This is a genomic window from Leeuwenhoekiella sp. CH_XMU1409-2 (genome assembly GCF_037029365.1).
GTDB classification, from domain to species: Bacteria; Bacteroidota; Bacteroidia; order Flavobacteriales; family Flavobacteriaceae; genus Leeuwenhoekiella; species Leeuwenhoekiella blandensis.
Genome location: NZ_JAYMEI010000023.1, coordinates 1 through 53,898 on the forward strand (window position 1 = coordinate 1; position 53,898 = coordinate 53,898).

Sequence of the window (53,898 nt, forward strand, 5' to 3'; positions counted from 1 at the left end):
AAAAAATCCGGTGAAGCTAGCTTCACCGGATTGATTTAAACTTTTAAAAACTGTCAACCTATTTTAGGACGACTCAGTACTTTGTTTTTACAAACCGGAAGGTTTACTCATTGCTCACTACACGCTCGCCCTCAATTTTCCACGTATTAACACTGGTAATTTGAGACTGGCTATAGTCTACTTCTTTCAAGGTGTCGTCATTCCAGAAAAACCACTTACCGGTTTTCTCTCCTTTTTCATAATTCGCTACTGCGGTTTTAATACCATTCTTGTCGTAGCTGATCCACTCGCCTTGAAGTTTTCCATCTTCGGTGTAGTAACCCTTTTGACTAACCTGCCCATTATCGTGAAACAAAGTTGCTTTAATTAAATTACCTTCTTTTACATAAACATTCTTTTTCTCTTGTGCTGTTGCAAAACTTACAGCACCCAAAAAGACAACGGTAATAAGTAACTTTTTCATAATAAACAGTATTTGGGTTAAACTTTACTTTACAAATATATTAAAATATTAAACATAAAGAAACATTTACGTAACATTGAGTTAACATTAAAATTATAATAAACTTATTTTCAGTTACTTGAATTTTAATTTTAACGTAAAATCAAGCTTTTTTCTAGTTTTTTTAACCCTTATACCGCATCTTCGACAGCATTTCTAGCTATACTTATAACCTTTGCATAACATTCAACTTTAAAATAAATTTCAAATTTGCACATTTAAACGACAGACCCTTTTATGGATAATATATACTTGATTATGCTTATCGCTCTGGCCATTCTCGCCATTGCAGATTTGGTTGTTGGCGTAAGCAATGATGCAGTTAATTTCTTAAACTCGGCGATAGGTTCTAAAGCGGTAAGTTTTAAAACCATTATGATCGTCGCAAGTATTGGTATCGCTTTTGGAGCCCTCTCTTCTAGCGGAATGATGGAAGTTGCCCGTAAAGGGATTTTCGTTCCAGAAAAGTTCTATTTTGACGAGATCATGATCATCTTCATGGCAGTCATGATTACCGATATTTTACTGCTGGACTTTTTCAACACGCTGGGATTACCTACTTCTACTACGGTTTCTATTGTATTTGAACTTCTTGGAGCGGCATTTTGCATGACCTTCATCAAGCTATCAGGCAACTCAGATACGTTATTGCACCTAGGTGAATACATCAATTCTGACAAAGCGATAGAGATTATCGTGGGTATTTTGCTTTCGGTGGCTATTGCCTTTACAGTAGGTGCCCTCGTTCAGTTTGTTACACGCTTGCTTTTAACCTTCAATTTTGCAAAACGCCCAACTTGGAATGCAGCAGCATTCAGTGGTATCGCGACCGCTGCGATTAGTTACTTCATTATTATTAAAGGGCTTAAAAGTGCAGATTTTGTTCAAGGCGAATTCTTAGACTGGGCCAATGCAAATGTTATGTCTTTTATCGGCTTAAGCTTTATCGCTTGGTTCATTATTTCATATATCCTTATCAAAGCATTTAAACTGAATGTTTATATCATGGTTATCGTCGTAGGTACGTTTGCGCTTGCCATGGCTTTTGCCGGCAATGACCTGGTAAACTTTATCGGGGTTCCGATGGCTGCCTATAATTCTTATGAAATTTGGCTTGCAAGTGGCGAACCGGCAACAACCTTCACTATGGAGTCTCTTGCTGAAAAAGTACCCACACAGCCATTTTTACTACTTGCAGCAGGTCTAGTGATGATCCTAACGCTTTGGTTTTCTAAAAAAGCCCGTCGTGTTGTAAAAACATCAGTTGATCTATCCCGTCAAGACGAAGGTCAAGAACGTTTTAAAGCAAATGCAGGATCGCGTGCACTCGTACGCAGTGCAATGAAAGTAAATGCAGGTCTTATGTCTGTATTGCCAGATTCTGCTAAGAAAATGATCGAAAAACGCTTTGCAAAACCTAAAGTTACTTCAAGAGTTGCAACCATAGATATGCCGGCTTTCGACTTGGTACGTGCTTCGGTAAACCTGATGATTGCCAGTGTACTTATTTCGGTAGCTACTTCGCTTAAATTACCGCTTTCTACAACTTATGTGACATTTATGGTGGCTATGGGTAGTTCGCTTGCAGACCGTGCCTGGGGAAGCGAGAGTGCCGTTTACCGTGTTGCCGGGGTTCTTAATGTTATTGGAGGCTGGTTTATGACCGCGCTTAGTGCATTTACCGCCGCAGCGATAATGGCTTTTATTTTATACAAAGGCGGAAGCATTGCTTTATTCTTACTTTTTGCTGCTGCAGTAGCTATTTTGGTTCGTAATTATATGAATCATAAAAAACGCTCTGAAGCCGAAGCAGAAGAAGGCCGACTTATGCGCGCGGTGAGTAATTCAATTCAGGGAATTATAAATGAAAGTACCACCAATGTTGCTTCAGCATTCAAACGCGGAAGCAAAGTATATGCAGGAACCATAGAAGGTCTTGCAAAAGTTGACCTTGGTAAACTGAAAAAGAGTAAAAAAGGAATTGCCAAACTCAATACAGAAGTTGAAGAGTTGCGTAACAGCTTATACTACTTCATCAAAAATCTTGATGAAACTCACGTTCAAGCGAGCCGTTTTTATATTGATGTTTTAGGTTATTTACAAGATGTGACGCAGTCTATAGATTTTGTTACCACCTCAAGCTACAATCACCTCAACAACAACCATAAGGGACTTAAGTTTACACAGCTTAAAGACCTTAAGGAAATAGAAGAAAAATTAGAGAAATTGTTCTCTAAAATCGAAGACACCTTCAATGCCAAAAATTTTGATGATCTTCTTTCTATACTTGAAGAAAAACAAAATTTGCTTGACAGTGTTTCTCAAAAAATTGAAAAGCAGGTAGAACGTACACGCAGTGCAGATTCTAGTCCTAAAAACACTATGCTTTACTTCAGCATTCTTCAAGAAACTGAAGATCTCATTAAAGCAACCATGAATCTCTTAGAGCATTATTATATCGAGCATAAGAAACATATGCAATAGCGATAGCTTTTAAAAACTGCACAACTAAAAAGCCCCTTGAAAATTAGATTTTCAAGGGGCTTTTTTTATTTACTTAGACTACAATTCAAAGGCTTCTAACAATTCATCATCCTTATCATAAGGATAAGCTCTCCACGTAAAACCTGTTCCTTCATATTTCCAAACGACTTCTTTGTCTTGCGTTACCTCCCAACAGCCATAATCTCCTTCGGTGATGAGCGTATTACCATTACTCATGCGATAGGCTCCAGAAACTCTTGGCGCAAATAAATCTTCATCAGTAAAACTCCATACCACCTGAAGTTCGTTGTCGCTTTCCGCTTTTAACTCATAGTTTGCCGGTTGTTGCAATTCATAAACGACAGATTGTGTAACACCTCCTAGTCCGCCGTTAGCATAAACCATCACATTATTAGACTCCGGAACCATATTTACGCCGTGATTATAGAAAAAGGAACGCTCACCTGCAGTGTTGTTATAAGCTCCGGGATTACCAAATCTATAGACTAAATCACCCGCAGTACCCGAAGCTTCTTCTGTGGTTGTATTATGATCTATGACCCATACTTCGCTATAAAAATTGACGCTCATAAAAACAAGGTCGTGCTCTTCATCGTAGGCAATCCCGTTAGCGTGCATAATATCGCCATTAAAGCTATCTGCCTCGCGCAAGGGATCCCGATAATTGAGATCTATCAACTGCGGATGTTCTGCGATTGTTCCAAAATTCGGCTTGTCTTGATTTAGATCTTGTATGGTATGATCCCACGAACTCCATTGCCATACGATCTCGTTTGTATTAGGATTGATTTCTATAAGCTTTTCGGCATAAATCACATCATCCTGATAGGCATAGCCAAAGCTTTCTTGCGCTTCATCAAGCGGCCTTCCTTCCCAAATTAAGACCAGAATATTACCATTGGGTAAGCGCTCTACATCGTGATGCCCTAATTCAAATGCTGTAGCTACTATATAACTCCATTTTACTGAATTATCAGGGTTTACCAATTGCACTACACCACCATATCCTCCAAAACTAAAAGAAACGTCATCCGCTATTAAACTAACGAGCAATTCTGAATTTTCAATCAACTCAGCGTCGTTACCTATTCCGCGTTCAAGTTCCCACTCATGGCGTATTTCAGCTTTGTCCTTGTTGATCAAATACACCCTGTTAAAACCTACGTCATTCACGAGTACATAACCGTCGCCAGCCAAACTCTCATTATATAGCTCTACTTCGCCGGCGATCTCGTACTCACTTTGTGGTTCTTCTGGCTCCTCGGGTTCTTCTGGTTCTTCTGGTTCTTCAGGAAGATTTTCTTCTGGTTTTTCTTTTTCGACCTCTTCAAAATTAGGATTGTCCTCGGAACAGGCCACAGAAAGACTTAGCCAACAAAGGCATAGGATAATTTTTCTCATAACATTTTTTGATTGAAGAATGGCACATTATGCGCCAATTGCCGCTTCTAAAATAGACAAAAAACGTTTGAAACTATTGAAAACGAAATACTTATTGAAAAAAGCTATTTTTTCCCTTCCCATTCTGCGTAAAATTGCTCGAGAAAATCTAGCATAAACTGGTGACGTACCTGAGCAATTTGACGGGCAGTTTCAGTATGCATTTTATCTTTTAACAAGAGTAATTTCTCATAAAAATGATTGATGGTAGGCGCCTCAGACTTTTTATATTCTTCGGCAGTCATATCGGGTTTTGGAGGAATTGCAGGATTGTATAGTTTTCGGTTTTTAAAGCCACCGTAATTGAAGGTTCTGGCAATACCAATAGCGCCTATTGCGTCCAAACGATCTGCGTCCTGTACGATCTTGAGTTCTATACTTGAATAGTCTGATTTAGGATTTCCGCCACGATATGAAACATTAGCGACGATTTTCACTACAGCTTCTAGGCGTGAAAAAGCAACATTTTGAGATTGTAAAAATTCACGCGCCATTTTAGGACCTATTTGCTCGTCTCCCTTATAAAACTTTGAATCTGCTATATCGTGAAGCAGAGCGCCTAAAGAAACTACTACTACATCTGCTTCCGTCTCGCCTTTAGCGATATTTAAAGCGTTTTTGTACACCCTCAAGGTATGAAACCAGTCGTGACCTCCTTCGGCTTCTTCTAGAGTCTTCTTTACATAAGCGCTGGTCTTTTCGATCAGGAGAAGATCAGACTTGTTTAGCTTTAACGATTCGGTCATTTTTAAATCAGTTTTGATTTTCGCGTATGCGCTTTAACACTAGGAAAATCGGCCAATACGATATCCTGTACGCGTTTTACAAGTTCTTCAGGATCATTCCCGGCAACCGGGATCGGCTCGTGAACGGTATGCTTTACGTGCACTCCAATATCCTGAGGAAAACCACCCCAACGCATCAGCTTCCAAGAATTGTTGATGGTAACCGGCACGATAATAGCCGTAGGCATAAATTTAAATAAGGTTATAAGTCCGCCGGTGGCAAATTGCTTAGGAATGCCATCTTTACTACGGGTCCCTTCAGGAAAAATCACCACAGAGCGATTGGTCTTATTCAAGGTTTTAGTAAGATCGCGTATCGCCATAATAGATTGCCGCTTATCCTTGCGATCAATCAATGCCGAACCACCTTTTCTCAAATTATACGAGATACTGGGAATACCTTTACCCAATTCAATTTTACTTATGAATTTGGGATGTAAACGTCGTAAATACCAAATTATAGGTGAAATATCCCATTGTCCCTGATGATTGGCAACAATGATAATAGGTTGATCACGCGTAATCGTATGTGGGTTTTCAAAAGTAAACCGTGTACCCAGCAAGTTCAAGCATTTTAAAATGCTGAAATTTAAATAGTCTACACTTTTTTTATGCGCCTGATATCCAAACCAATTATAGCACACCCATTGTACAGGATGAAATATTACGATCGTCAAACCAAAAGCCAGATAAAAAATCACGCTTAAGGGATAGGCAAAAAACTTTCTCATGAACTTATAAACTTATTGGCAAAGAAAACACATAGCCGTGAGCCTGCAAATTTAATCAACCGCTCACTTTAAAAAATAAAATGTCATTTGGGGGAAAATCCCCTTATACAGTATTTGTCTTGCTAATACATTTGATACAAAATAATAGTACTTGAGAAAAATTCACAAAATAAGACTTACAGTGGTGTTGCTATTACTCAATTGTATAGCCTATGGAGTGAATTATTTTGAATTTAGCCCGAAAATTGAAGCTATTTCTGAAAGTACAACTTTTGAAATATTTTTATTTACAGATAAGGAGACCGGTACTAAATCTTCGTTGTTACAAGTTGGGGAATTTTTGCAGGATCAAGATGGTTTTTGGCCTTTTGAATCGTTTTATGTCGAAACACCTAAAGGCACCAATCAGCATACCGGAAGATTCAGAGGATTTTTTACCGGTTATCTTCTTTCAGAATTTCTATTTTATAACCTAATGATACTAGCTATAGTCGTTTTCATCAAGCTATGGTGAATTTTTAGCCTTAAGACCAGGATTTATTTTTTGCTTTTCTTTCGCCTTTTAGACCAATAGACATACAGTGCAAAAATAATCACACTCACTATAGACCCCCAGAGCAACCCATTTTCTAACCCGTCTGAACTTTCACCCATAATGGCAATAAAAAGCGTGAGCGGTGCGATCCCGGCGAGTGTTGCTCCCAAGAATTTTAGGTAATTCATTTTCAAAATACCGCCTACAAAGCTTATCGCATCATTAGATAAAAACGGATTGAGACGTGTGATTGCAATTGCCCAAAACCCGTAGTCGTTTAAAAAATCTTCAAGTTTATCTTCGGTTGAAGAACCTACCAAATTTTTAACTACCCCATCGCCTAATTTTCTACCTAAAAAGTAACCAACGGTTGAGGCGCAGCTTATCGCTAATGCCACGAGCAAACTTCCCCAAACCGGACCATAAGCCAGAATACAAACGACCATAAGTGCAACCGAAGGAATTACGATCAAAAACATTTGTACGATCATTGCCAGGATCAACACCACAGGCCCTGCCCATCCAAAAGAAGCTATCCAATTCTTGATTTCTTGCTCGTCGCCACCAGATAAAACCTTCCAGGCTTCATCAAAAAATTGTTGCGCCTCCGGAATAAAAAAATAGGCCAGAACCAATCCTGCTAACAGGAGTACAGATAAGATTTTGGGTAGATGCTTTAGGATTTTATCGCGCATGAATTAAGATTCAGATTCATAAACAAACAGCTCTTCTATACTGCAGTTAAAAACCGCTGCCAACCGAAAAGCTGTAGGTAAGCTGGGATCAAATTTACCTTTTTCTATGGCATTCACCGTTTGCCGTGACACCTCAATTTGTTGCGCCAAGTCACTTTGTGTCATTTTTAACGCCGCTCGTAATTCTTTTATATTGTTTTTCATGAGTACTTGCGCGCATTAAAGAATACACAAAGGATGTAAGTAATCCCCATAAAAAGCACCAAAAAGCTTATTTCGGCATCCTGTTTTATCAGGTTTGTAGTGTCTAACTGGGAGTATGCAATACCACCTACCACTGCAAGCCCCAATGTCAATGCCATAGATTCTAACTGTATTTTGCGCTGCAACTCATCACCGTCATTCACAAACTTACGATTGGCCATCACCATTCCCACGCCTACTGCAAGACTTAAAATTATCGCTAAGCCTGTAATAATTTGAGATTCCCATAAAAATTGAGAACCAAAGGTGACTAAGGCAGTAGTGGCGACCCAAGCCATAGACCATTTTGCCAACCGGTTTCTTGATGTGATTAATTTTGAATTCATACTATTTGATTTTTGATTAATGTAAAGTTTACTTGACAAAGATAAGTAATATTTTAAATGTAAAGCAAACTTTACATTTATTTTTTATTTCAGTAAACTACCTTGAGCCAAATATCTGGGTATTATACGCTTTGGCGGTGCCAGCTAACTACTTCAGGGCAAGCCTCGGAGAATTAAACCCTTTGGCGGCGCCAATAAAAACGCTAAATTTCTACAACTAACCCTATCGCCTTATCATGCCTAGAATTCTAATTGCTCCAGATTCTTTTAAAGAAAGTCTTACCGCAACGCAAGTTTGTAGGGCTATTGCTGAAGGACTCCAAACGATAAATCCCAAGCTGCAAATAGACCAGTTGCCTTTTTCTGACGGCGGCGAAGGTGCTTTTGAACTTTTTGAAGCGTTAAATCTGGGAAGCACGATTGCTTGTGATGCTCAGGATCCTCTGGGTCGCTCTATAAGCGCATCTTATTACGGTTTTGAGGATGGAAAAACTGCCTGGATCGAATTGTCTCAAGCATCGGGAATCGCGCTTTTAAAAGATGCAGAAAAGAATCCGATGCTCACATCAACCTTTGGCACCGGATTACAGCTGAAGCATGCCTTAGAAAATGGGTTTAAAAACATCCTATTGGGAATAGGCGGAAGCGCAACTAATGATGTCGCAACAGGCATTTTTACCGCTTTAGGCGGAAAACTTTTAGACCACGCAGAAAATGCTATTCAGGCCCGCGGGGAGCATTTGGGGACTGTAGCTGGTTTAGATTTTGACCACCTCATACCCGAGCTCGAATCGGCACAACTTACGGTCGCCTGTGATGTTTCTAACTTGCTACTTGGAGCAACGGGGGCAGCAACTATTTATGCACCGCAAAAAGGTGCTACTCCGGCGCAGGTCACAGCCCTAGAAAAAGGCGCCGAACATCTAGCGCAAATCATTCAGCAAAAAACAGGAAGAACGATTACAAGCATTGCCGGTGGTGGCGCTGCAGGAGGAACAGCCGCCGGAATGTACGGCTTCTTCAACAGCAAACTTGAACCCGGCTTTGAATTACTCAGCAAATTGGCAAACTTAGAAGAACGCGTAAAACAAGCCGATTTGATCATCACAGGAGAAGGAAAAACCGATAACCAAAGTCAGTACGGTAAAGTGCCCTTCAAACTCGCAGAATTGGCTCGTAAGCACAATAAACCGCTTTACCTCTTTGCCGGAAGCGTTCAGGCAGATCAAAATGTTTTAACTGCCGCCGGAATCACTAAAGCCATTGCCATTAAAACAGAAACGATGGCTTTGGAATACGCAAAGACCAATGCTTTTGAGTTGCTTAAAAATGCGGTTGCACACCATTTAAAAACACAACTATAACTATGGGCCTCGATCTACTCTATATTTTACTTGTTGTTATTTGGATCATCGTGGGCACAAGCTACCTGCGCTGGCATCCCTTTTTCGTATTGCTTATTAGCGCCTTAGGCCTGGCCTTTCTTCTTCAGATCCCATTAGAAGAAATCCCGGAAACGATAAGCACGGGTTTTGGCGCAATGTTTAAAAATATAGGACTGCTGATTCTTTTTGGCGCGTGGATTGGCGTGGCGCTAGAAACTACCAATGCCACAACTGCCATTGCTAAAGGCATCATTAAAAAACTCACCATTTTACCCTTACCTTTTGTCATAAGTGCTTTGGGCTATCTCGTTTCGATCCCGGTTTTTTGTGATGCCGCTTTTGTTATTTTAGCTCCGTTAACCAAAAAACTAGCGCTCAACAATACCGCCAGACGTAACGCCTTAACAGTTGCGCTTTCCACCGGATTGTTTTCGGCTCACGTATTGGTGCCACCAACTCCGGGACCTTTGGCAGCTGCGGGCAATCTTCAGCTCGAAAATTTATACCTGTTGCTTTTAGCAGGCGGAATTTTTGGTCTTGTACTGATGCTTATCGGTGCCTTTTTCTCGTATTATTTCTTCAGAAAAAGCAATCAGCACGATGCATTTGATCGCAACAATTTGGAAACCTATTTTGATCAAAACACCGATCTTCCTTCATTTTCAGCAGCCATTTGGCCTTTGGCACTTCCTATTGTACTAATGGCAGCAGCTTCAATCATCCCTCTGTTTTTTGAAGGTTCCAATCTATTCATCGATATACTTCTATTTCTGGGAGATCCTGCCATTGCCCTTCTAGCCGGTGTATTAGTTGCCTTCAGCATCTGTAAAAAACAACAACGAGATATTTCTGAAATTATTAAAAAAGGAATGGAGCAAGCTGCTCCTATTCTCTTGATTACAGCGATGGGTGGCGCTTTGGGAACCGTTATTCAAACCGCAAATCTTACCGAAGGGATCAATTTAGAATCTTTTAGTAATGGATTGGGCTTGGCGATTCCTTTTATATTGGCCGCTTTACTCAAATCGGCTCAAGGTTCTTCTACCGTCGCGATCATCACCATAAGCTCTATAATGCTGCCGTTGCTTCCTGCATTAGGTTTTGATTCTGAACTGGGCAAAGTATGGGTAATTCTAGCCATCGGAGCAGGATCTCTCACCGTATCGCACGCTAATGATTCGTATTTCTGGATCGTAAGTCAACTGGGAGAAATGCCGGTAAAAGAAGCCTACCGCAAACACACCTTAGGCACCTTGCTTCAAGGAGTCGTGGGGTTTGTTATTCTGTTTTGTACGTATAGCGTGTATTCGGCCTTTTAATGGATAAGATTGTGGTACTAAACAAACCATCTACAAACAAAAAAGCCTCAACTACAAGTAGTTAAGGCTTAATTTTGCTCCCCCTCTTGGGCTCGAACCAAGGACCCTTTGATTAACAGTCAAATGCTCTAACCAACTGAGCTAAGGAGGAATTTAATCTTTCAATTTTTAAAGTCACACAGGGTATCGCAATACTTCTGTTTTTGTTGTGCCTTAAAGAACGCTTCGCTTATTTGCTGAAAGCGGATGCAAATATACACAACTATTTAAACCCACAAAACTAATTTTAAAAAATATTTGATAGATTTTTTATCGTCGTATTTTTTGGCTTAGCTACCGGTAATCCAGCGGTAAATGTCATTTCCGTTAGCGTATAATACTAAGGCAATTAGCAAGAAGAACCCTATCATCTGTGCATACTCTAGAAATTTATCGCTCGGCTTTCTTCCGGTGATAATCTCATACAATAAGAACATCACGTGCCCACCATCTAAAGCAGGAATTGGTAGAATATTCATAAACGCGAGTATGATCGAAATAAAAGCCGTGGTTTCCCAAAATGATAACCAGTTCCAGGTATCTGGAAACAATCCCGCGATCGCACCAAAACCACCTACTTGAGACGCACCCTTTTTAGTAAACACATATTTAAACTGTGCCACGTAGTCGTGCAACTTCCAATACCCGTGATTGATTCCCTTAGCAATACTTTCTCCAAAAGAATACTTAACCACTTTTGATTTGTAATTGGCTTTAGGATACACCCCAAAATTTCCGTCATCATCTAAGGTTACGGTAGTGTTTGCCAGTTGCCCATCACGAGAATAGGTCACGGCATACTCGGTAACGCCCTCTTCTTTACGCGCTTTAAAATCAGTCCAGGTATTGATTGCTTCATCATTAATTTGAGTAAGCACATCCCCTTTTTTAAGTCCGGCTTTTGCCGCTGCAGATTCAGGAACAACACTATCCAATACCGGTTTAATCAAAGGAGTTAGAGCATCAGTCTCTCCAGACTGAAACATTTTGGTCCCGATATCTTCCGGAATAGTGATCGTTTCTTCGCTTCCGTCAGTGTGCGCTACAGTAATTGTATTCACATCGCGCAACATCATATCGCGATTGATCGCCAGATTATTTTCGTAAGGCGCTCCATTAACCGCCAGAATCTGATCTCCGTCTCTAAAACCGTATTCTTTAAATCCTTCAGAAACCTCAATTCCGTCAGGCATTTGCTCAGGCCCTACCACCGGATTACCGTAATAGGCAATGATCATTATGTAGATAAAAAAACCAAGAATGATATTTACGGTTACCCCACCAATCATCACAATAAGACGCTGCCAGGCCGGTTTTGAGCGGAATTCCCACTCCTTAGGCTCTTGTGCCATCGCTTCCTTATCCATACTCTCATCGATCATCCCGGCGATCTTCACATAACCTCCAAGCGGAAGCCAACCTATCCCATAAACGGTCTCGCCTATTTTCTTTTTGAAAAGCGAAAACTTAACATCAAAAAAGAGGAAGAATTTTTCTACGCGTATTTTAAAAAGACGGGCAGGAATAAAATGCCCAAACTCGTGAAGTACTATTAATAGTGAAAGGCTCAAAAACAACTGAGCTCCTTTTACAAAAAATGGATCCATAAAAAATTTATCTAACTAGTGGCAACTAACCACCGCCTTATTAGTAGCAAAAACAACTTTCAACAGGAGCTTATCATCAGTAATTCTACCTAAGGGTAGTTTAACTTATGATGATCGCACCACGATTAAAAAGTGCACAAAAGTAACCTTTTACTTCCGCATTCAAAACTTTGCGTCACACCGCTTTGGTTAAATCGCAAAGATTAAAGGCTTCCGGCTTTGTTACCGAGGTTTCAGACCGTAATTTTGCAGTCATAAAACACGCGTTATGCTTCAGTTTTTTGCTAAATACAAAAAGTTTGCCATCGTGATGGCGATTCTTTCCGCAGTTATACTTTACACCTTTTACACCTTAATGCAACCGGCGCCCAGTCTTCCGATCTATCAACCAACTATGGTAGATAATACGCTTGTAGACAGCACGGTTCAGTTTGTAAAAAAATACCATAAAATAGCCGATTTTGAATTGGTAAATCAAAATGGAGAAACCATCACTCAGGATGATTATCCCGGGATTTATGTAGCCGATTTTTTCTTTACCACCTGCCAGACCATTTGCCCGATTATGACCGAGCATATGGTTCAAATTCAGGAAAAGTTGAAAGATGATCCTTCGGTTAAATTGCTCTCGCATACGGTGATCCCTGCAACCGACACTGTTGCTCAGCTTAAACGTTATGCTTTAGAAAAGGGCGTGAATGACTCCAAATGGAATCTTGTAACCGGTCCTAAAAAAGAGATTTATGACCTTGCCAGAAAGAGCTACCTCGCTGTAAAAACTCAGGGCGATGGCGGTAAATATGATATGATTCATACCGAAAATTTTATGCTCATCGATTCTAAAAAACGCATTCGCGGCTATTATGACGGTACCAATCCTGAAGCTATTGAAGATCTTTTAGAAGATATTGCTATTCTAAAAGCGATTGAAGGTGACGAAAACTCTTAAACCTTCGGTTTTAAGGCAGTTTGTAGCTAAAATCTTTTCGCATCTGTTGGTTTTCGTTTACTTTTGCCTTGTTTAAATTCAATCTAAATAAATTGACTACTTCCTTAGATCTTTTGAAGCGCGGCGAGAAAGCCATTATTGTAGAGTTTACCTTAAACATGGTTCCTCTAAAGCTTTTAGAAATGGGTTGCCTTCCCGGCAACGAAGTAGAACTGGTACAAATCGCGCCTTTTAAAGACCCGATGTACCTCAATATTAACGGCAGCCATCTTGCCATACGTAAAGAGACTGCGAGTCATATCACTGTAGAAAAGCTCACTCATGAGTAAACAGCTCAATGTAGCCCTTATAGGAAATCCTAACACCGGTAAAACTTCGGTTTTTAACCAGTTGACCGGTCTTAAACAACAGGTAGGAAACTACCCGGGAATTACTGTTGAAAAGAAAGAAGGTATTTGCAAACTGCCACGCGGAGTTAAAGCGCACATTCTTGACCTTCCGGGAACCTACAGCCTTAATGCGAGTTCGCTTGACGAGAATGTGGTCATTGAACTGCTTCTCAATAAAAACGACAAAGACTATCCTGATGTTGCTGTTGTAGTTTCTGATGTAGAAAATCTTAAACGGAATCTACTCCTCTTTACCCAGATCAAAGATTTACACATCCCCACGATTCTGGTTATCAATATGGCCGATCGTATGGAGCGTAAAGCCATAAGTCTTGATATTGAAAAACTTGAGGAGCGCCTAGAAACCAAAATTGCGCTGGTAAGTTCGCGTAAGAATACCGGTTTTGATAAGCTGAAAGAACTCATTGGCAATTACAAAAATCTTTCTGTAGAACCTTGTGTAAACGCTTCGGTGATCGCTCCGGAATATTTTGACCGTTTGCGCAAAGCTTTCCCAAAGCAAGATTTGTATAAACTGTGGTTGGTGATCACCCAAGATGTGAATTTTGGTAAACTCGACAGAAATGAGATGCAAAGCATCAGCACATTTCAAACCGAAAGTAAATCAAATCTTAAGCGGCTTCAGCAAAAAGAAACCATCGTACGCTATCAATTTATCAACGGTGTTTTAAAAGAAACCTTAAGCATAGATCATCTGGCGGCCAAAGATTTACGCAGCCGCTTAGATCGTGTGCTTACGCATAAGGTGTGGGGTTACCTCATTTTCTTTGCCATCTTACTCCTTATTTTTCAGGCGATTTACGACTGGTCTTCTTATCCTATGGATTTGATCGATGAAGGTTTTGCCGCGATGGGTGAATGGGTGCGCAACACGATGCCTCCAGGTGCTTTTACCAATTTGATCTCTGAAGGAATCATCCCGGGTCTTGGCGGTATTGTGATCTTTATTCCGCAGATTGCCTTTTTATTTTTATTCATTTCGTTACTCGAAGAAAGCGGTTATATGAGTCGTGTGGTCTTTTTGATGGACCGTATTATGCGTCGTTTTGGTCTTAGCGGAAAAAGCGTTGTGCCTCTCGTTTCGGGAACTGCCTGCGCCATTCCTGCGATTATGGCCACCCGAAATATTGAGAACTGGAAAGAACGTCTTATCACGATTTTGGTTACGCCATTTACGACCTGTAGCGCGCGTTTACCGGTATATCTTATTATCATTTCGCTTGTGATCCCTGACGAGCGTGTGTTGTACATCTTCAATCTGCAAAGTTTAGTGTTGATGCTCTTGTACCTCATCGGTTTTGGAACTGCCATTCTTTCGGCTTGGATTTTAGACCGAATTTTAAAAATAAAGAGCCGTACTTTTTTTGTTATTGAAATGCCCAATTATAAGTTGCCGTTATTCAAAAACGTAGCCTATAATGTCATCGAAAAAACAAAATCATTTGTCGTTGGTGCCGGAAAAATAATTCTAGCGATCTCTATCGTACTGTGGGTTTTAGCCTCTAACGGGCCGGGCGACGCTTTTTCTAATGCTGAAGAAAACAGCATCGCGCGAATGGAAGCCGGCGAGTTTCCTGAAAGCGAACTAGACAAACATATTGCTTCAGAAAAGCTCGAGTATAGTTACATAGGTTATATGGGTAAAGCCATCGAGCCGGTTGTGCAACCTTTAGGTTACGACTGGAAGATTGGTATAGCTATTGTGAGTTCTTTTGCGGCACGTGAGGTATTTGTGGGAACGCTCGCAACCATTTACAGTGTGGGAAGCGATGAAGAGGAAACCATTAAAAACCGAATGGCAGGTGAGGTCAATCCTATTCTTGGCGGACCTTTATTCAATCTTGCCAGCGGGATTTCCCTGCTGCTGTTTTATGCCTTTGCCATGCAGTGTATGAGTACACTCGCGATTGTTAAACGCGAAACCAACACCTGGAAGTGGCCGATACTACAACTTGTAGTTATGAGTGGTTTTGCTTATGTTGTAGCATTAGTTGCTTATCAACTTATAATTTAAAAGTTATGATACAGAATATTTTAGTCGTATTGATCTTTCTTTTTGCCGTAGGATATCTGGTAACCAAATACATCTGGAAGCCGGCCTTTCTAGGCGGAAAATCTAATGATAAATCCTGCGGAAGCGATAACTGCGGTTGTCATTAAGTTAAAAAAGACTCCAAACCACATTAAGCACATAATCTTCCTGCTTGATTTTTGGCTGAGATACGTCGGGATAAGGTGAAACAGAATGCCCCATCAATTCTTGAGCTGAAGAATTAAAAAGCGTTTTTGCCGGACTGTTCAAATTCACTTTTCGGGTTTCAATAGGTTTTCCATCTTTAAAGATCGAAGCTTCTACCACTACTTCGCCTGCCCAAACACAGGTTGTATTTTTTGGGCACCGTGAGTCGATCACTTTTGTAAGTTCGATTTCAACATCACCAAAAGTAACCCGTTCCCCAAACGGAACTTTCACTACTATTTGCGGTACTTTAACCGGTTCTTCAGCAACAATGCTGTCTTGTTTTTTGATGCTAATTTGGGCAGAGACGGTAAAGCTTATGAGGCTGATTAAAATAAATACGACGGTTTTCATAAATAATGCGTTTACTATAAAGACGTATTTATTTCAATCTGTTGCAAATTATCCTAACCCTACATCAAGCGTCATCATCAAGATAAAGCCACCTATGAAGCCCATCGTTGCAATATCGGTATGATTTCCTTGTTGGGTTTCGGGAACTACTTCTTCGACCACTACAAAGATCATCGCCCCTGCTGCAAAAGCAAGCGCATAAGGTAAAATAGGCTGAAACGTCATCACCGCATAGGCGCCTACGACCGCTGCAATAGGCTCTACAATTGCCGAAAGCTGCCCATAATTAAAACTTTTCCACCTGCTGAATCCTTGTCGGCGTAAGGGCATCGCCACCGCAAAACCTTCGGGAAAATTTTGTAAACCTATACCTATTGCCAGAGCCACGGCACCTCCAATAGTTGCGCCGTCAAATCCTGCCGCCACACCTCCAAACAAAACACCCACAGCTAAACCTTCTGGGATGTTATGCAGCGTGATCGCCAGCGTAAGCAGTACCGATTTGTGCCAAGGACTCCTAATTCCTTCCTTATCTTCCTCTTTAAAATTGACATGTAAATGCGGCAAAACCTTGTCAAGACCAAATAAAAATGCAGCTCCTAAAGCAAAGCCCACCGCTGCAGGAATCACTTTAACAAACCCATCACCCGGACTCATTTCAATACCGGGCGCAAGCAAACTCCAGAAACTTGCCGCGACCATCACACCGCCGGCAAATCCCAACATAGCATCAAATAATGCCCTGTTCATTCCTTTAAAAAAGAACACGAGCGCAGCTCCTAAAGCAGTCACACCCCAGGTAAAGAGTGTCGCGTAAAACGCTCCTAAAACCGGGTCCAAAGTTTCAAAATAGTTGATTATATCATTCATAGGATTTACAATTCTAAATAGTGAAGTTGGTTAATTTAAATGCGCACATAAATATGTTCTGTAGCGATTTGGGAAAGTAAGAGTTCGCGATCATCTATGCGCACGGTCATACTTTTATCAAACTCTTGAATGTTAACGATCTCAAGAACACTGCCCAGACGTATATTTTGCTGATCTAAAAACTGAAGAAACGAGGAGGAAGTATCGTTTACGCCAATACACGTACCTGTATCCCCCGGTTGCAATTGCGACACGCGTTTCTTCTCTAGCTTTGCAATGTTACCTGCTTCATCAGGAATGGGATCTCCGTGCGGGTCGTGCTTGGGATAACCTAAAAATTTATCCAATTCCCGAATCAGTTTATCCGATTTGATATGCTCCAACTGCTCGGCGACATCGTGAATCTCGTCCCAACTGAAATCGAGTTTATTAGCCAAAAAAGTTTCCCACAAACGATGTTTACGAATCACTTTTAATGCGGAAACCGCTCCGGAATCTTTTAAAATAACACCTTGATACGGCTGATAATGTACTAACCCCTTCTCATCCAGCTTTTTGATCATTTCAGTTGCTGAAGCCGGTTTTGTGTCAAGATACTTCGACAACACATTAGTACTCACTCCTTTAGGATGCTCTTTTTGTAACGTATATATCGATTTTAAATAGTTTTCTTCAGAAAAAGTCATACTGCTTTTTAATTATACCACAATAATACACCAAATTTATCAAATATATTTTTTAGGTTTGCCTAAACTTTAATTTTTAAAAACCTTAAATGTCTGTTAAGTACGTATTTATTTTGCTTCTTTGTCCTTTCTTCTTAAAAGCACAAGAACACGTGATGCTTTCAGGAAGCGTTTCAGACGGAACCAATCCCATTCCGTTTGCAACTATTCTCGTAAGCGGAACTACAACGGGTGCTTCTGCAAATGAAGACGGAAACTTTCAGCTGCAACTACAGCAGGAACCAGTGACTTTGATAGTTCAGGCAGTAGGTTTTAAAACCCAACGCCAAACGATCACGCCTTCGGCTTATAAAAATTCAGTTTTAAAGATCACCCTTCAAGAGGATCTTTTGGGTCTGGAAGAAGTTGTGGTCAGTGCCACGCGCAATCACATCAGTAAAAAAGAAGCTCCGGTTATCGTAAAAGTCTTGAGCCCCAAACTTTTTAAAGCTACACAGTCGATCTCGCTTGCCGATGGTTTGAATTATCAACCCGGCGTTCGGGTAGAAACCAACTGCCAAAATTGTGGTTTTACGCAAGTGCGCCTTAACGGTTTAGAAGGGCAGTACACGCAAATTTTGGTCAATAGCCGACCGGTATTTAGCGCGCTCAACGGCGTTTACGGCTTAGAGCAAATTCCGGTGAGCATCATAGATCGTGTAGAAGTTGTGCGCAGTGGCGGCTCGGCGCTTTTTGGCTCTAATGCGATTGCAGGAACCGTAAATATCATTACTAAAGAACCCGTCAACAACAGCTGGGAAGTGAACAGCAACCTGGCACTCATCGATGGAACAACCGCAGACCGAAGCCTTAACCTCAACACCTCGATCGTAAGTGAAGATCTTACCACCGGCGTTACCCTTTTTGGAATGTACCGCGATCGGGACACCTATGATGCGAATGGTGATGGCTTTAGCGAAATCACCAAACTCACCAACCATTCTTTTGGTACAAAAGCCTTTTACCGCCCCAATGATAACAGCAAAATAGGTTTAGACCTTACCGCGATCAAAGAATACCGCCGCGGCGGGGACCGCGTGGATCTCGCTCCACAATTCACAGATATTACTGAAGAACTCGACCACAACACCTTTTTTGCCGGCGCAGATTATGAGTTATACAATGACGAGCGCACCACTAATTTTACAGCCTATGCTTCTATACAACATACCGATCGTGTCAGCTATTACGGCGGTTTGGGAGGTGGAAGAACAGCAGCAGATTCTGTCGCCGCCAACAATGCCTTTGGAAACACTAAAGATCTCGCGTTGGTTTCAGGAGCAAAATTCAGTTATACGTTTGCTAACGATGATGTTTTAACCAGCGGACTGGAATATCAATTGAACAATACCGAAGATGCGATTCCCGGTTATAATCGCATTGTTGATCAACGTGTGAACAGCGTCGGACTTTACAGTCAGTACGAGTGGAAACCTATTGAAGCGTTCACGACCCTACTTGGGGCAAGACTCGATCATATTTCGGTAGATGGGTTTTATAGCATTCAAGATATTGAGCGCCGTTCTCAAGTTTCAGAGACCGTTTTGAGTCCGCGTATTACGGTGCTTTTTGACATTACAGCAGATTTGCAATTTAGAGGAGGCTACGCACGTGGATTTCGAGCGCCACAAGCTTTTAATGAAGATCTGCACATCAGCTCCGTTGGCGGCGCGCAGCGCTTTGCGATTCTAAGTGACGACCTGGAAAGTGAGTTTTCTAATGCCTACACCGCCTCGCTAAATTTTACCAAAGACTTCAACAAAACACAAACCGCGCTATTGATCGAAGGCTTTTATACCTCTTTGCAAAACCCGTTCACTTTGGTAAGCACGGGCGCTTCACTGCCCAACGGCGCCATTCTTGATGAATCCCGTAACGGAAGCGGTGCCTATGTCGCCGGCACCAACATTGAACTTACCGTCTCCCCCAATCAAGACTTGTATTTTCAAGCCGGAATGACCTTCCAAAAATCAATTTATAAAGAAGATCAGGTGCTTTTTGAAAGCGACGGAACTGTTCCCGGAGAACGCGATGTCATCGTTTCAGAATTTACCCGCTCCCCCAATCTTTACGGCTTTTTGAATGCCAACTGGGTAATGAGTGAAGCCTTTAAACTGGATCTCACTGCGAGTTATACCGGCAGTATGATCGCACCGCACGTCATAAGTGATAGCGGTTTTATGCTGCTTGAAAAAACGCCCGATTTTGTTGATATCACACCAAAACTCACCTATCATCTTGACGTGAAAGATACATTTCACGTAGAGCTGAGCACGGGCGTTCAAAATGTGTTTAACAGCTATCAAAACGATTTTGATCAAGGACCGCTTAGAGATTCAGATTACATCTATGGTCCTAATCGACCGCGTACCTTTTTCTTCGGAATACGCTTCGGCAACTTCTGAGTGCGGGCCGCACAGGCAAAATGGATTATTATGAAAAAAATGCTACTGTTTCTATTTCTTTCTTGTGGAAGCCTTATTGCTCAAAAGAGCGATCAGCAAATCAATTGGTTAAGCTGGGAACAATTAGAGTCTGCTTTAGCTGAAAAACCAAAAAAAACCTTGATATTTTTCTACGCCGATTGGTGCGCGTATTGCAAAAAAATTGATCGTGTCGTTTTCACAAAGCCCGAAGTAATAAAAAAAATCAATCAGGATTTTTACGCAGTCAGAATGAATGCTGAAACTACAGACACCATCATTTTTGATGGAACGTTGTTTACCAATCCGCTTGCAAAAACCCAGCGCAATGCAGTGCATCAACTGGCGGCGCTGTTAGGCTCTAGAGAAAACTACGCATTCTCACTACCGGTTACTTTATTTTTTGATGAGCAATTCAAAGTGAAACGTCGTGTATTTGAATATTACACTTCAGAAGAATTAATGAAGTATTTAAACCAATAGACCGTTGCCGGGACGCATTTTTAATCCTAGTTTTAAACACAGATGGAACATGCTTCAAATCACTTCGACTATATCATCCTCGGCGCCGGACTTTCGGGCTTGATGCTGGCGTATCGAATGAGTCAGGATGCTTTTTTTAAAGATAAATCGGTTTTAATTCTTGATAAGTCAGACAAAACAAAGAACGATCGTACTTGGTGTTTTTGGAGTGAAGATACGAGGGAGTGGGATTCTATTATTTCCAAAAAATGGAGCAAAATTCGTTTTAAAAGCACAGGATTTGATGCTGAAATTCCCCTTACCAACTACACCTACAACAAAATTGAAGGACTCGATTTTTACCAATTCCTTTTTGAAAAGCTTCAGTCTTCAAAAAACATCATTTTTAAAACGGAAACCTATGTTTCACATATAGAAACTCCGACTTCGGTTGTGGTTCAAACGCAAACGGCCCGATACACAGCGACAAAAATGTTTACCAGTATTCTTCCTGCGGAAAGACTTACCGATCAAAATCGATATCCTGTTTTACAACAACATTTTATAGGTTGGGAAGTGCGCACTCAAGAGTCCATTTTCGAGTCTGAAGTGGCTACGTTTATGGATTTCTCCATACCTCAAAAAGGTAACACCCGCTTTATGTATGTTTTGCCTACGGCGAAAAATAAAGCCTTGGTAGAATACACGCTTTTTTCTGAAAACTTACTTCCTAAAACCGAATATGAAGCGGCGATTGAAGATTATATGGATGCCTTGGGCGCTTCAGAATATCAAATAACGGTAACAGAGCAAGGCAGCATTCCGATGACCGCCTATCCTTTTGAACAACACAATACTCAAAATGTATTACACATAGGTACAGCCGGCGGCTGGACCCGTGGAAGCACTGGTTACACCTTTACATACACCTTAAAACGTACCGAACAACTAATTGATTTTTTAAAAACAGAAACCGACTTTTCTCAGTTTAAAATAGCCGATCGCTACCGCTGGTATGATTCGATTTTTCTCGATGTTTTGTATCGCAAAAACGAAATGGGCGCTGCGCTTTTTACACAGATGTTTCAAAAAAATGATGTTGCTTCAATTTTTAGATTTCTAGATGGCGAAAGCAGCCTCAAAGACGATTTGAACATTATCTTAAGTATGCCTAAAAAAGAGTTTATCAAATCGTTTTTGGGTTTTATAAAACGTTAAGGTTTATAAGGTGCGACAACCTTGAGTTTATCCCCCGAAAGGTCTACCTCAAACAAATGCGGAACTCTGTGATACTTTCCATTAACTACCGCGTGGCTGTGTGCTGCCATAAGCATTTTGCCATCCAAAGTTTTAAACAACATACCGTGACCATAATTGCGCGGCGTAATAGGATCTTTTTCCTGAATCCAAGGCCCGTCTAAAGTGCCACTCTCAGAATAGGCAACACCTTGAACGTACTCATCATAGATCCAGCTGGTCCACAAAATTCCTAGTTTTCCGGTTGCGGTTTTAAACAAGAATGGACCATCAGTAACTTTATTAGGTTTATCATTTCCGTCTTTGTCTTTTTCGCGTGACCAGGGAGAAGCGCTGGCTTTAAATAACAATTCACCATTCCCTACCGAACCGCTTAAATCGGGTTTCAGTTCTATTTTTTCTATGGTTCCGTTTCCATTTTGCAACCATTCATAACAATACACCATATAAGGCTTCCCATCTTCGTCTACCCAAAAAGTTCCATCTAAAGTGGGCATATCTGCAGGCAAATACGTCTCGTCTTCCATAGGTTTGTATGGCCCAAAAGCCGAATCACTAACTAAAATGTGACTCGCGCGCCGTTCGATCACATTGCCGTCGACCGTGTCTATCTTCACCGCCCTGTTGGTGAAAGTGGCAAAATCGTAATACTTGTCTTTGTATTGATGTAATTCTGCCGCCCAAATCATAGGTTTGGGTCCCATCCAAGAGTCGGGATCGGTTTCTACAACATCAAACGGACCTTCCCAATAGGCCAAGTCTTTGCTTTTCCACATCTTGCCACCCGTACCCGTCATATAGTACATTTGAGTCGCTTCATCTGCCAAAATATAGGGATCGCTCAGCCGTATGGAATCTATCGCTGTTAAGTGGGTTCTATCCTTTTTTACGTGTATAGACTGTCCTGTAAGCTTCCAGCTACCCTTTATTTTCTCAAGCATTCGTATTTCTACCGTTTTACTTATACTTCCGTCAGGTGCGGTTGATTGCTCATCGTGACTCACCCAGGCTTCATTCCCGTCAATGTGAAATCTATAATTTGAATTGACTGAAGTTCCTCCCGAGCCCATCATCCCTTCCGGCGGGTTGATCATCAATTGAGGATCCAGATCGATCACTTGTCCGTCGCCGGTAGAGATCAAAATACGGCTATAGGGTTTAATTGCCCAGCAGCTAGCGTGCCCCTCAACATCACCAGAACGCCAGGTAGCCGATTCTTTTTCTAAAATCTTGATGATCGCTGCTTCTTCTTTGCTTTGTGCAAAAATGCTAGCAAAAACGAATAAAAACAGCACAAAAATTGAACCTTTCATAATTAAAGGAGTCTAGAATTATTAATCTTTAAGCCCTCTAACATAATAATTATTTCGTGAAAATTCTATGTATACTTCTTTATCAACTTACAGGCTACTACCACAAATGTAACAGTATCAAAGATTTCCCGTTATATACATAGAAATTATAAATAATAGAATATGTATAAAAAATTAATTAACGACTTAAAAGGGAAAAAATACCCTACTTTTCACGTGAAAACTGAATTAAAAATCAAGGCCGAATTATCTGATGCTTTAAGTGATGCAGATTTTGAATTATCTGAATTAAAAAAAGCATTTAAAATTAATTCTAGTCAAATCACTTATAAAGAACAATACTCTGAATTAACTTTGGAGATAGAGATTGAAGGCAACGATGGCTCTTATGGCTTAGAAATTAGATAGCAAATAACCTCACAGATTTTAAAGATCTGTGAGGTTAAAAGCATTTCAGTTTTACTCCTGTATCAAATCAAAAGCTCCTTCAGTAAGGAACTGAGCATCATTTTTAAAATCTTCAGCATTTAAGATCTGGGTCATGCCGTCCTGGGTATTACCCGGTTTTACTTCTACCCTATCAAACAAATAACTTCCGTTTTGTTGCTCTTTCAATTGAAGAACGTAATGCGTGTTCCCAAGCTTTACCACCGCTTCATTTGGCAAGGCAAATCCTTCAGCAGAACCGGTTTCAATTTGAGCTTCAATAAACATCCCTACTGCAAAATTTGGAGTCGCTTTCTCGTGCTCAATATGCCCATGAACGGTTACTGTTCGGCCTTCCTGATTGAGCGAATTCCCTATTAAATGTACTTCGCCTTCATATTTTTGATCAGAAGATTCAGGAATGGTAAACTGAATTTTTTGTCCCTTTTTAACCTTAAGCATATCTTTCTCAAAAACTTCAAGCTCTAAGTGAATGTGGTCTATATCTACGATTTCCATAATAGGATCGGCCGAAGAAACATAACTCCCTTTACTCACAAAAGTCTCTGCAATTGTCCCGGTTATAGGCGCAAAAATGCTGGCTTGCGTGGTGTAAGCGCCCTGTAAAACACGCTCCGGACTTATATGCAGCATTTCTAATTTTTTACGCAAACCGGTATAAGTTGCCAAGCTTCTTTTGTACTCGCTTTCTGCTTTTAAAAAGTTTTTCTTAGAAGTAATGTTTTCTTCCATAAGCGCTTGCTGGCGCTCATACTCTGACTTTAAATAATCAAGCTGTTCTGCCAATTCTTGAAACTGCTGTTGAATTTCTACAAACTCAGGGTTCTCTAAAGTGATCAAAACCTGACCTTTTTTTACCGCGTCTCCTATAAGCAAGGGATTGTTTTTAATATAACCACCCATAAAAGCAGTGATCACCGCTCTATTTTCGGGAGGAACATCGATCATTCCGCTGGCTGCTACCCAGTTAGGAAAGCTTGCTTCTTTAAGCCTCCCTAATTGCATGGAAGCACCGGAGAATTGCGCTTTGGTCACGGTTACATCTGCGCTTGCTTCAGTCGTTTCTGCTGAAGTTAAAGTTTCTGTTTCTTTAGTTCCGCAGCCTATTAAGATTAATAAAAGGCTGAACTGTATTACTATGAGGATTGATTTTTTCATCGTTATGCTTTTAAAGTAGGATATAATTGAGTTGAATCACGGTCTGGTTGTAGTTGTTCAGACTTTCTAAATAGGCCAGTTTAATGTCGTACGCCTGTTGCAAAATCTGTATGTATTCAAAGAAGTTGACCTCGCCATTTTTATAACTGGTAATTGCTGTTTTTTCCAGTTCGCTCGCCAGAGCGTTTCCTTCAGAATCATAATAATTGAGTTGTTCTGCGTAGGTATTAAGCGCACTTCTAAGTTGAGTTACGCGCGATTGTAACTGAATTTTATAATTCGCCGCTTCTTGACTTGCCGCTTCTGCAGCGATTTTTGCTGTTTTAATTCGGCTGGAAGCCCCGGAAAAAAACAACGGAATCTTAACGCCAAACTGATACCCGATCAAATTCTGATCAAGACCGTCGTTTGAACCTTGAAAGTAATTCACCGTAAGATCTGGCAATAACTCCTGTGCACTGAATTTACGTTGGGCTTCAGCCAGATCAATTTGATAATCGTAATACGTATTTGCGACCTCTAAATTTTCCTGACTTACAGATGGCACTAAGCGTTCTATTGGATCAGGCGTGATCTGCAGCGTATCTACCTGAACCAACTGCGTAAGCAGTTTTTGTGCCGCCAGTAATTCTTCTTGAACTTGTTTGCGCAGCGTTTCAATTTCTTTTTGTTTGGCTTGCGCCGAAATTTTCTCGAGATAATTGCTTTCTCCAAGCTCAAACCTGCGCTTTGCCGCGTAGGCAAAATTTTGATAGATGCTGTCCAGATTTTGGTACAGCTGAAGCTTTTCATTCACATATTGCAAACTATAATAGGCATTGGCCAAACTTTGCTCCAGTTGCATTTTGCTCAGTTCTGCCCGACTTGAAGCCACAGCATAAGTAGCCTTATTCACTTTTGCCTGTGCAAAATATACTGTGGGAAAAGAAAAGGTCTGACTCACCCCAAAAACATCAATCGGTCTGTTGTTTGTTGCGAGGTTGTTCTCGTCATAATGATAGTACACTTCGGTCTTATCAAAGCTAAATGCACTACCTATAGCCGCATTGGCTTCATCACTACGCAAGTTGGCCGCTTTGATCCCGGCGTTATTCTCATAAGCCAATTCACGCACTTGCTCAAAACCAGAAACCTCCTGCGCCTGTGCCACTCCGCCTGCTAAGAGCAGCAGTAGCAAGACAGAAACCCCTTTATTAAAGCCTTTAGCAGGTTTGCTCGTATCTTTTAAATCTTTATCAAACCAAGACACCAGGACCGGTAAAACCACCAAAGTCAATAAGGTCGCAGAAATTAAACCGCCAATGACTACGGTAGCCAGTGGGCGCTGTACTTCTGCCCCGGCATTTGTAGATACTGCCATAGGTAAAAAGCCTAAAGCTGCAGCAGTAGCAGTAAGTAACACGGCACGCAAACGATCTGTAGCACCTTTGGTTATGAGTTCGTTCCTGTCAATCATCCCCTGTTTCTTTAATTCTTTAAAATGTTCAAGCATCACAATACCGTTGAGTACGGCGATACCAAAAAGCGCTATAAAACCTACACCGGCAGAAATACTAAACGGCATCCCGCGTAACCACAATAAGAAGATTCCGCCCACAGCAGAAAGCGGAATAGCAGTAAAGATCAACAAGGCTTCTTTTACCGATTTAAAAGCGAAGTACAACATCATAAAAATCAAGAGCAATGCTACCGGCACTGCGATCTTTAAACGTGCAGTGGCACTTTGCAGGTTTTCAAATTGACCACCATAATCAATCGTATAGCCTGTTGGTAGTTTTACATTTTTACTTACGATTGCCTGAATCTCATCAACCACAGACTGCAGATCCCGATTACGCACATTCACTCCCACAACAATGCGTCGCTGGGTCTGATCTCTTGATATCTTTGCGGCTCCTTGCGTATACTCGATTGCTGCCAGTTCGCTTAGACGTACCTTGGCACCCGTAGGCGTGTCTACATACAGGTTTTTAAGGTTGTCAATATCCTTACGCTGATCCTGATCTAAGCGCACCACCAGATCAAAACGCTTTTCTCCTTCAAAAATATTTCCCACACTTTGTCCTGAGAAGCCCATTTTGATCAGGTCATTAAGGTCTGAAATATTAAGGCCATAACGGGCGATTTTCTTTCGGTTAAAACGCACACTCATTTGTGGGAGTCCGGTAACTTTTTCTACTGAAATATCAGCCGCACCTTCTACATTCTGAATTAGATCACGTATTTCATTTCCTTTTTTATTGAGAATCTCGAGATCTTCGCCAAAGATTTTAATAGCGATATCTGCCCGTACTCCCGTAATGAGCTCGTTAAAACGCATTTCTATAGGCTGGGTAAATTCGATTTCCATTCCCGGAATCACACTCAAAGCTTCTTTAAATTGAGCTGCGAGTTCATCTTTAGTTTCAGCAGAAACCCACTCGCTTTTATCTTTTAAAGTAATGATAACGTCACTATCTTCCATAGACATCGGATCGGTAGGAACCTCAGCAGCGCCAATTCGGCTTACCACTTGTTTTACTTCAGGAAAATTGTCTAACAGGATTTTTTCAATCTGTGTAGTGCGTTCAATCGTTCCGCTTAGCGAAGTACCGGTCTTCAAAATAGGCTGAATCACAAAATCTCCTTCATCAAGCTGTGGGACAAATTCGCCTCCCATCGTCGTAAAAAGATAAACTGCAGCTACTAAAAGCGCCACCGAAACACCAATAATCAACCTACGCGCACCAAGCGCCCAATGAATGACACGCTCATACTTTCCCTTTAAATAATTGACCAATCGCACGGAAATATTTCGATCTGAAGGGGTTTCTGCCTTTAAGAATACCGAAGCTGCCACAGGAACGTAGGTAAAACAGAGCAGCATTGCACCAATAACCGCAAAGCTGAAAACCAATGCCATCGGGATAAACATTTTTCCCTCAACACCGCTTAACGAGAGAATAGGAATAAAAACAATGAGAATGATCAACTGTCCAAATACAGCAGAATTCATCATCGTTGATGCCGCATCTTGGGTGATCTCATCTTTTAACGCACGTGTTTCTGACTTGCTTAGAGCTCCAATGGCATCCTGCCGCTGAGACATTTTATACGCCACAAACTCAACAATGATCACTGCACCGTCAATGATGATCCCAAAATCAATAGCTCCCAAGCTCAATAGGTTGGCATCTACATCAAAAATATTCATCATTCCCAAGGCAAAAAGCAAACACAAGGGTATCACCGAAGCGACAACCAAACCGCTGCGCCAATTACCTAAAAGAAGCACCACCACAAAAATCACAATAAGAAAGCCTAGAATTAGGTTTTCACTAATGGTAAAGGTGGTTTTTACGATGAGTTCGCTGCGGTCCAAAAAAGCATTGATATACACACCTTCTGGCAGCGTACTGCTTATTTCTTCAACACGCTCTTTTACCGCTTCAATAACCTTATTGGTGTTGGCATCCTTAAGCATCATCACCTGCCCCAGCACTTTTTCTCCCTGACCGTTTCCTGTAATTGCACCAAAACGCGTTGCGTGACCAAAACCTACATTTGCTACATCTTTAATGTAAACGGGGATCCCGTTGTGATTGGCTACTACCATCTGCTCGATATCTTCGAGAGAGGTCGCGAGTCCTTCACCACGAATGAAATAAGACTGGTTGCTTTTTTCAATATATCCACCACCGGCTACACTGTTGTTCTTTTCTAGCGCTGCAAAAACTTCTGAAGCAGCAATATTCATCGCATGAAGCTTTTGTGTATTAAGTGCGACTTCATATTGCTTTAAATAACCACCCTAAGAATTGATCTCGACCACTCCGGGAATCCCTGAAAGTTGCCGTTTTACGATCCAATCCTGAATCGTTCTCAGCTCTGTGGCCGAATACCTCTCTTCATAGCCCGGTTTTACATCAAGAACATATTGATAGATCTCACCAAGTCCCGTGGTAATAGGTCCCATTTGCGGCGTACCGAAACTCGCCGGGATTTGTTCTGAGGCCGATTTGATTTTTTCGGCTAATAATTGTCGGGGAAGATAAGTTCCCATAGCATCTTCAAAAACCACAGTAACTACCGAAAGACCAAATTTTGATACCGAACGTATTTCTTTAACTCCCGGTAAATTGGCCATTTCGAGTTCTACAGGATAGGTGATAAACTGTTCCATATCAACTGTAGAAAGATTTTCTGAAGTAGTAATTACTTGCACTTGATTGTTAGTAATATCAGGTACAGCTCCTACTGAAATTTGGGTTAGCGAAAACAGTCCAAAAACAATGATCGCAATAGTAAACAACAGGATGATTAACTTATTCCTGATGCTAAAGTTTATGATAGCATTAAGCATGATAAAAAGGTAAAACGTGAAAACTAAGAATAGCTTCCTCAGAATAGAGGAACTAGGCTAATGTGAAACCTGATAATACCAGGTTCTAGAAATGTTTACGCGTTTTTAGGCGGCTGAAAAATAGAAGAGGCTACCGCAAATGAATAAAAATCGCGATAGTCAAAAGAAGCAGTAGTTTGATCTACAGGAACACTCTTAGGTTCTGGAATCAATTCTACCGAATTAAAATAAGCAATAGCTGTGTGCACGCAAGAGTGCTGATGCTCAAAAGGTAGTTTCTCGTGATCTTCACGCTCCTCTTGATGCTCGATATTATGCTGTTGTTTGAGTTCGCCGTAATGCTTGTTTAAAAAACTGTAAACATCATCGCCAAACTTTACCTGATGATACTCATAATGATCGAGTAAATCTTCTATATGCAAAAAGTCACCAAAACTTATCTTGAAGCTTTGGCCAAGAAGCATAATAGAGAGAATACAGATTAACAACTTTGACATCGCCACAAAGTTAATCAAGAAGTGTAAAAAAGTTTCGGGTCAAGCGATTTTTAGAATCAAATTAAATAGATGACAATCTCTATGCGACTATAAGCGTATTCTATCTTTTAAGGGTAAAATGTGATTTGAACGTTGCCGGCACCTCTTCAAAGGTATATTCCACACGAAACCAATAGTCATCAGAAGGCATTTTTTCTCCTCTGTAAGTGCCATCCCAACCCGGACCTTGTGGAGACAAGCTTTTTAACAACTTACCAAAACGGTTAAATATGAATATTTGCGCTTCAGGATAATCTTCTAGGGAAGTGATGTTCCATGTATCGTGATAACCGTCATTGTTGGGAGTGAAATATTTTGGGAAGTTTATTACCTGCACTTCTACGGTAGTTGCACCACAGGTTCCATTGATCCCTCGTACGGTGATAAGATGCGTTCCCGGAGTTACATCTACAAACCGAGGCGTATTTTGAAAAGCTTGATCATCTAACCGATATTCATACTCACCAAAACCAGCAGCAACCGTCACGTCTATAGCCGAAACATTTTCAAAAGGCTGCGATACCTGAACATCAAGAAGCGGCTGTGCCGACTCTAATACTTCAACCGTCGTGGGATTGTAATTACACGCTGCGCCAACTTCAGGGTTTAGTTTTTCGGTAGAAACTGTGTAGATGCCTGCTTCTTCTGCCGTAAATGTTGCTCCTTGCCCTACCAATTGTTCATTTAAAAACCAACTCACTAAAAATTCTGAAGGATCAAGACCTGAATTTAAAATCACGGGATTTTCTACAGCTCCGGTTTCCGCATTGCGACAAATGGTTCCACCTTCTACGGTAAAATTTAATAGCGGGTATACGGTTACCTCAAAAACATCTTCGTCAAAACAATTAGGATTATCTGTAGCTTCAGCATATTTATAAATCGTGTAGGTGCCGGGTAATAATTCGTAATCAGCCGGATCAATTGGCGATTGTTTATCAGGTCCAAAATAATAGCCTTGATTAAAATTGGTTTGTGATAAATTGGGAAGAATGTAACTGCCACACTGCTCAACATCAGGCTCTGGAACCAAAACAGGAGTTTCTGAAATGGTGACGGTAAAACTACTTTCGTCTTCACAGAAAAAACGAGTTCCGTTGCGCGCATAAATAAAAACCTCCTGCGTCGTGGTTAAAACATCTCCGGCATTAAGCTGCGTTCCCTGACCACCAGATTGCGTAAAATAATTACCCTCAGCGAGGGCTGGAAGCGTATAACTATCGCATTGTGCTATATCATCAAAGGTTTCAACCTCAACTCCAAGAATATTTACCGTGAAGGTGTTTTCACTATAACACGCAGTAAAATCATCGTAAGCATTATATACATAAAGCGTTTGTGTAGCTGAAATAACATCCCCGGCAAAAAGCTGCACCCCTTGTCCCATAGGCTCTGAAAAATAGTTACCATTCTCCAGTTCAGGAAGCGTATACGGCTCACAACTATATACAAACGTGAGGTTATCTACCGGAAGTAAAGGTCTGATCTCAACCTCAAATTGAGTCTCATTCTGACAACCACTTACTTGATTGTTTATAAATATGATTTGAGATTCATCAATTACATCACCGGCAAAAAGCTGGGTCCCGCCACGTCCGGTTTCGGTGAAATATTCACCATCGGTTAAGGTTGGTAATGTATACGTCTCACCCTCACACAAGAGTTGATCAGGCAAGGTATCTACCGGCGGGATCGCTATGACGTTGATGTCAAAAAATGCATTGGTCGTACAATTAGATCCCGATGTTGTGTTTACATAATAATAAATACGCTGTGAAGTGGTGAGCACCGTACCTTCGGGAATGAGGCTTCCTCCGCCTGCAGCTTCGGTATAAAAAGCGCCCTCTTCTACAGCAGGAATGGTATAGGATCCACACGCATCAAGGTTTTGAAATTCGGGAACGATAAAAATGCGCCATTCATAGAAGTTGGTACACGTACCATCATCATTAAAAATATAGAGCGTTCTTGTGGTATTGATGACATCTCCTGCATTCAAGGTGCTACCTGAACCATTTGCCCGGGTATTGTAGCTTCCATTAGTTAAAGCAGGTAATGTAAACGAATTACACGCCACTACATCTGCGGGCTGGTCTACCGGAGGAAGCGGATGTATAATAATGTTTACAGGTTCCTCCCGACATACCGAACCACCTTCTTCATAATAAAAATAGATGATTTGACTTGTCGTTAACTCATCTCCGGCATCAAGTCGGGTTCCACCTCCACCGGGACCGCCTGCAGCGGTATAAAATGCTCCAGCCAAAGTCGTCGGAATGATATAGCCTCCGCAAGCCTCTCTATCGCTCAAATCATAATTATCAACAAAAGTTATGCTGAAGGAAGACTGATTGCTACACCCATTAGCATCAGGACCGTTGAATATAAAGAGCACCATATCTTCTGTAATGATATCACCGGGATTATAGCGCGTTCCGGTACCGTTAGCGCCAGAAAAATAGGCTCCGTTTGTTAGTGGCTCCAATTCGTAAGCATTACAGGTGATGACATCAGCAATTTGATCTACAGGAGGTAGATTATTAACCTCTATTACAATGTTTACCGTCTCATAGCACAAATCTTCGTCAGCAAAAGAAACACGAGCAACTAGTGTTTGAGAAGAAGTTTCTGCCGGTACGACATATGGAGAGAACACTTCATTACTCATCGCATCTGCATCTGCTTGACTTTCATAATAGGTAATGTTATACAATGCCGGACTCTGACCGCTTAGAATTTCATTAGTTACTTGGGTTAAATCTACGGCCACATCATTACCAGGTCGCGTACAGGATTGTATCGGGTCTGGAGTTGTTACTTGAATTTCTGGACGCACTTCTAACTGAAAAGAGTAAACCGCGTCACAGGTATTACCAGTATTTAAATTGCGAAGTCTTATAAAAATACGTTGGCCGGTGCTTTGAAAAGCATTCAGTTCACTGGTAGGTATAGGTTGGTCATTTGACAAGTCGGTTGAGCTGGCATAATACACCACTTCAAACTGACTCGCATCCAGGCCTAGCGCTTCAGCATCATTTTCTGTGAGATTAAAGGCTGAAGGATTTCCTTCGTTATAACAGGCAACCAGATCTTGTGGTGCAGTTACTGAAAGTGCATTTACATTAACCTCATCAGTAATTACACAACCATTATTCGAAATCTCCACACGATAAACACCGTTGTTGCTTATAGCTAACGAGTTTGTGGTCTCTCCAACAATTTCACTTCCATTAAAAAACCAGCGATGCGCATATATCGAAGCATCTAAACCGGTAGAAAGTGTGGCAGCGTCACCACTACAAAGAACCAGATCAGGTCCCAGATCTACACTCGTATTAAAGCTACCACCAGCGAGAAAAATAGCAGAATCGTAATTGGTATCGTTAGAATCTCCTATGACGATTCTAATATTGTAAGAAGTTCCCGGAGTCAATGTTGAAGAGGCCGTTAACACCTGCGTATAACCACGCATGTTTATCGTAGACTGTCCATTGGTCACTTCATAAGAATCAAAAAGACCCGGATTTACAGAATTACAACTCGAATTATACTGTGTATCTCTAATATTACGCACAGAGATTTCTTCTCCACTGGGAGTCAGCGCTAAGTTTTGTGAAGTTCCGGTGCTTAAATCGGTGAGAATAAATGCAACGACATCTTGAGAAGCACACTGCCACTCCCCATACTCATTAGAAGCAAAAATAAAGTCAAAACTAAAATTGCTCGAAAGCGGCACAAAGTCGAATTCTAAAAAAGAAGTTTCTTCAATGGTTGCGCTATTTCCTGTTGCGTCATTTATAGCTTGCAAATAAGGATCACCGTTGGTATTGAGTTCGCTGCTCAATTCATCTGTATTTCCCGAGTAAGCGCCTCCGGTCAATTGCGCATTTCCGGTGCGTAATAGCACACCATTTGCTAAGGGGAATGCGCCACCGTTGTTAGAAAATAATCCAGCAGCTTGGGTTGAAGATATTGAAACATTACTGATTTCTGCACACGCATCACCCACTAGGGTACTTACTAATTCTTCAGCAGGTCGCGGACTATCAACACTTACTTGCTGGGCGTTTATGTGCAAATAGGAGAAAATCAAAGCTAAGACAAGTAGGTATTGCTTGCTCATTAGAAAGGGGCATTTAATCGTTTAAAGACAAAAACCTAACGATGAGTTTCTACTAAAATTATGGGGCGAAGCAAAAACTAACGTTAAAATAAATTGCCCTCAAAACTACCTTTTAAAAAACTGAATTTCAAAATATTAACAACAAATAAAGAACCCTTTGCGTTTTTACGGGCAAAGGGTTCTTTATTTGTAAGTTATTTCGGTCAAATTTACAAGCCACGTTCTTTTTGAATGGTTTCATAAGCATCCTGCACATTTCTGAATTTTTCTTCAGCACCGGCGCGATAGGCTTCATCCATATGTTGCAATTTATCTGGATGGTATTTTTTTACCATATCACGATAGGCTTTTTTCACTTCTGCATCAGAAGCTGTTTTTTCGATCTCTAAGATCTTATAAGCACTGTCTGAATTTTTAAAGAACATCGCTTTGAGGCCTTCAAACTCATTACGACTTAATCCTAAATATCCCGCGATTGAAGAAATCTGATTGACCTCGGCCGTAGAAACGTTTCCATCTGCTTGAGCAATGCCAAATAAAAAATGTACAATTTGCAGGCGAACTTCTCTGCGTGTGCGTTGCACCAGATAGGCACAAATACGCTGCGCATTGATCTCCCGTTTCTTCACCACATCGTTAAACGTTCTAAAAGTGGCATTGGCACGTTCTTTACCATAAGCCTGCACAAAATATTGACGTACATAGTCCATCTCCCGCTGACTTACTTGCCCATCGGCTTTAATGACAATAGAGCAAAGCGAAAGTAAATTCAGTTCAAAATCTCCGGGGGTTACCGTCTGTTGACCACCGCCAAAAGGCGAGCGGCTTCTGCCTGAAGCTTGACCGTCACTTTTGTTGAAAAATAAATTATCTATAAGCATGCCTATCACATAGCCTGCCACCGCGCCTAGAAAACCACGGTATGCAAAGCCTATGATGGCTCCTATCCATCGTACCATTTAATTTTTTTTATTCAGTTTTGGTTTATCTACCTGAAGCATATAAACCATCTCGCAGCAAAGCCCGCGAGACCTTTGTTAGAAACAAATTTTAATATATAGTCATCCCGTTAGCTATCGGAACAGGGTAACAGCATCTTTGACAATGCCAAAAAACCCGTGCAAAAATAAAGCCTTTGCTACAGGTAGGTCGCAAATATGACAAATTGTTACTTGATGTAGTGTTGGCTTGCTTAGCTTTTACGACTGTCTTTTAGTATAAAATAAAGGCTGCGCAAGGGATTGGGGCCTTGTGGTGCTCGTTTGCAATGTTGCCCATTGAAAACAGCGACAGCCATAAGCTTACCCATCGGTAAAGGCAGGCTCATGAGATTGCTTGGAAACGAATTTTCGATTTCGAGGCAAGCCTCGGAGTATTCAACCCTTTGGCGGTACCAATAAAAAACGAGATTCAAACGTAGGGTTTACAAAATATGCCCGACTATTATTTTATATCTTTGTAAACCAAAAATTAAAATAGAACTTATGTATCCAGCAGAATTAGTAAAACCTATGCGTGAAGACCTTACTTCTGTAGGTTTCACAGAATTACATACAACAGATGATGTGCAGGCAGCTATGAAAAAAGAAGGTACTACGCTTGTAGTAGTAAATTCGGTTTGTGGTTGTGCCGCTGCAAATGCTAGACCGGGAGCGCGTATGGCTTTACAAAATGCAAAAACTCCAGATAATTTATATACTGTTTTTGCAGGAGTAGACCGCGAAGCAACAGAATTGGCTCGTAATTTTATGGTGCCATTTCCTCCTTCTTCACCATCTATGGCATTGTTTAAAGATGGCGAATTGGTTCACATGTTAGAACGTCATCATATTGAAGGGCGTCCTGCAGAGCTTATCGCAGATAATCTTGTAGACGCTTTTAATGAATATTGCTAATAAAAGACCTTTAGCTTTAAAATCCCCGGTTTTAAAAACACGGGGATTTTTTTTTAAATAAGTATCCTAAGTTACCTTGCGTAAGAATTTGAGCTATTACTTTTGTAGGCCTTAAAATCTAAAAACAATGCCTGGTAAAAAACCTCTTTTACATCGCTTTCACGCCTGGCGTTATAAGCATATTTCAAAGACCACATTTATCTATTTTTTAAGTGTGATCACGGGACTTCTTGCCGGTTTGGGAGCTGTTTTGATCAAGAACTTTACTCACGTAATTCAAAACTTGCTTGAGGGTAAACTCGTTGAAAATTACAGGTATGGTTTTTACTTTTTATTCCCTATTGTAGGTCTTGCTCTTACTGTGCTCATTGTAAAATTTGTGATCAGAAACCCCCTTAGTCATGGTGTACCTATGACACTTAGGGCTATCGCAAAACGCAAAGGCTTACTGCGCAATTATCAAGTTTACGCCTCGTTGATCACCGCGCCAATAACCGTAGGTTTTGGAGGTTCGGTGGGATTAGAGAGCCCAACGGTAGTTACCGGTGCAGGAATTAGTTCGTACCTGTCTCGTATATTTCACATGGATCAGGCGCATCGTAATTTACTTTTAGGTTGTGCCGCCGCAGGTGCGATGTCGTGTATTTTTAAAGCGCCCATCGCAGCGATCATTTTTGCGGTAGAAGTTTTTAGTCTTGACCTTACCTTACTATCGCTAATGCCGTTACTTTTGGCTTCTCTTTCAGCGATTTTGACTTCTTATTTCTTTTTTGGTTCAGACACCATTTTGCCCTTTGAATTGAAAGATGCCTTTACTATTGCAGATTTCCCGTATTATATGGTACTCGGAGTTGTTGCAGGATTGACTTCGGTATATTTTAGCAAAGCCTATTTTGCAACGCAAAAATTTTACAGTAGATGGACTTCAGCAACCACAAGGTTAATCATTGCAGGAGCCTCGCTAGGTGTACTTTTGTTTTTTATTCCGCCGCTTTATGGTGAAGGTTTTGACATTATCAACCAGCTGCTCGAAGGACATACCATTAGCGCTCTAGGCGAAACTTTTTTCAACGATTATCTCGAGAATATTTGGGTGGTGATCGCACTTCTGGCAGGTTTAGTTTTCTTTAAAGTAATCGCTTCAGCCATCACTTTTGCCGGAGGAGGAATCGGTGGGATTTTTGCGCCTGTTCTATTTATGGGTAGCGTGATGGGAAATTGCATCGCAAAAGTCATCAACAATCTTGGCATTAACGGCGTTCATATTTCAGAAAGTAATTTTACGCTCGTGGGTATGACCGGTTTACTCGCCGGAGTACTTCACGCACCACTAACCGCGATTTTCCTTATTGCTGAAATTACCGGTGGTTACGGACTTTTTATTCCGCTGATGGTTACGGCCGCTATCTCTTACGGAATCAATAAGTACTTCTTATCCTACTCGGTTTACGGGATGGAACTGGCTGTAAAAGGCGAACTCATCACACACGATAAAGATCAGGCTGTGCTTACCTTGCTGAATGTAGATCAGATCATTGAGTCTAATTTTATTCGGGTGCGCCCTAATATGACTTTGGGCGAAATGGTAAAATGTGCAGTTGCCAAGTCAACCCGAAACTTGTTCCCTGTGGTGAATGAAGATGATGAGCTCGTAGGCGTAATCACCCTTGATGATATCAGAGAAATTATGTTTGATGCGTCGCTGTACGACACAACAAAAGTGGGGAGTTTAATGCACGCTGCTCCAGAATATATTTACTTAGAATCTGATCCCGCAAAAGAGGTGATGCGCAAGTTTCAAGACAGCGGCGCCTGGAATTTACCGGTGATCAAAGACGGAAAATACCACGGTTTCATTTCAAAATCAAAACTCCTTACCGCGTATAGACGTATGCTGGTGAGTTTTTCTAGAAAATAAAATTATGCGTAACGCAATTATCATACTCTTCTGCCTACTTTGTCTAAGCCTTGGCTACGGACTGTACCTGAGATATTTCACCGCAGACACGTTGACCGGCGATCGGTTTTTAGGCATCACCATTTTGGCGGTTGCTTTCATCCTGATGCCTATGTTTTTATATCATCGTTGGAAAGATCGAAACGTAAAAGATTATATGCTTGATGAAGATAACATAAGGAGGATGAGAGACTTCAATGAAAGTAAAGATTCACGCAAAAATTCTGAAAATCAATAACTTTTGATAAAATAAATTTACCTTAAGTTAACTTTTGTGTTGTTTAAACACGTAGCTTTGTACCAATATTAATTTTTTTACAATTTTATAATGAAAGGTACAGTTAAATTTTTCAATGAATCAAAAGGTTACGGATTCATTACTAACGATGACACAGGCAAGGACATCTTTGTACACGCAACCGGTCTTAACGGTGAAGTGTTAGAAGAAGGTGACCAAGTTGAGTACATCGAAGAAGAAGGAAGAAAAGGTATGGTAGCTGCGCAAGTACGCGTACTATAAGACTAAGATATATATAAGTATATTTAAGATTCCAATACCCGCTGCGTTGCAGCGGGTATTTTTTTGTCCTAACCTCAACAGCTTTTTGTACTTTTAAGTTATGCAAGACACCTTAAAAATAGCAGCAATTCAAGCAGATCTGGCTTGGGAAAATCCGGAAGCGAATCGTACATATTTTGATCAGAAAATCAGCGCTATACATAATGTAGATCTTATCGTTTTACCCGAAATGTTTGCTACAGGCTTTAGTATGAATCCTGAAGGAATAGCAGATACCGGTGCGATGGTCGAGTGGATGAAAGCTACAGCAAAAACCACTCAAGCAGCAATTGCCGGAAGCTTGATGATCAAAGAGGAAGATGCGTTTTACAACCGGTTTTATTTTATCACTCCAGAAGGTGCTTGTACTTCATACGATAAACGCCACACTTTTACTCTAGCGGGCGAACATAAGGTTTACAAACGCGGCGAGCAGCCCGTGATTGCAACATATAAAGGTTGGAAGTTTCTATTACAAGTATGTTACGACTTACGCTTTCCTGTTTTTGCACGCAATACCTCAAATTATGATGTGATGCTCTATGTAGCCAATTGGCCTAAAAAGCGTGTTTTTGCCTGGGATACTTTGCTCAAAGCGCGTGCAATAGAAAACATGAGTTACTGCATTGGCGTAAATCGAGTAGGTATCGATGGCGGCAATTATGAATACAACGGCTACAGTGGTATTTATGACAGTCTCGGGGCTACTTTAGCTTTCGCAGAAGCGGAAGAAAAAACAATTTATGCAACCTTGAGCAAAACTCATCTTGAAGAAACCCGCAACCAACTGAATTTTCTCGCAGATCAAGACAAATTTGAACTGAAGTAAGCACCAACTACACTATTCCTGCGTAAGAATAAAGGTGTGCTTAGGATACCAGCCTGAGCGTAAATCCAATAAATCGGGATAGTATAATACTTCTTCCGGCTGCTTTTGTTCCAGAAAATTCCCGGTGTCGTATTTACCGTTCTCGTTGAGGTCTACAATAACCCGCGCGTAGTATTTTCCGGGCTCGATACGGTTAAACTGAAACAAGGTTTTTCCCGGTTCTCCAATGATCTCACGTTTTACATCGCCTTTTTCGGTTACCAACTGCACAATGTGTTGTACCTCTGCGGCTCCTTGTAACGTAAGGTCGTATTCCCCATAATCGCCATAGGCTTTGGTGGATGCGCTAAAGTTGAGCGTATCATTCTTCGAGTCGTAGAAATCGGTTAGCGCTTCAGGAAGCATTTGTATTTTGTAAGACTCGTTTTCTTCGGTTTCAAAAGTCAGCGATATCTGCAGTTTTTTCGGAAATAAATTCACCTGAAAGGCTTCAACCAGCGTAGAATCTTTACGACTAATCACAATTTTGGAAGTGTCTACCGCCATTACCGGAATCGTAGTATTCAGCATATACGGTTCTTCTAAGATCAAGCTGCTGGACACCGATTGCACTTGTAGTGAGTCGGCCTTTAATGGGCGTCTGCGTACATACATCGTGTCTAGCAATTCCGTGTTTCCGTAAGTTTTAAAAATAAGGGAGTCGGTTTCAACTTGAGGCTTATACCAATACTGTAATGAATCCTGATCTTTTTTTAGCGTTACTAAGCGTTCAAAACCTTCAGGCTTTGCGCTTATCAATTCGATATCTATACTATCTGGATTCCCCGTAAACGGAAACGCTACACGTTGCGCAGCGCCTTGTTTAGGACGACCGGTTTCGGTTTCTAATTGCTCATTAAACAAGCGCAACACAAAAACCGAATCTGTAGGGACATCTATAAAGCCATCGTAAAATGCGATTTTATCTTTATCAGGCTGAAAGGTATAATTATTAGCGTCGTCTTTCAGCGCCACCAACTTATAACGCCCTTCCTTCACGTTAGTCAGTTCAAAAACCACGGTGCTATCTAAGGTATTGGTAATATATCGCGGCACATCTTTATACACGATAGAATCAGAATACGTTGAGTCGGCCTCATACAACATTACCGTCACGTACTCATCTGGTTTTTGCAAAAGCGCATCTCTAATGACTCCGGTTACATTAAGAGAATCTATATAATCACCCGTTGAAAAAACGTATTTAAAAAACTGAAAAGGATTTCCTTCATTATTGTCGGTAACGCTTTCTCCAAAATTGAATTGATAGGTTGTATTGGGGGCAAGTGTATCAGTAATCTGAATATCTATATACCTTGAAGCACTTCCTTGCGGACTCACTTGGGCCTTGGGATCCATTGGTGGAGAAACGATAAGGTTTTTACTCAGATCTTTGAGTTTGATGTATTCATCAAAATAAATCCTGATTTCCTTTCGGTCAAAATTAGTTGTGTAATTGGGTGGATCGGCGCGCACCAAAACCGGTGGCGTTTCATCTTTGGGTCCGCCTGTAGGAGTACCGCGTTTGGCACATTGCACTACAAAAAGCAGTAATATAAAAACAGATACGAGCTGTAAAACCTTTTTTGACATAACAGCGCAAAGTAACGATTATTTTTAAAGATGAGACAGCAGTGTTTTTTGGATAATTCCTAGAAACATTAGCTGGTTTTTCATCCAGGTTTTAAAACGTAAAAATTATTGGGCTATTGCCATTACGGCTACACTCAATTTTATTTCCGGTATTTTCTCTAAAGCCAGCGCACAACCTTCTACAGTTCCGCCTGTGGTAATTAAATCATCTACGAGTAAAATATGCTTTCCTTGAAGGCTTGTGGTTTCGGTAACGGCAAAAGAGTCTAAAACTTCGGTACCTCTAAAAACCCGATTTAAAAATACTTGCGTGCGTGTTGCTTTAGTTCGGTATAAAATGTGATCATAATACGGCTTATTTAAACATTGGGCAATCGCCTTGCCAAATCCCGCCACCTGATTATAGCCGCGTTCGCGCAACCTCGATTTATGCAAAGGTACCGGCATCACACAGTCAATTTGATTAAATGCAGCCGCTTCTGCAAGTTGCGCTCCAAGCCATTGTCCTAAAAAATCACTTAACCCTTCCTGACCACGATATTTTAAATTATGAATAAGCTGTTGAACGCGGGTTTTCTTGTCAAAATAAAATAAAGCAGCCTCTAAATTAAGGCTTGTTCGCCCGTACAATAATTTTTTGATGGGTTTTTGCGTTGTAGTGTGCAAATGAGTTACCGGCAATGCGTGGCGGCAAGAAGTACAAATGAGTTGTTCCCCTTCGCTCAGGATGGTTTCACAAGCACTACATTGCTCAGGAAAGAAGAGTTTCAGCAAAGACTTCATCTCATTTTGATTAATTATTTTAACTTTCGCACTAAGATATCAAAATAGGCTGCATGAGCGCGACTCGCAATAACAATGCTTTAAAGATTCTTATCGGTATACTTTTTCTATTGCTCTTGGGATTGGGTGGTTACACCTATAAATTCTATCACGAGCTGAGTGCCAGTAAAGTAGCACTTTCTGAAGAAAAAGAACTTCTTAAAGAAGAACTGAGTGACCTTTTGACCAACTATAATGCTGAAATTGAAACCAACAAGCTGCTTTCTACTGAATTAAAAGAAGCACGGGCTCGTATTCAAAACTTGCTAAATCGTCTTGAGCAAGCAAATTCTACACAGACGACACTTCAAAATTACAGGCGTGAGCTTGCTATTTTAAGGGATGAGCGCGATGCCTTACGTAAAAAAGCAGACAGTTTACTCCTTGAAAATGCATTGCTGGTAACTCAAAAAACAAATGCCGAAGCTGCTTTTGATGAAAGTGTTGTTGAACGCGACTCACTAAAACAACAAAACGAAGCGCTGCAAGAAAACCTGAGTAAAGGTGCTCAACTTACCGTGAGTAAATTTAGAACCAGTGGTGTCATCCTGCGCCGTAGTGGTAAAACCGTGCCTAATGATCGCGCAAGACGTATTGATAAAATTGAAATTTGCTATACGATCAATGAAAATATTTTGGCCAAGCCGGGCATTCACGATTTCTACATTCAGGTGATCAATCCCAGAAATAACGTGATGGGCGAACACGTTTCACTCGCTTTTGGAGAAAATATTCTGATTTACAGCGCTTACCAACAGATCAATTATCAAAATGAGGAGCTTCAATCCTGTGTTTGGATCAATCCGATGGCCGAAGAATTTGATCCGGGAATTTACCGCATCAATCTGTTTGAAAACGATCGCTTGCTTAGCAATAGCGTGGTTGAGCTCGAATAATTCAGCTTCAAAAATCATCTTATAAAAAAACCGCTGCATTGCTGCGGTTTTTTTATTTTTACCTCCTTGTTTCGCAACAGCAAAACAACCAAAATCAAATACAAAAGCAACATACCAAATGGCACAACAGGAAGATCATTTTAAGAAGGTAATATCACACGCAAAAGAATATGGCTACATTTTTGGGAGTAGCGAGATTTATGACGGTTTAAGTGCCGTGTATGACTACGGTCAAAACGGAGCCGAACTCAAGAAAAACATACGTGATTACTGGTGGAAGAGTATGGTGCAAATGCACGAGAATATCGTGGGTATTGATGCTTCGATCTTTATGCATCCTACCACGTGGAAAGCTTCTGGACACGTTGATGCTTTTAATGACCCGCTTATTGACAATAAAGATTCAAAAAAACGCTATCGCGCCGATGTATTGATCGAAGATTATGCTGAAAAACTGAATCAAAAAGCGCTTAAAGAAATAGCAAAAGCAAAAAAACGCTTTGGTGATAAGTTTGACGAGCAAGAGTTTGTAACTACAAATCCACGTGTTTTACGCTATCGCAAGGAACAGGAAACCGTTTTACAACGCATGGCGCGTTCTCTGGAAGCCGAAGATCTTGCCGATGTAAAAGCTTTGATCGAAGAACTAGGCATTGCAGACCCCGATACCGGTTCAAAAAACTGGACAGACGTGCGTCAATTCAATTTGATGTTTGGGACTAAATTAGGAGCTTCTGCAGAAACTGCTACCGATCTCTATTTAAGACCAGAAACTGCACAGGGAATTTTTGTAAACTTTCTGAACGTGCAAAAAACCGGAAGAATGAAAATTCCATTTGGGATCGCTCAAACCGGTAAAGCTTTTAGAAATGAGATCGTAGCGCGTCAGTTTATTTTTAGAATGCGTGAATTTGAACAGATGGAAATGCAGTTTTTTGTGCGTCCCGGTGACGAACTAAAATGGTACGAGCATTGGAAAGAAACGCGTCTAAAATGGCATTTATCACTTGGTCTTGGTGAAGAAAATTACCGTTTTCATGATCACGAGAAGCTAGCCCACTATGCGAATGCAGCAGCAGATATTGAGTTTGATTTCCCATTTGGTTTTAAAGAATTAGAAGGAATTCACAGCCGTACCGATTTTGACCTTAAAGCACACGAAGAATTCTCAGGTAAAAAGCTTCAATTCTTTGATCCTGAATTGAATGAAAATTATGTGCCTTATGTGGTTGAAACTTCAATAGGTCTTGACCGTATGTTCCTAGCGGTATTCTCAAAATCTTTAGAAGAAGAAGAACTAGAGAACGGTTCTACCCGTACCGTTTTAAAACTTCCGGCGATTTTAGCACCTGTAAAAGCTGCCATACTTCCACTAGTTAAAAAAGATGGATTACCTGAAGTTGCCCAGAAGATCATTGATGATTTGAAATTCGACTTTAATGTGGCTTATGATGAGAAAGATGCTGTGGGACGCAGATACCGCCGCCAAGATGCTGCGGGAACTCCATTTTGCATCACTGTAGATCACGACAGCTTAGAAGATGAAAGTGTAACCATTCGCGATCGCGACACAATGGAGCAAAAACGTGTAAAAATCAGCGAGCTTGCTACCATTTTGCACGAAAAAATAGATTTTAAACATTGGGCAAAATAAGTCCGCTATTTTATCAAAAAATCAAAAAGCCCAACTTGGGGCTTTTTTTGAACCTTATAGTTGATTCTTTCGTACATTTAATGACCGCAACACGCTAACTATGAAACATTTTTACCCGCACGATCTCAAGAAAGCACAACTGTTAACCTGCTTTCTGGTTTTACTTAGTTTTTCCTGTTCGTTTCAGGTTACTGGTCAAGAGAAAAAAAAGCCTACGGTAATTAGTAAAATGCGTTTGGTGCGTGAAGTTCCCAGTCTCGCCTCTCAACTAGAAAAAGGAACTTTTAAAGCGGTAGAGAAATCAAATAATCCGCAAGAAATAAACCCAAAAAGACGCCGGGCTAATCAAGTGGTTCCGGGAAAAGGTTTTCCTAAAGACGGTGATCCTCTGCTTAAAAAGCAAACCGAAAAAGAAAAAACCGACGCTAAGTCTTATAACCTCGAACCTATTCAGGTTTTTGAAGCAAACACTTCAAACTTCACGCCATCTGATCCCACTGGGGCTGCAGGACCCAATCACTATGTAGCTGCCTGGAATGTTGGTTTTAAAATTTATGATAAACAAGGAAACGAACTTGTACCACAGGCGAGTCTGGGAACGCTTTTTGAAGGAAACACTGCCGGAGATCCTATTGTACTTTACGACGCTCCTGCAGACCGGTTTATTATTACGCAATTTGAAAATGAAGATGAAAGCGATGCAGACAATGACTTTGAAAACGGATTAAATATCGCGGTTTGTCAAGGCTCAGATCCTGTAAACGATGGTTGGTATATATATACCGCCGGTTTTGAAACCGGTGCTTTTCCTGATTATCCCAAATATTCTGTTTGGCATGATGGGTATTATGTAACTTCAAATATTGCGATCACCGGCGGTGACGCGACTGGAGATGCTGTTTTTGTTATGGAGCGTGATCAAATGCTTCAAGGGCTTGCTGAAGTAGGCTTTTTAGGATTCCCCTTGCCTACGTTGCAAAGAGCAGGATTTTACAGTCCGCAGTTTTTTAATGTCAGCACTTCTGAAGCACCAACGACAGGTGGTGCTACCGTAGTTTATTATCAAGATGATGCCTGGTCTGGGGTTGATGATGATCACCTTAAATTATGGACGGTAGACGTAGATTGGGACACACCTGAAAATTCAAGTATTTCACAACCGGAACTTATAAGCGTAAGCGATTTTAATGGTGTTTTTGACGGCGGAAGTTTTTCAAATTTACCGCAGCCCGCAGGTGCCGAAATTGATGCCATGCAAGGTACCGTAATGAATCAAGCCCAGTTTAGAAAGTTTGACGATCACAACTCGGCTATTTTTAATTTTGTGGTCAATGTCGCTCCTTTGGGAGAAGAGCAAGCCGGTATACGCTGGTATGAGTTACGACAAACAGGAGATGGCCAACCGTGGACGATTTATCAGGAAGGAACTTATGTTTCTCCTACCGGAAATAATGCCTTTGGCGCAAGTATGGCGATGGACGGTGCCGGAAGCATCGCCATGGGATATACGACCGTGAGCGCCGATCTACCCGTAACCTTAAATTTTACCGGAAGATATGCTAACGATCCTTTGGGTGAAATGTCTGTACCCGAAGCATTTCTCGCAACCAGTACGGGAGCCAGTACTTCTGAGCGCTATGCCGATTATACACACCTTACTATTGACCCGGCAGACGATGAAACCTTTTGGTTTATTTCAGAATATTTCAATCCGCAACGCACAGATATAATTAGCGTTTTCAAATTGGCGTCAGATAATGCCAATGATGTTCAGACCATTTCTATTGATAGTCCAGAAGATGGTGCCTTAACCAGTACCGAAAGTATTACGATCACGATAAGAAATGCTGGTAACACCACGCAAACCAGTATTCCTGTGAGCTACACTGTAGACGGAACAACAGTGAATGAAACTTTTACAGGCAGTCTTGCTTTTAATGAAACTGCCAGCTACACCTTTACACAAGCCGCTGATCTTTCTAGCATCGGAGAAGAATACACTATTACTGCCACTACCAATCTTGAAAACGACGAAGACACCACCAATGATAGTATGTCAACCACGGTACAAAACCTCTGGCAGAACAATGTGGGTGTTTCTTCAATAGATAATCCACAGTCTGATTCTGGACTGGGAGCTGCGATTCCTATTACTGTTACGGTCACCAATTTTGGACAAGCAGATCAGGCTAATTTCCCGGTGTACTACAGCATCAATGACGGGGAGCAAATCACAGAAACCTTTGACCGAACCATAGCCGCTCAGACTTCAGAATCCTTTACTTTTAATGCTACCGAGGACTTTTCAGCTATTGGCTCTTATGAGATTACCGCCGGGACGGCTTTAGAAACCGATAGCGACACCAGCAATGATGAAATTTCGGCAACCGTAACCAATGACTACTGTCAACCGGTTTCTAACTGTAGTGGTTTTGGTGATGGTGTAACAGAAATAAGCCTCGAAGGAACTACGATCACGACAGCCTGTTCAGCTACAGGTTATGATGCCGATCTGGATACTGTTTTTGATCTTGATATTCAAGAAAATGCATACACAGGAATGCTTGAAGTAGGCTATCAAAATTCTAACTACGCAATCTTTATAGATTTTAATAACAATGGTGGGTTTGAAGCATCAGAAATGGTTTCAAACGGCAATGTGCTGTTTGCTGATACTGCCGAAGAATTTGAACTCGAATTACCAGAAGGCGTTGCCTTAGGAACCTACAGAATGCGCGTGCGTGGTCAAGACAGCAATGAAGAAGGTGATGTGACAGATCCTTGTGGCGATCTTGCCTATGGCCGTACCAATGACTACAGCGTACGTATCTTTAACAGTCTTTCGGTGGAAGAGAATATTTTTCCGGATAGTGAATTAGTAATTCTTGAGCCTGAACAAAATCATTTTCAAATTTCTTTAAGCACTCAAGAAACCACCGAAAAAATGGCGGTAACTGTGTACTCTATTTTAGGGCAAAAATTAGCCGAAAACTGGATCGAAAATGAATACGGAAGCTATGTATATGACTTGGATATGTCTTACGCTTCAAGCGGTGTTTACATCGTGCGTATCGGGAATCGTAACGGTGGGCAATCTAAAAAGATTATTGTCAATTAAGCTTTTTTATTTGAAGGTTAAAAAAGTGCTCGTAGCTGAACCGTTCCTGTATGAATGGTTCTAGAATCTTCACTTTTACGACCAAAATACGACAGGTTTAAATCTAGAAATTTAGTCAGGCGTTTTTGCGCGATTACATTCCAGGTGAAGTTTGAACCCGGCTGCAAGCCTTCTAGCATTTGATAAGCAACCGGTGAAAATGCAGCACCTTCAAATTCATTTTTGATGTATTGCGCCTCGATATTGAATGAAATCTTTTCAGCATTGCTGTAGGAAAATGCCACCCCAAAATCCTGTTTATTTAAATATTCCAAAGCCCCCAAACTATTTTCTTTGGTTCCCAAACTGTAAAAAGCTTCAAGCCGCGTGTTATCGTCAAATAAGTACGAAATTTTAGGATTTAGTTCAAAAGTCTCGAGACTGTAATTGCGTTGTGCAAAATTTTCTGACGCACTACTATTGGTTCCTAAAGCTGTATTTAAGTTAAACAAATAACTTGCTTTTATTTTATGCAGAAAAGACACTTGATGGCTGCGTAATTCATTAGTTTGTAATCCTAACGAAACTAAATTACGTGCTGTATTTGCTAGATAGGTGTAGCTTGTCGTATACTGCTGTTTTCCTCTGTTGAAAAAAAGCGTGTTTCTAAAATTGAGATTCAATCCCAGTGCATTGTCATCATCTTCAAACGGATTTAAATCAAAAGAATTCCCATCCCGAAGGACTTTACGATCGATTAAATAACTGGTTTGATTGTAAAAATGCGAAGCAAATTTTTGAAAGCCTTTTTTACCACTCCATTGCTGAAAATTTACCGTAAGAATCTGACTTAACTTATTCTGATGTGTTTTTACAAAAAGCTGGTTAGGTAACAATACTCTTATGAAATCGGCTTCATCCTGAAACTGCGCCAGTTCAAACTCTTCTAATTGCTGAACCCCGTCGTTATTGTAATCCTTCCACGTGTAAACTCCAAGACCTTCATCAACCTTAACATAAGTGAATTCCTGTTGTGGCAAAGTCCCGCTGCTCGTTTCAAAAACCGTATTCAATCGTACAAGATTTTTAAAAAGCTTTTGATTGTACAGCAACCGGGAGTTCAAAGATTGCTCAGATGCTGTCCCTTCGGTATAGCGCAATTTCCTATAATTAGCATACAATCCTAAAGAAGTATTTTCATTTTGAATCAGTTGTGATTTCAGATAATAAGTGTCACTGTGGTTTACCTGTTGTACGTTATTGCCTCGCAAACTATCATTCACGCGATAGCGATAGCCCAATTCCACAAAAACCGCCGTACTGTCTCCCCGCCCTACAAAAGCTTCATAGGATTGAAACCGCTGACTCAAAGGATCAAAAACTTCTGAAACAGGATTACGGCTTACATTATCTTCAGCACGCAACTTGGCACCGATCCAAGATTTTTGCATTCCGTATATAGCTGCAGCATTCATTCTAAAAAAACGCGTAGTTGCAGTATCTGCTTCAGATTTTAAATAGCTGGCATTAAACTGTGTTCGCAGTTTGTTAAACCGAAGATTGCCATAAATAGAATTGCGGGAGCCGGAATAATTCTGACTGTAATTCAAATGTTCAAAACTATAATTCACCACTCCAATTGCGGTATCCTGAAAATGTAATCCTGAAGTAAGCAAGGTTTGATCACCCTGGGGAAATAAGGGTAAATTCCAGTCGCGGCTAAACTCGATCGCATAGGTGCGCTCAATATTTCGAAAAGTGTTTTGGATATAGTCTACCGTTCCATACGCCCGCAACTGCCTGACTTCATTTTTTTCGTAAAGCGTTTGATCAACATTGAAACGACCTGCAAAACCATCATTATCTCCATCGTCTAAATCTGAAAAGAGGTTCAAATCCTCTTTGCTTCCTGCACCTTCAAATGAAATACGCGTCTTTGCTGAAGGATTATAAGCTCCTTGTAACACGGCCATTTGCAACTGGGTCGGGGCAAACAAACGCGCCACCGGTTCAAAATTCCCTTGTGGAATTCCGTTTATTGGTGCTACATATTCATAAATACGATTGATCGCCGATGCGTTGGTGAGTACGTAATTTCCTTGATTTGTACCTACATCTGTAAAACGCACATTGAACAATTCGTCCTCAGGATCGTTAGAAAACTCAAATACTTCCTGACCGTTTCTAAACACTTTTCGGTATAAAATTTTATTCTCATTATAAGTGTCAGGATTTGCACTTGGTGCGATCATTTGTTCGCTATCATCTCCTGCACTCTGCAAAACTGCTACTTGTTCTTGATTTAAATTTTGCAATAAGGGTTGATTTTTAGCATCATTTTCAGAATACACATGCGCCCGAAGCTTAAGTTTGCCGTCATCGGTCTGATGGCCACCTCCTGCATAGGCAATTATGCGAGTAAAATTTTGTTCACTGTATTGATACTCAACCGAAATACGCATCTCGCTGGTAATGGGAAACGTAGGATTAAAACGGATTTCCCCGGCATTATAATCAATTACATAATCTGCGGTTTCCCCGCGCTCTAGCAAGATACCGTTAACAAAAACGCGTTCACTTCCGCTAACGATAAGCACGTACAACTCGCCATTAGGTCCGGTCAATTTATACGGCCCTTGATTCCCTTCTTGTCCTGTAAATCTACTTTGTGTAAAAACACCGCGTACCAAAGCTCCGGTGGCAAAAGCTTCGGTTTGCGAATTCTCTTGATCCAGTCGCCCGCTCAAGGATAAGCCCTGTACTTTTTTTGTAAATCGACCAAAAAAGGAGATGTTATTTTCCAGATTAATATCTCCGGCGCGTATGTTCCACATATCGCTGTAGAGCTCTATAAAGATCTGATCAAACTCATCTAAACGCTGTGAGTATCCCCCATTTTGCTGCGGAATATTCGCATCTTGCAACGAAGTGCGCAAAGAGACCTTTTTGCTTAGTTTCCCGGTGATTTGCAGGTCTAGCTCGCTGGTAAGCGTACTGTTTTGATTATTTCCGCTGGTGATCCCACGCACCAAACTCCCTGAAGTTGTAAGTCCGTCAAAAGGTTTAAAATCGGGCTTTGTTGTTTTTTTCTTCAGTGCATAGACTCGGCTCAAATTGCCACTGCTGTTCACCACCTTGCTAGGATCATATTCAAAATACGATTTAGTTAAAAAATCGGGATACACGCTGTACTTGAAATCTAAGGTATCTAGTGATGCATCTGGTTGTTTTAACCAAAAAAGCGACCGCCCATAATCTACTTCATAAGCTGTTGTATCCAGGATGCTTCCATCTTTTTGAAGCACTTGGAATAAAACAGGATTAATACTTGTCGTATCGATCACCACAGTATCCTTTATGGCCAATCGTTTTGTTCGGCGCAGTTTAGACTGAAAATCCTGTGCAAAACCGGTTGCAGCAATCAGGAAACACGATATCAAGATCAGGTGGCGCATGGCCATAAAACTACGGGAAAAAGCCTTAACGTTTAGCGATGCAAGACTATTTGTATTGAGAACATCAACAGAAGATTTCTAGCGAAATAACTACCTTCGCCAAAACCCAAAATTAAAGCATGAAAATAATCACATATAACGTAAACGGAATTCGTGCAGCTATTCGTAAAGGTCTTCTTGACTGGCTAAAAGCTGCTAACCCAGATGTACTTTTACTGCAAGAAACCAAGGCCCATAAAGAGCAACTAGACATAGATTTGTTTGAAGAAACCGGCTACCATGATTATTGGTTTAGCGCACAAAAAAAAGGATACAGCGGCGTAGCGATTTTAAGTAAAAAAGAACCCGATAATATCGTGCACGGCACCGGTATTGATTATATGGATCACGAAGGACGTAACATCAGAGCAGACTTTGGCGACCTGAGTGTTATGAGTATGTATTTACCAAGTGGGACAAATGTAGACCGTCTAGAACATAAGCTAAAATATATGGCAGACTTTCAGGCCTATTCTGAAGAGCTGCGCAAAACACGCCCTAATCTTATCGTGAGTGGCGATTATAATATTTGCCACGAACCTATAGACATTCACGATCCCGTACGTCTTAAAAATGTAAGTGGTTTTTTACCGGTAGAGCGTGAGTGGCTTAGCGGCTTTATCAACAGTGGTTTTACAGACAGCTTTAGACATCTTAATCCCGATGTTGAACAATACAGCTGGTGGAGTTATCGCGCAAATGCACGCGCCAATAATAAAGGTTGGCGACTGGATTATAATATGGTAAGCGAACCCTTAAAAGACAAGATCAAGCGCGCTGTAATTCTTCCGGAAGCAAAGCATAGTGATCATTGTCCGGCATTGGTAGAGCTCGATCTCAACACCTAAACAACCTCAGCACTAGCCTCGGGCTATTTAATTTGGATCATCAGGAAAATGTATTGCTTTTGTCTTAACCGAAGCCAATAATTTTAACCTCCAAACGTTGATTATAAAAAACAACCACAACCCTATGTTTAGAAAAGTCTGCCTTATCGTGGGCGCTGCCGCCACACTATCTTCGTGCGTTTCAGCAAAAGTGTATAAAGATCTTGAAGCTCGGTTTGCCGGTCTCAAAGCCGAAAATCAAGAATTGCAACAAGACCTTTCTCAAGAAGAACGCTTGAGAAAGCAATTTGAAGATCAAGCAGCTCAGCTAGAAAAAGAGCTCGCTCAAGCGACAAGTGAGCGTGATGATTTACAGCGTAAGTATGCTACAGCGCAAGCCAATCTCAAGAATTTGCAGGATTCTTATGACGCGCTTGAAGCCAATAGCTCTAAAGCTTTAGCCGAAAACTCAAAGCAAAATCGCGAGCTTTTAGCACAATTAGATGAGAAGCAGGCCGATCTCGCCGCTGAACAAAACCGACTGGAAAAAATGCAACGCGATCTCACCGAGCGTTCGCGTCGTGTTGAAGAGTTAGAGTCAATGATTGCTGCAAAAGATGCCAAAATGCGTGCCTTGAAAGATGCAATTTCTAAAGCCCTCGTAGATTTTGAAGGAAATGGTCTTACAGTAGAACAACGTGACGGAAAAGTTTATGTTTCGCTAGAGAACAAACTTCTTTTTGAAAGCGGAAGCTGGAATGTAGGTACCAAAGGACGACAAGCAGTAAACCAACTGGGTAGCGTATTGGCTCAAAATCCTGAAATCGCTGTTCTGATCGAAGGGCATACCGATGATGTGCCGTATGGCGGCAACGGACCTTTAAAAGACAATTGGGATCTTTCTACTAAACGCGCTACAGCTATTGTTGAGATTTTACGTCAAAATGCACAGATTGATCCTAAAAATCTTACCGCTGCCGGTCGTGGCGAGTTTGCACCGGTTGCTACAAACAGTACCGCAGAAGGTAAAGCAAAAAACAGAAGAATAGAAGTCATTCTTACGCCTAAGCTAGATGAAGTAACTAAGTTGCTCAACGATATATAAGTACATCCTGCTATTTGCTATGAAAATCTGAAGCCTCACCGGTGGAGTGAGGCTTTTATATTTTTACAATACCTTCGCAAGAAATCCAGATTTAAATGCGATATACAAAACTACCCGGAACTTCAATTGACGTAAGTAAAATTTGCTTAGGCACCATGACATGGGGCGAGCAAAACACCGAGGCAGAAGGTCACGCTCAACTTGATTATGCCATAGAACAAGGTGTAAATTTTATAGATACTGCAGAATTATACAGCGTTCCCGCTCGCGCAGAAACCTACGGAAGCACAGAACGCATTATTGGTTCTTGGCTGAAGAAGAGAGGAAAACGTGATGATCTCATTATTGCCTCAAAAATTGCAGGCCCTGCTGAAATGTCTAAACATATTCGTACCGGCGGCTATACCAAAGCAGAGTTTAAAGATGCGATTCACAAAAGTTTAAAACGCCTACAAACCGATTACATCGACCTGTATCAACTGCATTGGCCGGAGCGCAACACCAACTATTTTGGAAAATTGGGCTACACCCACGACACTGAAGAACAATGGCAAGATAATTTCAAGAAGATTCTTGAAGACCTTCAGGAGTTTGTAAAAGAAGGACTTATAAGACACGTAGGTGTGAGTAATGAAACGGCATATGGTTTATCGCGCTATATGGAAGAAAGTCGCAAAGGACTTCCTAAAATGAGAACCGTGCAAAACCCGTATAATTTGCTCAACCGTAAAGATGAAATTGGTCTCACCGAAATTATGCAGCGCGAAGAAGTGGGATATCTCGCATATTCTCCTTTAGGTTTTGGAACCCTCAGCGGAAAATACATCGAACAAACAGATACTGAAGCTTCCCGTATCAATAAGTTTCCGCAATACAGCAGGTATTCTAATGAGCAAGCTGTAGCAGCAACCAAGCGCTATCTCGATCTTGCTAAAAAACACGATTTGTCACTTACACAAATGGCTTTAGCCTTTGTAACCGACAGGCCTTTTATGACTTCAAATATTATAGGAGCTACAAACCTTGAACAATTGAAAGAAAATATAGGCAGTGTAAATATTCAGCTTTCTTCAGAAATCCTGGAGGAAATAGAAGCTATACATAAAGCGATCCCAAATCCTGCTCCTTAAGCAAAACAAAACAGTAAATAAGGCATCAAACCCTTTGGCGGTGCCAATAAACTACCTCAGGGCAAGCCCATGAGGCATTGCTTGGAAACAAATTTTTAATTTCGAGGCAAACCTCGGGGTGTAAAACCCTTTGGCGGTGCCAATAAAAAAGCCGCTTTGAAGCGGCTTTTTTATTTATAGCTTTGTCCCGTCCTGAAATAAGTTGACACAAATTCGACTTATTTATGAAAGACTCAGAAGGAGCTGAGAAGAAACGCACT

At 41.0% G+C, this 53,898-nt stretch carries 42 protein-coding genes, 1 tRNA gene and 1 pseudogene; 23 read left to right on the forward strand and 21 right to left on the reverse strand.

Going from position 1 to position 53,898, the window contains the following annotated elements:
• Nucleotides 1-103 precede the first annotated feature (103 nt).
• Nucleotides 104-463 (reverse strand): toxin-antitoxin system YwqK family antitoxin, encoded by a 360-nt coding sequence (locus WA338_RS17640; protein WP_009781851.1) that lies wholly within the window; start codon nt 461-463, stop codon nt 104-106.
• A gap of 276 nt (nt 464-739) precedes the next feature.
• Between WA338_RS17640 and WA338_RS17645 the strand changes: the two genes are divergently transcribed.
• Complete coding sequence (locus tag WA338_RS17645; protein WP_009781852.1) at nt 740-2,986, forward strand: inorganic phosphate transporter; 2,247 nt, start codon at nt 740-742, stop codon at nt 2,984-2,986.
• A 78-nt stretch (nt 2,987-3,064) separates the two neighbouring features.
• Here WA338_RS17645 and WA338_RS17650 read toward each other — a convergent pair whose 3' ends face one another.
• From WA338_RS17650 to WA338_RS17660, 3 genes are all read right to left on the reverse strand, one after another.
• Complete coding sequence (locus WA338_RS17650) at nt 3,065-4,408, reverse strand: arylsulfotransferase family protein (RefSeq protein WP_154648977.1); 1,344 nt, start codon at nt 4,406-4,408, stop codon at nt 3,065-3,067.
• Between the two features lie 104 nt (nt 4,409-4,512).
• The gene (locus tag WA338_RS17655; protein ID WP_009781854.1) at nt 4,513-5,193 is read right to left on the reverse strand and encodes an HD domain-containing protein; all 681 of its coding nucleotides are present in this window, start codon (nt 5,191-5,193) and stop codon (nt 4,513-4,515) included.
• Between the two features lie 2 nt (nt 5,194-5,195).
• Nucleotides 5,196-5,963, reverse strand: coding sequence for a lysophospholipid acyltransferase family protein (locus WA338_RS17660; protein WP_009781855.1), 768 nt, complete (start codon nt 5,961-5,963; stop codon nt 5,196-5,198).
• A gap of 151 nt (nt 5,964-6,114) precedes the next feature.
• Here WA338_RS17660 and WA338_RS17665 point away from each other — a divergent pair, with 151 nt between their 5' ends.
• The gene (locus WA338_RS17665) at nt 6,115-6,477 is read left to right on the forward strand and encodes a hypothetical protein (RefSeq protein WP_009781856.1); all 363 of its coding nucleotides are present in this window, start codon (nt 6,115-6,117) and stop codon (nt 6,475-6,477) included.
• Nucleotides 6,478-6,500: 23 nt separating this feature from the next.
• Here the strand turns inward: WA338_RS17665 and WA338_RS17670 are convergent, their stop codons facing one another.
• Genes WA338_RS17670 through WA338_RS17680 form a run of 3 tightly spaced genes read right to left on the reverse strand, consistent with a single transcriptional unit; the run spans nt 6,501 to nt 7,783 of the window.
• Nucleotides 6,501-7,193: a TVP38/TMEM64 family protein gene (locus tag WA338_RS17670; protein WP_009781857.1), complete on the reverse strand. Its 693-nt coding sequence runs from the start codon at nt 7,191-7,193 to the stop codon at nt 6,501-6,503.
• A 3-nt stretch (nt 7,194-7,196) separates the two neighbouring features.
• Entirely contained in the window at nt 7,197-7,397 is a 201-nt protein-coding gene (locus WA338_RS17675; RefSeq protein ID WP_009781858.1) for a helix-turn-helix transcriptional regulator, read from the reverse strand.
• Nucleotides 7,394-7,783: a hypothetical protein gene (locus WA338_RS17680; protein ID WP_009781859.1), complete on the reverse strand. Its 390-nt coding sequence runs from the start codon at nt 7,781-7,783 to the stop codon at nt 7,394-7,396. The genes WA338_RS17675 and WA338_RS17680 overlap by 4 nt, the downstream gene beginning before the upstream one ends.
• Before the next feature lie 236 nt (nt 7,784-8,019).
• Between WA338_RS17680 and WA338_RS17685 the strand changes: the two genes are divergently transcribed.
• Both WA338_RS17685 and WA338_RS17690 read left to right on the forward strand, forming a co-directional pair.
• Complete coding sequence (locus WA338_RS17685; protein WP_009781860.1) at nt 8,020-9,147, forward strand: glycerate kinase; 1,128 nt, start codon at nt 8,020-8,022, stop codon at nt 9,145-9,147.
• A gap of 2 nt (nt 9,148-9,149) precedes the next feature.
• Nucleotides 9,150-10,487 (forward strand): GntP family permease, encoded by a 1,338-nt coding sequence (locus tag WA338_RS17690; RefSeq protein ID WP_009781861.1) that lies wholly within the window; start codon nt 9,150-9,152, stop codon nt 10,485-10,487.
• A gap of 77 nt (nt 10,488-10,564) precedes the next feature.
• On the opposite strand, the gene WA338_RS17695 is transcribed toward WA338_RS17690, so the two are convergent.
• Both WA338_RS17695 and rseP read right to left on the reverse strand, forming a co-directional pair.
• Nucleotides 10,565-10,638: transfer RNA gene (locus WA338_RS17695), tRNA-Asn, on the reverse strand.
• A gap of 178 nt (nt 10,639-10,816) precedes the next feature.
• Complete coding sequence (gene rseP / locus WA338_RS17700; RefSeq protein WP_272986413.1) at nt 10,817-12,133, reverse strand: RIP metalloprotease RseP; 1,317 nt, start codon at nt 12,131-12,133, stop codon at nt 10,817-10,819.
• A gap of 268 nt (nt 12,134-12,401) precedes the next feature.
• On the opposite strand from rseP, the gene WA338_RS17705 reads away from it, so the two are divergent.
• From WA338_RS17705 to WA338_RS17720, 4 genes are all read left to right on the forward strand, one after another.
• Nucleotides 12,402-13,082, forward strand: a complete 681-nt coding sequence (locus tag WA338_RS17705; protein WP_009781863.1) for an SCO family protein — start codon at nt 12,402-12,404, stop codon at nt 13,080-13,082.
• Between the two features lie 92 nt (nt 13,083-13,174).
• Nucleotides 13,175-13,411: a FeoA family protein gene (locus WA338_RS17710; RefSeq protein ID WP_040533023.1), complete on the forward strand. Its 237-nt coding sequence runs from the start codon at nt 13,175-13,177 to the stop codon at nt 13,409-13,411.
• Complete coding sequence (gene feoB, locus WA338_RS17715; protein WP_009781865.1) at nt 13,404-15,506, forward strand: ferrous iron transport protein B; 2,103 nt, start codon at nt 13,404-13,406, stop codon at nt 15,504-15,506. The genes WA338_RS17710 and feoB overlap by 8 nt, the downstream gene beginning before the upstream one ends.
• Before the next feature lie 5 nt (nt 15,507-15,511).
• On the forward strand, nt 15,512-15,652 hold the full coding sequence (locus WA338_RS17720; RefSeq protein WP_195891569.1) for a hypothetical protein: 141 nt from the start codon (nt 15,512-15,514) through the stop codon (nt 15,650-15,652).
• 1 nt (nt 15,653) lies between these two features.
• Here the strand turns inward: WA338_RS17720 and WA338_RS17725 are convergent, their stop codons facing one another.
• From WA338_RS17725 to WA338_RS17735, 3 genes are read right to left on the reverse strand one after another with little or no spacing between them, the layout of a single operon-like run.
• Nucleotides 15,654-16,085 (reverse strand): hypothetical protein, encoded by a 432-nt coding sequence (locus WA338_RS17725; protein ID WP_336094385.1) that lies wholly within the window; start codon nt 16,083-16,085, stop codon nt 15,654-15,656.
• A 48-nt stretch (nt 16,086-16,133) separates the two neighbouring features.
• A complete protein-coding gene (locus tag WA338_RS17730; protein WP_009781867.1) occupies nt 16,134-16,955 on the reverse strand; it encodes a ZIP family metal transporter in 822 nt (273 codons plus the stop codon).
• 35 nt (nt 16,956-16,990) lie between these two features.
• Nucleotides 16,991-17,641, reverse strand: a complete 651-nt coding sequence (locus tag WA338_RS17735) for a metal-dependent transcriptional regulator (RefSeq protein WP_009781868.1) — start codon at nt 17,639-17,641, stop codon at nt 16,991-16,993.
• An 89-nt stretch (nt 17,642-17,730) separates the two neighbouring features.
• On the opposite strand from WA338_RS17735, the gene WA338_RS17740 reads away from it, so the two are divergent.
• Genes WA338_RS17740 through WA338_RS17750 form a run of 3 tightly spaced genes read left to right on the forward strand, consistent with a single transcriptional unit; the run spans nt 17,731 to nt 21,783 of the window.
• Nucleotides 17,731-20,085: a TonB-dependent receptor gene (locus WA338_RS17740; RefSeq protein ID WP_272986417.1), complete on the forward strand. Its 2,355-nt coding sequence runs from the start codon at nt 17,731-17,733 to the stop codon at nt 20,083-20,085.
• A 30-nt stretch (nt 20,086-20,115) separates the two neighbouring features.
• Nucleotides 20,116-20,586 (forward strand): thioredoxin family protein, encoded by a 471-nt coding sequence (locus WA338_RS17745; protein ID WP_272986418.1) that lies wholly within the window; start codon nt 20,116-20,118, stop codon nt 20,584-20,586.
• A gap of 42 nt (nt 20,587-20,628) precedes the next feature.
• Complete coding sequence (locus WA338_RS17750) at nt 20,629-21,783, forward strand: lycopene cyclase family protein (RefSeq protein ID WP_272986420.1); 1,155 nt, start codon at nt 20,629-20,631, stop codon at nt 21,781-21,783.
• Here the strand turns inward: WA338_RS17750 and WA338_RS17755 are convergent.
• A complete protein-coding gene (locus WA338_RS17755; protein ID WP_272986422.1) occupies nt 21,780-23,135 on the reverse strand; it encodes a glycoside hydrolase family 43 protein in 1,356 nt (451 codons plus the stop codon). The genes WA338_RS17750 and WA338_RS17755 overlap by 4 nt on opposite strands.
• Nucleotides 23,136-23,297: 162 nt before the next feature.
• Here WA338_RS17755 and WA338_RS17760 point away from each other — a divergent pair, with 162 nt between their 5' ends.
• A complete protein-coding gene (locus WA338_RS17760) occupies nt 23,298-23,543 on the forward strand; it encodes a hypothetical protein (protein ID WP_272986424.1) in 246 nt (81 codons plus the stop codon).
• A gap of 51 nt (nt 23,544-23,594) precedes the next feature.
• Here WA338_RS17760 and WA338_RS17765 read toward each other — a convergent pair whose 3' ends face one another.
• The 5 genes and pseudogenes from WA338_RS17765 to WA338_RS17785 all read right to left on the reverse strand — a co-directional run bounded on the left by WA338_RS17765 (nt 23,595) and on the right by WA338_RS17785 (nt 34,700).
• A complete protein-coding gene (locus WA338_RS17765; RefSeq protein WP_272986426.1) occupies nt 23,595-24,740 on the reverse strand; it encodes an efflux RND transporter periplasmic adaptor subunit in 1,146 nt (381 codons plus the stop codon).
• Nucleotides 24,741-24,750: 10 nt separating this feature from the next.
• Nucleotides 24,751-29,082, reverse strand: a pseudogene (locus tag WA338_RS17770) (CusA/CzcA family heavy metal efflux RND transporter).
• A 95-nt stretch (nt 29,083-29,177) separates the two neighbouring features.
• Complete coding sequence (locus WA338_RS17775) at nt 29,178-29,579, reverse strand: hypothetical protein (protein ID WP_009781875.1); 402 nt, start codon at nt 29,577-29,579, stop codon at nt 29,178-29,180.
• A 100-nt stretch (nt 29,580-29,679) separates the two neighbouring features.
• The gene (locus WA338_RS17780) at nt 29,680-33,741 is read right to left on the reverse strand and encodes a T9SS type B sorting domain-containing protein (RefSeq protein ID WP_009781876.1); all 4,062 of its coding nucleotides are present in this window, start codon (nt 33,739-33,741) and stop codon (nt 29,680-29,682) included.
• A 209-nt stretch (nt 33,742-33,950) separates the two neighbouring features.
• Nucleotides 33,951-34,700 carry a TerB family tellurite resistance protein gene (locus WA338_RS17785; protein WP_009781877.1) on the reverse strand — a complete coding sequence of 250 codons (750 nt, stop codon included), beginning with the start codon at nt 34,698-34,700 and terminating at the stop codon, nt 33,951-33,953.
• A gap of 525 nt (nt 34,701-35,225) precedes the next feature.
• On the opposite strand from WA338_RS17785, the gene WA338_RS17790 reads away from it, so the two are divergent.
• The 5 genes from WA338_RS17790 (at nt 35,226) to WA338_RS17810 (ending at nt 38,981) form a co-directional block, all read left to right on the forward strand.
• On the forward strand, nt 35,226-35,636 hold the full coding sequence (locus WA338_RS17790; RefSeq protein ID WP_009781878.1) for a BrxA/BrxB family bacilliredoxin: 411 nt from the start codon (nt 35,226-35,228) through the stop codon (nt 35,634-35,636).
• A 127-nt stretch (nt 35,637-35,763) separates the two neighbouring features.
• The gene (locus WA338_RS17795; protein ID WP_009781879.1) at nt 35,764-37,554 is read left to right on the forward strand and encodes a chloride channel protein; all 1,791 of its coding nucleotides are present in this window, start codon (nt 35,764-35,766) and stop codon (nt 37,552-37,554) included.
• Nucleotides 37,555-37,558: 4 nt separating this feature from the next.
• Entirely contained in the window at nt 37,559-37,831 is a 273-nt protein-coding gene (locus tag WA338_RS17800) for a hypothetical protein (protein WP_009781880.1), read from the forward strand.
• A 90-nt stretch (nt 37,832-37,921) separates the two neighbouring features.
• Complete coding sequence (locus tag WA338_RS17805; protein WP_009781881.1) at nt 37,922-38,113, forward strand: cold-shock protein; 192 nt, start codon at nt 37,922-37,924, stop codon at nt 38,111-38,113.
• Between the two features lie 100 nt (nt 38,114-38,213).
• Nucleotides 38,214-38,981, forward strand: a complete 768-nt coding sequence (locus WA338_RS17810; protein ID WP_272986431.1) for an amidohydrolase — start codon at nt 38,214-38,216, stop codon at nt 38,979-38,981.
• Nucleotides 38,982-38,993: 12 nt separating this feature from the next.
• Here WA338_RS17810 and WA338_RS17815 read toward each other — a convergent pair whose 3' ends face one another.
• Together WA338_RS17815 and WA338_RS17820 are read right to left on the reverse strand one after the other, a co-directional pair.
• Complete coding sequence (locus WA338_RS17815) at nt 38,994-40,613, reverse strand: Ig-like domain-containing protein (RefSeq protein ID WP_009781883.1); 1,620 nt, start codon at nt 40,611-40,613, stop codon at nt 38,994-38,996.
• A gap of 105 nt (nt 40,614-40,718) precedes the next feature.
• Entirely contained in the window at nt 40,719-41,396 is a 678-nt protein-coding gene (locus tag WA338_RS17820) for a ComF family protein (RefSeq protein ID WP_009781884.1), read from the reverse strand.
• A 53-nt stretch (nt 41,397-41,449) separates the two neighbouring features.
• Here WA338_RS17820 and WA338_RS17825 point away from each other — a divergent pair, with 53 nt between their 5' ends.
• From WA338_RS17825 to WA338_RS17835, 3 genes are all read left to right on the forward strand, one after another.
• Entirely contained in the window at nt 41,450-42,331 is an 882-nt protein-coding gene (locus WA338_RS17825; protein WP_009781885.1) for a hypothetical protein, read from the forward strand.
• Nucleotides 42,332-42,449: 118 nt separating this feature from the next.
• Complete coding sequence (locus WA338_RS17830; RefSeq protein ID WP_272986434.1) at nt 42,450-43,985, forward strand: glycine--tRNA ligase; 1,536 nt, start codon at nt 42,450-42,452, stop codon at nt 43,983-43,985.
• Between the two features lie 100 nt (nt 43,986-44,085).
• Entirely contained in the window at nt 44,086-47,103 is a 3,018-nt protein-coding gene (locus WA338_RS17835) for a GEVED domain-containing protein (protein ID WP_273016683.1), read from the forward strand.
• Nucleotides 47,104-47,120: 17 nt separating this feature from the next.
• On the opposite strand, the gene WA338_RS17840 is transcribed toward WA338_RS17835, so the two are convergent.
• The gene (locus WA338_RS17840) at nt 47,121-50,537 is read right to left on the reverse strand and encodes a hypothetical protein (protein ID WP_040533798.1); all 3,417 of its coding nucleotides are present in this window, start codon (nt 50,535-50,537) and stop codon (nt 47,121-47,123) included.
• A 119-nt stretch (nt 50,538-50,656) separates the two neighbouring features.
• Between WA338_RS17840 and WA338_RS17845 the strand changes: the two genes are divergently transcribed.
• The 3 genes from WA338_RS17845 to WA338_RS17855 all read left to right on the forward strand — a co-directional run bounded on the left by WA338_RS17845 (nt 50,657) and on the right by WA338_RS17855 (nt 53,638).
• Nucleotides 50,657-51,424 carry an exodeoxyribonuclease III gene (locus tag WA338_RS17845; protein ID WP_272986441.1) on the forward strand — a complete coding sequence of 256 codons (768 nt, stop codon included), beginning with the start codon at nt 50,657-50,659 and terminating at the stop codon, nt 51,422-51,424.
• A 124-nt stretch (nt 51,425-51,548) separates the two neighbouring features.
• On the forward strand, nt 51,549-52,508 hold the full coding sequence (locus tag WA338_RS17850) for an OmpA/MotB family protein (RefSeq protein WP_273016684.1): 960 nt from the start codon (nt 51,549-51,551) through the stop codon (nt 52,506-52,508).
• A gap of 95 nt (nt 52,509-52,603) precedes the next feature.
• On the forward strand, nt 52,604-53,638 hold the full coding sequence (locus WA338_RS17855; protein ID WP_272986445.1) for an NADP(H)-dependent aldo-keto reductase: 1,035 nt from the start codon (nt 52,604-52,606) through the stop codon (nt 53,636-53,638).
• Nucleotides 53,639-53,898: the final 260 nt, after the last annotated feature.

What these genes read in the sequence shown, in the direction of transcription:
- WA338_RS17845 (WP_272986441.1), top strand. Translation starts at nt 50,657, where the DNA reads ATGAAAATAATCACATATAACGTAAACGGAATTCGTGCAGCTATTCGT.
- WA338_RS17755 (WP_272986422.1), bottom strand. Translation starts at nt 23,135, where the DNA reads ATGAAAGGTTCAATTTTTGTGCTGTTTTTATTCGTTTTTGCTAGCATT.
- WA338_RS17735 (WP_009781868.1), bottom strand. Translation starts at nt 17,641, where the DNA reads ATGACTTTTTCTGAAGAAAACTATTTAAAATCGATATATACGTTACAA.
- WA338_RS17780 (WP_009781876.1), bottom strand. Translation starts at nt 33,741, where the DNA reads ATGAGCAAGCAATACCTACTTGTCTTAGCTTTGATTTTCTCCTATTTG.
- WA338_RS17825 (WP_009781885.1), top strand. Translation starts at nt 41,450, where the DNA reads ATGAGCGCGACTCGCAATAACAATGCTTTAAAGATTCTTATCGGTATA.
- WA338_RS17640 (WP_009781851.1), bottom strand. Translation starts at nt 463, where the DNA reads ATGAAAAAGTTACTTATTACCGTTGTCTTTTTGGGTGCTGTAAGTTTT.
- WA338_RS17690 (WP_009781861.1), top strand. Translation starts at nt 9,150, where the DNA reads ATGGGCCTCGATCTACTCTATATTTTACTTGTTGTTATTTGGATCATC.
- WA338_RS17765 (WP_272986426.1), bottom strand. Translation starts at nt 24,740, where the DNA reads ATGAAAAAATCAATCCTCATAGTAATACAGTTCAGCCTTTTATTAATC.
- WA338_RS17820 (WP_009781884.1), bottom strand. Translation starts at nt 41,396, where the DNA reads ATGAAGTCTTTGCTGAAACTCTTCTTTCCTGAGCAATGTAGTGCTTGT.
- WA338_RS17840 (WP_040533798.1), bottom strand. Translation starts at nt 50,537, where the DNA reads ATGCGCCACCTGATCTTGATATCGTGTTTCCTGATTGCTGCAACCGGT.
- WA338_RS17855 (WP_272986445.1), top strand. Translation starts at nt 52,604, where the DNA reads ATGCGATATACAAAACTACCCGGAACTTCAATTGACGTAAGTAAAATT.
- WA338_RS17705 (WP_009781863.1), top strand. Translation starts at nt 12,402, where the DNA reads ATGCTTCAGTTTTTTGCTAAATACAAAAAGTTTGCCATCGTGATGGCG.
- WA338_RS17655 (WP_009781854.1), bottom strand. Translation starts at nt 5,193, where the DNA reads ATGACCGAATCGTTAAAGCTAAACAAGTCTGATCTTCTCCTGATCGAA.
- WA338_RS17835 (WP_273016683.1), top strand. Translation starts at nt 44,086, where the DNA reads ATGAAACATTTTTACCCGCACGATCTCAAGAAAGCACAACTGTTAACC.
- WA338_RS17730 (WP_009781867.1), bottom strand. Translation starts at nt 16,955, where the DNA reads ATGAATGATATAATCAACTATTTTGAAACTTTGGACCCGGTTTTAGGA.
- WA338_RS17685 (WP_009781860.1), top strand. Translation starts at nt 8,020, where the DNA reads ATGCCTAGAATTCTAATTGCTCCAGATTCTTTTAAAGAAAGTCTTACC.
- WA338_RS17740 (WP_272986417.1), top strand. Translation starts at nt 17,731, where the DNA reads ATGTCTGTTAAGTACGTATTTATTTTGCTTCTTTGTCCTTTCTTCTTA.
- WA338_RS17745 (WP_272986418.1), top strand. Translation starts at nt 20,116, where the DNA reads ATGAAAAAAATGCTACTGTTTCTATTTCTTTCTTGTGGAAGCCTTATT.
- WA338_RS17650 (WP_154648977.1), bottom strand. Translation starts at nt 4,408, where the DNA reads ATGAGAAAAATTATCCTATGCCTTTGTTGGCTAAGTCTTTCTGTGGCC.
- WA338_RS17810 (WP_272986431.1), top strand. Translation starts at nt 38,214, where the DNA reads ATGCAAGACACCTTAAAAATAGCAGCAATTCAAGCAGATCTGGCTTGG.
- WA338_RS17720 (WP_195891569.1), top strand. Translation starts at nt 15,512, where the DNA reads ATGATACAGAATATTTTAGTCGTATTGATCTTTCTTTTTGCCGTAGGA.
- WA338_RS17785 (WP_009781877.1), bottom strand. Translation starts at nt 34,700, where the DNA reads ATGGTACGATGGATAGGAGCCATCATAGGCTTTGCATACCGTGGTTTT.
- WA338_RS17850 (WP_273016684.1), top strand. Translation starts at nt 51,549, where the DNA reads ATGTTTAGAAAAGTCTGCCTTATCGTGGGCGCTGCCGCCACACTATCT.
- WA338_RS17795 (WP_009781879.1), top strand. Translation starts at nt 35,764, where the DNA reads ATGCCTGGTAAAAAACCTCTTTTACATCGCTTTCACGCCTGGCGTTAT.
- feoB (WP_009781865.1), top strand. Translation starts at nt 13,404, where the DNA reads ATGAGTAAACAGCTCAATGTAGCCCTTATAGGAAATCCTAACACCGGT.
- WA338_RS17680 (WP_009781859.1), bottom strand. Translation starts at nt 7,783, where the DNA reads ATGAATTCAAAATTAATCACATCAAGAAACCGGTTGGCAAAATGGTCT.
- WA338_RS17800 (WP_009781880.1), top strand. Translation starts at nt 37,559, where the DNA reads ATGCGTAACGCAATTATCATACTCTTCTGCCTACTTTGTCTAAGCCTT.
- WA338_RS17645 (WP_009781852.1), top strand. Translation starts at nt 740, where the DNA reads ATGGATAATATATACTTGATTATGCTTATCGCTCTGGCCATTCTCGCC.
- rseP (WP_272986413.1), bottom strand. Translation starts at nt 12,133, where the DNA reads ATGGATCCATTTTTTGTAAAAGGAGCTCAGTTGTTTTTGAGCCTTTCA.
- WA338_RS17670 (WP_009781857.1), bottom strand. Translation starts at nt 7,193, where the DNA reads ATGCGCGATAAAATCCTAAAGCATCTACCCAAAATCTTATCTGTACTC.
- WA338_RS17790 (WP_009781878.1), top strand. Translation starts at nt 35,226, where the DNA reads ATGTATCCAGCAGAATTAGTAAAACCTATGCGTGAAGACCTTACTTCT.
- WA338_RS17725 (WP_336094385.1), bottom strand. Translation starts at nt 16,085, where the DNA reads ATGAAAACCGTCGTATTTATTTTAATCAGCCTCATAAGCTTTACCGTC.
- WA338_RS17750 (WP_272986420.1), top strand. Translation starts at nt 20,629, where the DNA reads ATGGAACATGCTTCAAATCACTTCGACTATATCATCCTCGGCGCCGGA.
- WA338_RS17675 (WP_009781858.1), bottom strand. Translation starts at nt 7,397, where the DNA reads ATGAAAAACAATATAAAAGAATTACGAGCGGCGTTAAAAATGACACAA.
- WA338_RS17815 (WP_009781883.1), bottom strand. Translation starts at nt 40,613, where the DNA reads ATGTCAAAAAAGGTTTTACAGCTCGTATCTGTTTTTATATTACTGCTT.
- WA338_RS17660 (WP_009781855.1), bottom strand. Translation starts at nt 5,963, where the DNA reads ATGAGAAAGTTTTTTGCCTATCCCTTAAGCGTGATTTTTTATCTGGCT.
- WA338_RS17760 (WP_272986424.1), top strand. Translation starts at nt 23,298, where the DNA reads ATGTATAAAAAATTAATTAACGACTTAAAAGGGAAAAAATACCCTACT.
- WA338_RS17830 (WP_272986434.1), top strand. Translation starts at nt 42,450, where the DNA reads ATGGCACAACAGGAAGATCATTTTAAGAAGGTAATATCACACGCAAAA.
- WA338_RS17805 (WP_009781881.1), top strand. Translation starts at nt 37,922, where the DNA reads ATGAAAGGTACAGTTAAATTTTTCAATGAATCAAAAGGTTACGGATTC.
- WA338_RS17775 (WP_009781875.1), bottom strand. Translation starts at nt 29,579, where the DNA reads ATGTCAAAGTTGTTAATCTGTATTCTCTCTATTATGCTTCTTGGCCAA.